Source organism: Pseudoalteromonas luteoviolacea NCIMB 1944 (genome assembly GCF_001625565.1).
GTDB classification, from domain to species: Bacteria; Pseudomonadota; Gammaproteobacteria; order Enterobacterales; family Alteromonadaceae; genus Pseudoalteromonas; species Pseudoalteromonas luteoviolacea_F.
This window is the reverse complement of sequence record NZ_AUXS01000040.1, coordinates 57,672-103,849: the sequence shown is the minus strand read 5'-3', so window position 1 is coordinate 103,849 and position 46,178 is coordinate 57,672. Positions and strand designations below refer to the sequence as shown.

The following is a 46,178-nucleotide window of genomic DNA, read 5'->3' as shown; positions in this document are numbered from 1 at the left end:
ATGTAGATGTAGATGTAGATGTAGATGTAGATGTAGATGTAGATGTAGATGTAGATGTAGATGTAGATGTAGATGTAGATGTAGAAAAGATAGTTTTTTGTAAATATTTAAAAAGTGTCAACTTTGTTTAGGACGGGATACGGGCAATAAAAAAGGCAAGCTAAGCTTGCCTTTTTTACTTGTTAAAACTGTGACAGTTACAGCTTAACGATTTCCTCAGCTTGAGGACCTTTTTGGCCTGTAGTAAGTTTAAATTCTACACGCTCGCCTTCAGCTAGAGTACGGAAACCATCGCCTTTGATTGCACTGAAGTGTGCAAATACATCTGGGCCATTTTCCTGAGCGATAAAACCAAAGCCTTTTGACTCGTTAAACCACTTTACTGTACCTGTTAAAGTATTAGACATAATAATAAATCCTGATAAAAAATATAAATGCCAATCCTTAAAAGCAAATTCTACACTGCTTAAAGAGAATCCATTTTTATAAACTGGCAAACCTATGCCCTTGTGGGCGCATAGACCTAAATTTTGCCGGTGATAAAACTTCAGGACGGTACTACTACAAGCTAACACTTATACAACAACGTAATGGAGATTTATAAACACTGACCGAAATTCTGTCTATGTTCATCTTATAGGGATGCCCCTCTAAGTCAACTAATTTTTAAACATATTTATGAATGCTTAATGACATAATCTCATAAGCATTGTGAACAATTAAAGACAGCGCTATAGGCCTTGTAAAAACACGGCTTTTACCCATATCTATACCAAACAATAATTATTGATTTTTACGCACAAAAAACAACATTAAGAGCGTACCTAGAGCAATATTACTAACTTAATAAATGCGCCTAATAATCTATGAAATAAAGCATAAAGCGAGCTTACAAATGCGTACTTTTCCGGTTTAAAAATTGCACATATTGCAACAGAAAGATTCCTACTTCTTTTTCTATAATTGCATTCGCTCGTTACTGCCATTTTCCCTTTCTCATTACAAAGAGTTTTTCAACTTTGTAGAGATACCTGAAGTATTGAGCAAAAAGAATTATGGTTCTCCTGACTGTTTAAAACTTTTTTCCAATAGTAGGTCCACTTCCGAACTTGGCACTGGCTTAGAAAAAAAATGCCCTTGTAATTGATCACAGCCATTAGCCGCCAAAGCTTTGGCTTGCATTTCGCATTCGACACCCTCCGCTATACAATTTACACCAAGGCTCTTTGCAATATTTATCATCACCATCGCAAGATCATCTTGGTGCTCTGCACCTCCAATCTCATTAATGAAGCTTGGATCTATTTTAATCGAGTCAAAGTGTAGCTCCCTAAGCAAACTTGGGTTTGTATGCCCTACACCAAAATCATCAATGGCTAGGTGAAACCCCTGCTGACGCAACGAGTCAAGCGTTGCCTTCAGTTCATCAGCTCGTTCTAGCAATGGTTGCTCTGCAATTTCTAACTCGAACTGCTGTGGTTTTAGCTGATGCTTATCCAGCAGGGCCATTAATTGCTCACTAAACATGCCATTTAACAAGTGTTTTATCGATAGATTTAAACACAGCTGCAGATCAGGGTAACGCTCTAACCAGATCACAAATTGAGGGATGGCCAACTCGAAAACATACATGCTTAAATGGCCGTTTATTCCAGCACTTTCTGCTACGTCTACGAACTGCTCAGCAACTATCAACTCATCACCACACTGCCAGCGAGCCAGCACTTCCAGCTTTTCAATCACTAAAGTCTGCGCATTTAATATTGGCTGAAAGTGCGCTAAGAAAGCTTTTTGATGCAATGCTTTTATCATCGCAGTTTCTTTTTCAAGATAAAGTTCTGCCTCTTTATCTAATTCAGGACAATAAAATTGATAGTTTGAATGCCCCACTTTTTTTGCCCTATACATGGCGGTATCTGCGCTTTTCATCAGGGAGTCTGCGTTCTCACCATCATCTGGGTACAATGCAACTCCAGCACTAAATGAAACATTGACTTGGGTCGCTCTCAGTTCATAATGACCACCAGATGCCTGAAATACTTTGTCTACAACAAGACGAACGTGTCGCCTATCTTCCATGCTATCGATAAGCAGAACAAACTCGTCTCCACCAATACGAGATACGGTATCACAAGCTCTAATACTGGCAGTTAACCGTTTAGCTACTTGCTTCAATAATTCGTCACCATTATCGTGTCCTAACGAATCATTTATCGCTTTAAACTTATTTAAGTCTAAGAATATGAGCGCAAATTGGTGCTTATGCCGCTTTGCCCGTTTACACGACTGCACCAGCCTATCTTGCAACAATAACCGGTTTGGTAAACCGGTTAGCGCATCGTGGTGCGCCAAATGGTTCATCTTTTTCCTCAGTAAACGGGACTCAGTCACATCCTGAAATACCAGTACGGCACCTGCTATTTTATCGCCACGTAAAAAGATAGGTGAGCAACACACCTCGATAGCAAAGTCTAGCCCCAGGTGATTACGAAAGCAGATTAGTTCATTTAAACAGACCGTTTGTAACTCCGTCATTGATTGGCGCATTGGATCATCAATTGGTTCTTTGCTGTCTTCTTGATACAATGGCACCACTTCTTCAAAATCCTGCCCTTTTACCTCATCAGTTAACAGTGCCAGTACAGCTTCCGCCACAGGATTCATAAAAGTAATGCGATTATTGATATCTGTGCAAATCACACCATCGCCCACTGAACTTAGTGTAATTGCCAATAATTCATGCTGCTTTTGCAACTCGCTTTGTTTATCGACATCCACTAGCTGACCCAAATAAACACCTGCTAAATGGGTGTGATTGAGACTTACTACCAATTCTTTTTGCTTGCCTTCAAAATTGCTCAATTTAAAAGAAAGCTGTTCAAAATCTTCCCCCTCACTTTGCCACAACATAAAACGCTCAAAGCTTCGCTCATCAATTAAGCCTTTTAAACCAACGGCAGTAAGATCTTCCTCTTGTACTTCAAGTTGACCACAAAAGCCTTGGCTTACCGCGTACAAAGTGCCATTTTCACACACTAAAAACTGAGCATTTAAAGATTCTCTAAATACTTCATAATAGAGTTCACCATGCTCTCCAAAACCAATTTCCTGTTGCTTTTTACGTGCCAAGTAAATTACACCAGCCCCCAACACCACAGCCATTACAAAGCCAGTTATCGCAAGAGAAAAATAATTAAATAGCTCAATCAATGACTCATTGCCATAGTGCCCAGCTTCGGTGAATAACCAATTTTCAACAAATTGACTAATTTGGATACCAAATGACAAACCGACTAGGAGAAAAAAAAAGCTAAGTAAAAGTTTTTGAGTGAGTCGATTCATATACGTTCGCGCGAAATCACTAAGTTAGAAATGAATTTGCAATATTCACTAAGCGTAGACACTGTTGTGCAACTTTTACAGTAAGAGTCAACAAATAGATTATTTATATTTCTGGAATTTAATTGGCTTTTGTCCTAAATCTAATAGGGGTGAGAATATCGGAAACAGCCTATGATGACCTTAAGCGACGACACAAAAGTTGTTGAAAACTTTGTTCGGGTGGCACAAATAATCGCCAATTTAGAATCCATATTAACGCAAGCCAAAAATCTTTCATTAACCGCAAAAAATGCACGAGTAGTTGCATTAAGAGCGGGTGATGCTGCGCTTGGATTTAAACCCATCACCAACTTTATCGATGAGTTTTCGGAGCAGACCATTAACTCGACAACTAAAATAGCAGACCTATCTAATCAGCTATTTAATAAGGCACTTAAGTTGGTTCGTAGTAGTCAATACTATCATCAAATGACCATTCTAAAATCGCAGGTGAAATCAAGCCAGGTAGAGGCCATGTACCAACAGGCGTTGAAATCACAGCGACGCGCTGCATCGCAATTATCTCATGCACTGAGCGAGCTTGAGAACCACTTCGAAGACATTCAAAAACAAATGCAAAGTGCAGAGTACATTGCCGTCACCAGCCGTGTTGAAGCGACTAATGCCGGGGATTTTAGCGACAGTTTGCAATCTGTATCTGACTTTATCGCCAGCGCTGCCAAGACGATTAAAACAGCGGTTGTCTATAACTTAAGTGAAATCCATACACTACGGGGAGTACTAAGGTGAAACTAGCGGAATTATACAAAGCCAAAACACACAGCTGGATGATGCTTGAGTGCAATGGTTCAGCAATAAACACTCAGGGATGTGTCAATCAGTACTTTGTTCACACTCAACACGAATCCATGCTTATGGACCCTGGCGGAATAGAGCTTTTTTCTCCGATGTTAGCGGCTATTTTACAACATACTGAACTCGACAAATTAACGACCTTGTTTGCCTCTCACCAAGATCCCGATATCATTGCCACGCTCAGCCTATGGGATAAGGCAATTTCTAACGCGACATTATATGCGCCGGCACTGTGGGATCGATTCATAGAACATTTTGATCTCGACAACCTGCACTTCGAAGGAATAAATGATGAAGGCGGTGAAATTCAACTAGGCGGTGTGCGTTTGCGATTGCTTCCCGCCCACTATTTACACTCAGCAGGCAACTTTCAACTTTACGACCCAGCTGCAAAAATCCTTATGAGTGCCAATGTTGGCGCAGCAATCAAAGCACAAAATGATGCCAAATATGTAGAAGATTTCTCAAAGCACATCAAAGAAATAGAGCAGTTCCATAAACGCTGGATGCCTTCCAACCAAGCCAAATCAAACTGGATTGCACGAGTCAAAGAGTTAGATATTAATATCCTCGCACCAAATCACGGTAAGCTGTATCAAGGGGAACAAGTGCAAGAGTTTTTGGAATGGTTCGACAAGCTGGATGTTGGTAGTGCTGCAAAATAACCCAAACTGACATTCTTAGCACTTCTTTACATGACCCAACGTATACTGGAGGCTGCGCTCAACAGCAGTGAGCGCACATGTGGGTAAGCTGTTATTGCGCGAACCTTAAACTAGAGTTGTAAAAATCAATATATGTCAATTTGAAGGCTTCGTTCTCTCCTATTAGGCTCGCTGAAGTAGTTTATTCCAATCTGAAGAACACCTGTTCTGACCCCGCACTAATTGAGTAAAAGCACGTGAAATTTAGCGAGTAAAACTCTCAACGAATATGTTTGCATGGTAAAGTAGGCAAAAAATTTATAATTTGATGCCGTGCGTATACTCAACTTTCTCAAACAACTAGGTTTAATTAGTATTATGACAATCAGTACAGCAGTCAGTGCCAGCGACACCCAAATAGACTTTCGCGAAGTAATTGGACAAAAGCTCATGCTGGACTTACGTTATTTTTGCCAAAACACCGCACCAACACACTGTCGCCAACCAATGACAAAATTGCCGCCCGAATTAGCGTCATTACTCAAACAGTACCACATCGGTGGCGTGATTTTGTTTGCCGAAAACGTACAACAAACCGAACAAATAGTGTCTCTGACCAAAGATTTACAACGAGCAAGTGACACGCCCTTATTCATTTCTATCGATCAAGAAGGGGGTCGCGTAGCCCGAATTAATCGAGCTGAAGCCACTTCTTTTACTGGCAATATGAGTATTGGCGCCACCTATAAAACACATGGTGAGAAATATGCGACGAGTGTCGCTACAACTATTGCCAAAGAACTGAGTAGCCTTGGGATCAATGTAAACTTTGCCCCGACCGTAGATGTCAACGCCAACCCATTGAATCCCGTCATCAATGTGCGCTCATTTGGCGAGAATCCAGGAGAAGTCGCGATATTAGGCGCTGCACAGGTTAAAGCATTTGAACAGCACGGCGTCATTTCTGCGCTAAAACACTTCCCTGGCCACGGTGATACTCACGTCGACAGTCACACCGGATTGCCAAAGGTTGCACATACTCTTGCACAGATAAAACAACAAGATTTGTATCCCTTCGAACATATTATTAGGCGACAGCAGCCGGGCATGATCATGACTGCCCACATCCAATACCCAGCCCTTGATAGCAGTACTGTGACAAATAAGCAGGGGGAAAAAATGCTCCGTCCAGCAACCATGTCTAGGGCAATTATGCATGATCTGCTCAGAGGGAAAATGAATTATCAAGGTGTCACCATCACCGATGCACTTGATATGGCAGGGATCAGTGATTTTTTCTCACCGCTAGACGCTGTAATCGAAACGTTCAAAGCTGGGGTTGACATTGCCTTGATGCCAATCCAAGTACGCACACCTGAAGACATCAAAGCATTTCAATCTTTTTTCAGTGCACTGCATGAAGCTGCACAGTCAGGTCAACTGGACCAACAAGAACTATTGCTATCCAAAGCACGCATAGACAAATTAAAAGCGTCATTCATCAATCATAATTTGACACCCAGTCCAGCCATCGCAAAGGCGACCCTTGGCAACCCACAACACCGAAAAATAGAAGCAGATTTAGCGTTGGCCGCCATCACTGAGGTTAAAAATAAGGCATTGTTACCTTTGAACATCAAAGACGGTGCACATATTCATTTAATAATGCCTGATAGGCAAAAAGCCACAGCCCTAAAACAAGCTTTACTCAGTGAAGTCGACAAAGATATCAAGATCAGCCTTACCAGCTTACAAGCATTCAAGCCTGAACGAGCAAAAAATGCGATTTTAGCAGCCGACTGGGTGATCAGTGCGCATGCTTCACCACAGCAAAGCGCTGCCGAAATTGGAGGGATGGATGACCTTGTTGAACTTACCGAATATGAAGTATCAAAGCAGCAGCAACCCAAGGCACTATTAGAGCTCATGCAATATGCTCACTCTCACCAAAAAGCGAGTATATTTATAAGTTTGCGTGCACCGTACGAAATTGCAAAATATGCACTATACAATCAGGCGATTTTAGCAAGCTATGCCTATAATGTGGATGTAGCAACAGAAAATGATGTGCGCGGGCCTGCCTATACTGCACTTGCAAAAGTGATTGTCGGTAAAGCTAAAGCGCTTGGGCAATTGCCAGTGAGCATTAACCTTGAGTGATAGGCAATGTCCAAGTACAAGCCCCGCGTAAATATAGAGACTTCTACAATTTAGTGAGGGCAATATGGATCCAAAGGCGTCCTTAACGGCACCTAACGCGATTCGTGAAATGATCAGAGCCGGAGACTACTCAGGTCCAACAAATGGGTTTGTGCCCGGCTTCACACAATGTAATATTGTGATTTTACCTAAAGCATATGCTTTTGATTTTCAAAAGTACTGTCAGAACAACCATGATTGCTGTCCGTTACTTGCAACCAGTATCAATGAAGGGGATTTTCGCTTAGATCCGCTAGGCAGTAATATTGATATACGCAGCGATGTGCCAAAATATCGCGTGCTAAAAGACGGTCAGTTGGTTGATGAAGTCACCAATATCACAAAAATTTGGCGAACAGACTTTGTGACATTCGCGCTTGCAAGTTATGTTGCATTTGATTACGTTCTCAATACATTTGGCTTTGATACCTCAACTTCGAGCCCCGCACATACTTTACCCATGTACATCAGTGATATTCCAAGCCAGCCCGTTGGCCCTTTTAAAAGTAACAAAGTCGTTTGCTTAAGACCAATGGACACCAAAGAGATTATTCGGGCAATTCAAGCAGGCAGCATCAGTCGCGTACCACATGGGATCCCTGTCCACTTTGGCAACCCCGCCGACATCGGTATCAACAATCTCAGCAAACCCAATTTTGGTGACCCCATCTTTATCCCTGAACACAAACAGCCTGTATTTTGGACAACCAGTTTAACCGCTCATCTCGCAATTACCCGCGCAGCGCCAGAATTGTGTATTATCAATAGTCCACAACATATGTTGGTCACTGATAGGCCGGATATGGATCTGTTAATACAATAATTAGAAAGTAGGTTGGCATGTTATTAAACTGCGATTTGGGCGAAAGTTTTGGTGCTTGGAAAATGGGGCTTGATGTCGATGTCATGCCCCATATTGATATGGCAAATATTGCATGTGGCTTTCATGCAGGCGACCCAAGCGTTATGGCGCAAACTTTGACACTTGCTAAGGAGCACTCAGTTAGTATTGGTGCACACCCAAGTTACCCAGACTTACAAGGATTTGGTCGGCGCTCATTGAATATGGCAAAACAAGACCTGATCCATTGCATTCACTATCAAGTTGCCGCACTTGAAGGCATGGCCAATATAGCTGGCATGCAGCTTACCTATGTCAAACCACATGGTGCCCTCTATAACGACATGATGCGCGATACATCTATATTAGAAACATTGCTCGAAGCGCTAAGCCTTTATCCTTCAAATCTCAAGTTAATGCTACTCGCCACAGCACAGGCAGAGCAGCACCAAAACTTAGCAAACCAGTATAAAGTGGATCTTCTGCTTGAAGCCTTTGCGGATAGGCTTTATACCGATGATGGATTGCTTACACCCAGAACACAGCCCAATGCCGTGCACAATGAAGAAAAATTGCTGGAGCAAGTTGCCCTACTTGCTTCAAAACAGTCTGTTTTAACAGCCACAGGGAAAACACTATTCTTACCCGCTGATACACTTTGTGTTCATGGCGACAATCTGCATGCGATCAATCAAATTCAAAAAATTAAAAACATTCTCAGTGCCCGCACCTAGATAATTCAAACAATTAAGGACAAATATGGAGTTGTTAACTTCGCGCCTAAGGCTAAGACCTTTGAGCCAACAAGATTGGCCGCTTTTCCAAGCATTAAACCAAAACCCTGAAGTCATGAAATTTGTCGCAGATATTCAACAGTTAAACGAGATTAAAGCCAATTTCGATCTCCGTTGTAGCCCATGGCACAAAAATACAAACGCTTGGCTCACACTAGTTATTGAGCGACAAGATACGGGAGAACCCATTGGTTTACATGGGTTTAAAACGATTTCTGACCCCCCTGCTATTGCTGAACTTGGTTTTATGCTTTGCCCCAATCATCAGGGGCAAGGGTATGCCTATGAGGCGTCAATGGCTGTTATTGAAAACGCATTTAAAGTACACAACTATGACACGCTCATGGCTACAGTGACAAAAGGAAATGCCGCATCAGAGCAATTACTGTATAAGCTGGGATTTAAAGTACACCAAGTCATTGAGAGAAACTATATGATTGGTGGTAACTTGTTGGATGATATTGAACTTGTCTTACACAAACCGGCTGCAAAAAAGCGCCACCCTGCGTAATTGGGTGGCGCTTGGTCCCTCAGAGATTTCGCTCAGAGGCTTGATATGTGCGAGTTAAAACGGGCCCGCATTTATGTCAGGAGACTGCCATAAACTAGACCAGACGAAGTTACCATGGATATAGTAGATCGTATCTCCATGGATAACGCCTCTGTCGTCCGACGCTCGCACATAAGGAACGCTGTTTGTCGGATCATCATAAGTTGCAATACTGCTACCAAGATAGGTCAAAGATCCGGAGTTTTCGGTATTCACTTCAAATGCAGCCAATTCATTGATGTTATCCCAAACACTTGAGTTATCGGCTAAAATAGTGGCTTCCCAAGATTCTACAGGTAATGTCATGCGAAACTCTTGGTCGCTCACCTTCACCCAGCTAAATGCGTGATGATCAAATTCAACTGGCGTATAACCGCCTGCAAATACATGCTCTTTAATCAAGGTTGGTGACGTCATGTTGCTTACATCAAACAAACTAACTTTTGCACCGATTTCAGGGAATACCGTATTTGATGTATCGTCATTGTCGCTGTCGATAACCGCAGGCTCTGATAGAAATGCGAAGTCTCCTACATTTTGACCAACACCAATTAATAAATTGTCTGATACAGGGTGAAGATATGCAGAATACCCAGGTATTTCCAGAGCACCCGCTATCACTGGCTCAGCCGGCTTCGATAAGTCAATAACATACAGCGGGTCAATGCGCCTAAACGTCACCACATATGCTCTTTCACCCATAAATCTTACCGCATAGATATTTTCTTCAACCATGCCATTTTCTTCAACTTTACCTATCGGGGTTGGCTGGCTTTCATTGGGCAAATTGGAAATTATCTCTAGGTTAGCGCCCTGTTGCTCCAACACAAATAGCTGATGGATCATACCTTTTGTTTCACTAAAGCGAGTTGTGACCAAACGAAGCTTGTCTTCAAACTCACTAAGTCTAAAGGCAGCATCACTCACGTTTTGAACAATTGCAGGTTCAATCATGCCACCAAAGTTACTGCCAAAACCTAGCGATCCTGCAACTGCCCCTGATGCACTATAAGTGATATTGCCATCTACTATCGAAAACTTATGTAGCGCTGTTTGAGACAAGTCATCAAAACTTACAGCATCACTCGGCCAAAAACGTTTATGTAAATAAATACTTTGCTGAGATGCATACACACCATCTGTTGGTACATTGATACAGGTCGATTGAACGCTAGATGGATCTTGCAGCGAAATTTTAGTGATTGTAGTGATGGTATTGGCACTGTCTGTCACCACGGTATCTTCTGGAATATAACACGAACTAGGGTCAAATAAAGGCGATACCGCACCTGTTTTTAGGTCTGTGATCTTGGGCAATAATTCAGATACGTTGAGCTGATATAATGCTTGATAAACCGCCAAATCATCACTTAGCTCCGTACTGTAATTGGCATCAAATTCACTAATTACATACAACTCGTTATTGATCACCCTGCTATCTAGAATGTTGCCGTCAACACGATACTGCTTAAGTACTTGGGACTGTTCAGGCGTGGTTACGTCCGCAAAACTTAATTCAAATGTATTGAGAAAGGTGTTCGCTACCACTGACGTATCAGAAGCTGTGCTGCCCGACGCAGGGGAGGAATCCAAAGTCAGCACTGGATATTTAAATACAGAAGCCAGTCGCCCGTCGTTTAAGTAGAGCTCTTGCTGGCTATATAAATTCTCAGATGCCTCTATTCTTTCAACTTCTTCAATGCCTTGTTCAGTGCGTTTCATTACACGGACATATTGCTTAAATACTGCGTTTTGAGACAAATCTTGCCCAGAATGGGCAGCAATATACAAATAGTTGCCGTCGTATTCGATACGGTCCCCTTCATCTACACCCGATTCAACAACATTCGTAGATGAAAACTGATTACTTGACTCTCCCTCAGAGACTGGCGATGCATTGACAGGAGTTTCAAGGCTAGAATCATTTTTATCACTTGGTCGGCTATTCAAATAGACACCGTTTTTCAATAGTGAGCTAAACTCACTCGATGACGCTTTTTTCAGCTTTGCTGATGACTCACCCAACCAAGTTAATTCTGGTACACTTGTCGGTAATTTGGTCTCTCCCTGATCTACCTTGTTATCACTATTACTATCACTACCTCCGCCACATGCAACCAAAACAGGCAAAACAGCTATCGCAACGCCCGCTTTTGCCAGTGAAAGAGTAAATCTAGAGTAAAACATAGTTGTGCTCCTTGATTAAAAGTAACTTTACTTTAATACAGTGACACCATTCTTCTGTTATTTCGCTCGATCTATTTGTTATTTAATGTAACCAGTTCTGGTAATTACTAAAATTGCTGGTAAATTTAGCCCTAGGTTTTACAGGAGTAAATTGATTGAAACAGTTTTCTATTTTGCTATCTATCTGTTTTTACTTATTTAGTACTTACAGTGTTGCAAACTGCAATGAAAATGACGAACAATGCGCCGAAATTGGACGCTGGGAGTTTTCTGTTGCAGTTGGCGGCGGGATTGCGACAAACCCAGTGCGTGGTGGGGACAACATCCCACTTGTCATACTGCCCTACATTAACTATTACGGCGACAAGTTTTTTTTCGACAATACTACCTTGGGGTTCACTTTTACTGAGCAAGAGAAGTTCGATGTCAGTCTAATTGCACAGCTCAATACGGAGCAGGCCTATTTTGAGCGCTTTCACCCAAGTAATATCCTAGTAAAAAATACTTTTACAGCTGAGTCAAATGCCCCTCCGGTCACACCTTCACCTGGTAACCCGACAACAGATCCCAATAACTCTGATGAACCAGGCATCGGGACCGACAATGGAAGCGAAAATGGCGGAGACAGTGGCGGAGATAGCGATGATAAAGAGGACAAGGAGCCCACTCCTAAATCCATTACTATCGATAAAATAGCAAAGCGTGACTGGGCAATAGACTCCGGGATACTTGCTCACTGGTACTTCAAAAATGATGCAAAGATCACTTTTTCATGGCTCCATGATGTTACCAATACGTACCAAGGCCACCATGGCAGTATAGATTACAGTTTTGTTGTTCCGACAAATACGCAAAATCCATCTCGTCTGAGAGTTAAAGTCGGCGCAGAATACAAAGATAAAAGCCTTGTTGATTATTACTATGGCATCAGTCAACAAGACACTCAGTCTGAGCACTTCCTCTACGAGGGAAAGGCGACAGTAAACCCGTTTTTAGCTGTGGCTTTCAATTATAAGCTAAACTCAGATTGGCAATTAAAATTCAGTGCAAGGCACACTTGGCTGGGCTCTGGCATCAAGAACAGCCCACTTATTGAGCGTGATTATACCTCCAATATCTTTATCGGAGGGCTGTATGAATTTTAAATGGTCATGTGCTTTATTTATGTCTTCTTTGTTACTGATTGTGATCAGTGTCAAAGGCCATGCTCAGCAGTCTAATAAAGCAACTCTTAAGATTAAACCTGTGGTGTGTATGGTAAAGTCCATAGGCCAAGTCTGTGAGATGACAATCGCTGTTGATTGGACAATACCCAGTGCGCAAGATGTTTGTTTATACAAAGATAATGCACCATTGCAATGCTGGAAAAACCAGCGTAAAGCAAGAACAAACATCAGTATCGCCATATCTGAAGACATGTCATTTTCACTCAGAAATGAAAACATGCATGTTTTGGCTGAGCAAAAAGTAAAAATCAATGCGGCGGCAAGTCGAAAATATAGACGAAAATTAAAATCTGACTGGAGCTTTTTTTAATGGCTAAGGTAATCCTTGTTGAAGACGATGAAAGACTCGCAACACTGACTGGGCAATTTCTTGAAAGTAATAACTTTTCAGTGACTTTGGTGAATGATGGTGCAAAAGCTGTTGACGCAATTATACAGCAACAACCTGATATTGTTATTTTAGATATCATGCTTCCCAACATGGATGGCTTTTCCATTTGTCGAGAAATACGCCACGGTTACTCTGGACCCGTGTTATTTTTAACGGCAAAGGACAGTGATTTCGACCATGTTAGAGGGTTGGAAATTGGCGCAGATGACTATGTGATAAAACCTGTTGAACCCTATGTGTTACTAGCCAGAGTAAACGCCCTATTAAGACGTGGCGGAAAACAAGACGAGGGCTCTGACAATATTAAACTTGGCCAACTCGAGGTAGACAAGGCTGCTCGAAAAGCTTATTTGTCAGGCCAAGAAGTGGAGCTAACCAGCTACGAATTTGACTTGCTTTGGGAGCTTGCTAACAATGCAGGACAGACACTGAGTCGCGAGCATATTTACAACCAAGTTGTAGGTAGAGAATACGATGGTTTAGATCGCAGTGTCGATGTGCGCATTTCTCGATTACGTAAAAAGCTTGGTGATAACCCAGACCAACCATTTAGGCTTGTGACTGTGTGGGGTAAGGGATACCTATGCTCTAAATCTGCGTGGGATTAAGGCGATATGGTCCGCCTATTAGCGAGTCTCTATTTCTTTATTTTTGTCAGTATCATTGTCATAAACCAAAGCAGTGAATACATATGGCGAAATTGGGGCAACCAAGCCCCAAGTGAGTTGAGCTATGCAACACAGGTCGCGATTAATCTAAGAGATGTTTTAAACTCAGTAGGCGTTGAACATTACGACCAGAAGGAAACCCTAAATATCATCAACATCAATGATGTAGCTTGGTTTCCAGAGCAGCGCAAGGCACTTGAAAACGATGAGGTCGTGATCTCATTTGACAGCAATGATAACTATCAATTATCCATGCTGCTGTCCGACGATGAGAGTATCGTACAACTCGGTCCTTTCGCTCCTAATCGCGCTTCTTTTTTCACCAAATATGGCTTTAGATTAATCTCTTTCTCTGTTTTGGGCTTGCTATTAATCCTTTGGTTGCGACCGCTTTGGCGAGATCTTGAGCAACTAAAAGTGATCACAGAACAATTGGCGACGGGTAAACTCGATATCGCGACAAAGCCTTCGCGATTTTCTGCCATTTCTACACTAACTCAGCATATACAAAAATTAGCACTGCAAACGGCAAGCCTGATGCAAAATCAAAAACAGTTAGTGAATGCTGTATCGCATGAACTAAGAACTCCCCTTGCGAGGCTAAAGTTTGCACTCGCTATGCTTGCACCCAAAGATCCTCAGCAAGTACATGCAATGAATCAAGATGTCGTTGAAATGGAGCTATTGATTGATGAAATGCTCAGTTATGCCAGATTGGAATTTTCAGAACGTGAAATGACCAAAGAGCACGTCAATTTGAGTGAACTTGTACAGGAGCAAATTAATAAATCTGCCGCAACGTCCAGTAAAAAGATCACCCAAGCTGTTGAGCCAAATATCATTGTCAATGGTAATGACCACTACCTCGCTCGCGTATTACAAAACTTGCTGCAAAATGCAGAAAAATATGGCGATAAGCAAATATTTATTGAGTTAAGGTCTTTGCACCAAGGAGAAGTGATTTTATCAATATGTGACGACGGACCAGGCATACCAATAGACAAACGCGATAACGTATTTAGTCCTTTTACACGACTTGATACCAGTCGCAGCAAAGAAACAGGTGGCTTTGGACTAGGTCTGGCAATTGTCGCTAAAATCCTTGGCTGGCATAATGGCAAGTGTTGGATCGAAGATTCACAGTTTGGCGGTGCCGCGTTTAGTGTCTCATTGCCGACTATACTGAAACTTAAAACTTAACCGAGCGTCTTAGCACCTTTGTTTGTGCTCTTTTATTTTTGGTATCTAAACGGCGCTTTTGAGAACTTTTAGTCGGTTTAGTTTGTCGGCGCGTCTTTTCTACTTTGATTGCGTCTAAAATTAATTGTTTAAGCCGATTGAGTGCATCCTCTTTGTTCTGCTCTTGAGTGCGAAAAGTCTGTGCCTTTATCACAATTGTACCATCTTTATTTATCCGGCTATCTTTTAATGCCAACAAACGCTCTTTGTAAAAATCGGGTAAGGTTGAGCGCTTTATATCAAACCGCAAGTGTATTGCAGAGGAAACTTTATTAACATTTTGACCCCCAGCACCCTGCGCACGAATAGCCGTTAGCTCAATTTCCCAAGAAGATAGCTCCACATTGTTTGATAGTCGTAACATCTCAATCAACTAACCTTATTTGATACCTATTTATAAACGTGACAAATTGCGGCTTACATAACCATAAATAACCACAGCTTGTTATTGTTACGGCGGTATTATAGCAAAACAAATACGATCGAATGGACTATTTGTAGCAAACTTAGGTGCTAAATGTAGGGTATTTAATCTGTGTTTCAGTAAAAATTAAATACCCAGATACACTTAAACAGTGCGTGTGGCTATAGCAGGAGACAACTGAGCAGCTCTAATTGCTGGATATAAAACAGCTACTTGTCCCAAAATGATGGTGCAGATACTGCCATAAAATAGGTAGCTTAATGGTATGGTGCCAAGCTCAAACGCATTGCTGAATACATTGTTTAATACAATAGCTGCACAGACGCCAATTAAGATGCCTACCAAACATAGAACTACATTTTCCAAGACAAAATACCGGATAATCTGACCTCGACTAGCCCCCATTGCCCGCCTAATACCGATTAGTTTAGTGCGCTTGACAATGCTATATCTGGATTGCCCATAAATTCCCAGAGCAGTGACAATCAATAGACCAGTGATAACACCAAATAAGGTCTTACTGGCGGCATTTTCAGCGCTATATGCCCGTGATTTAACTTCCGTAAAGGTTTCAAAATTATCAACTTTTCTGCCGTGTAAAGACATCAGATACGCTAACGTTTGCGTCAAAATATCATCTTGTTGGCCCGGCACAGTTTTAACCACATAGTGAACTATGCTATCAGCCTCTTTTACTGGGGCCAACACAGCATGCTCAACTACAACCCATGAAGGCCAGGCTGCTTGTAGTGTGTCTATCACACCAACAACGCGCTGAGGCAGGTTATTGATGTAAATAGTCTTGCCAACTATTTGCTCCCACTGCTCCGAAAACAGAGATCTGGCAAGCGCTTTAGTCACCATAATATCAATCGCATTTCTGTAGCCTTCAGTGCGCACACTCAACTCTGCGCTGGGGCTAAACTCACTTCCCGCCACCAGCTCTAAACCAAACGCTTTTAACAGATTCAAATCACCTCCATAGTAACCCGAAAACGTATCGTATTTGGTATCAGGGTTTACTGCTACCTCAACCAATCGACCCCAGCCACTCAAAGGGATCCCCGATGATACTGACGCATTCTCGACACCAGGAAAAGCACGAATGTTGGCAAGATCTTGATCTAATAATGCAGGTTGCGCAGCTTCCTCTACAGGCAAGTTAGCGGCAACATAAAACACATTTTGTTCATCCAGTCCCGAAGCTCGCGCGATAAACTCTCGCTTGTCAAAAGCTAGATAAATCGCATTCACGAGTATTGTAAAGGTAATCGCCACTTGTAGAATAAAAAGTAAAGCAGCCGTATAGTTGCTTTTCAGTGACTTGATAATAGGTAATAAGTCCTTCATTTTTATTATCTCCTTTACAAGCTCTTTAATTGCGTTGCCGGCTGAACATTAATGGCCTTAACTATGGGAAACATACCAAAAACTAAGCTTGATAAAATAGATAGCAATACTGTAGAAGCCATCAACTCGCCACTCATAGTCATAATATCTTTACTCAAATGCGTATAAAGCTGGCTAGAAAGAAATAAACAAATCTGGGTAAAGACTAATCCCAAGATGCCGCCAAATAACCCTATCGCTCCGGTTTCAATAGTATATTGATGAACCAAATCCAGGCTACTTGCCCCAACAGCACGACGCAAGGCGACTTCACCAGCTTTGCCCTGAAACTTGGTCATAATAATGCTCATGGCGTTTAATAAACACAGTGCAAAAAAACATATCGAAAGCCAAACCGCTATCTCGCTATCAGTCGAAAATGCGCGTCTTTCCTTTAAATACTCAGTGGGGGACTGTAATTTGTTTAAAGTGGGTCTTTGAAAGCGCCCCAACGCTTTTTGCTGTTCAACATACGACTGTAAGAAGTCCATATACTCTTGCTTTTCTAGCTCATTATTCAATTGAACCCAGAAGAACACCCACACGCATTCAGATGCCCACAACGCTTTCACTGACGCATTTTCGGGATCTTTCCAGCACTCAAATGCCTGTACATTTGACGACCAAAGCTCCAAATTTAACTGTGTTTGAAACGGGATAAAGATATCTCTTGGCGCTTTAAACGCACGCATGGACTCACCATAAAAACGAGGCAGAATAGCCCAATCGTCTAATACACCGACAACTGTGTATTGATGTTCGCCAAGTTGCACAACGCGCCCCACAGAGTTTTGCCCATCAAACAGTTCAGCGTTGAGCTTTTTAGAAATCACGACAACTTGTTCACCACTGTCGTCACTGCTTTTAGGCCAACTTGAACCATACAAAAAAGGCACTTCAAATGACGAGAAAAAGTCTGTCGTCGAGCTTCTGACGAAGGTCATTTTTGCATCAACGGCACTTTGCTCTGGCAGCTTTAACATGTCCTTAAATCCCGCAATCGGGATATGTGCTTGCGCTTCATTGTGATTAATTAAGTTAACAGCATCTTGCACTGACATATAAATAGGCGGGTTTTCTTCGTTTCGGTTGCGATAGGCAGCTTCCGGACTCCAGTTGTTTAACCTTACCAGAAATACTGAGTCCGACTTTGAAGGCAAGGGATCCTTGGTCATCATATGATTGATGGTATAGGTTGTCATTGTCGCAGCAATACCGACGGCGATTACAATAACCGCCAGTAGACTCATATAGCGCGTTTTCCACAAGCTCAAAAAGGCAAGTTTGGTGTAGTAAGTTATCATAACAGGGTCACCTTTATGCGATTTCTTGAGCGCAGTGTTCTACTTCACTAATGACACCATCCTTTACTTCTATTATTCTGCTGGCTTGTGTTGCCTGGTCTAGATCATGCGTTACCATAATGATGGTAGTCCCTTGCTTATTTATTTCTTTAAGCAATGACATCACTCCATCAGCCATTTTGGAGTCCAAATTACCGGTCGGCTCATCGGCCAAGAGAAACGCTGGAGAGCCAGCCAACGCTCTAGCAATTGCAACGCGTTGCTGCTGTCCCCCAGATAACTGAGCGGGAAAATGCTTTTGTCGACTAACAAGCCCTACCTGTTCAAGGGCTTCTTCTACTCGCTGCTTTCTCTGTGCGGTCGAGAGCTTTCTATAGCGCAAAGGCATTTCAACATTGTCGTAAATATTAAGTTCTGGTATTAAATTAAAGCTTTGAAAGATAAAGCCTATTTTCTCATTCCTGAGTTTTGATTTAGCTTTATCTCTCAATGTAGAAACTTCCAAGCCATCCAGCCAGTATTCACCTTCACTGGCGGTTTCGAGTAACCCAGTAATGTTAAGAAAGGTTGTTTTTCCTGATCCCGATGGACCAACAACAGCGACAAACTCACCTTGTTTTACTTCTAAATCAAACGGACACAGCGCCCTCGTTTTGATCGTATCTGTACGATAAGTTTTAGCCAACTTGCTCATTCTTAACATACCTACCCCCTATTGAACGATTCTCACACTTCCTGCTTCATTGAATACGCTTAGGTCAGAAATAACCACTTTCTCGCCCATTGCCAGACCAGAAATAACTTCGACTTGTCCTAAACTCCTTGAACCCAACTTTATGGACTTTTTCACTGCCATGTCATCTTGCACAACGTAGACATAGCGTCCACCTCCAGATTCGGTAAACTGACCACGAGGTAAAAAATGTACATCATTTTTTTCCTCTAAGACGACTCGGCTGGTCAACCTTTGATTTTGCCTCAACCCTTTGATATTTTTGTCTTTAAAGCGAATTTTCCCCTCCACTTGACCACTGACAATTTCTGGAGAAATGGCGGTGAGTTCACCTTGATAGGTGGTGCCATTGAGCATCAGCTCAGCCCCCATGCCTAACGCCAAGTCATCGGCATAATTCTCAGGGATATTCACTTCCACTTCGTATTGAGACAGATCGACAACACTCAGCAACGGTTGGTTTTTAGTCACCGAGTTTTTTTGTTCAACCGTTAAATTCCCTACAATGCCTGATACGGGAGACACAATAGATAAGGCTGCCACCTGCCTTTGCAATTCGTTCACAATCACCTGCTGCGCCTCAAGCTCCAAGGCGCGCGTTTTAATTTCAAACTTTTGACTTTCTTTCAATAATGCGACTTCTTTAATTGCTAAGCGGTGTTCTCGCTCTGCATTTTCCAAGTCATCTTTGGCTTTTTGATAATCAATATCGCTGACAACCTGATTTTTTTGCCCTTCTTCATTTCGGCGCATTTCCCGCTTAGCAGCGTTTAAGGCTACTTGCGCTTTTCCAATATAATTTTCTTGTTCAAGATCCTGCTTTTTTACTTGAATTTTTTCACGCTCAAGCTGCGTTTTCAGGCGCGTTAGTTCAGATTTTTCTTGTGCTAATAAGCTCGTCAACTCAGGGCTATCTATTAAAGCGAGCGGCTCCCCAAAATTAACGGTATCCCCGGGGGTCACTAGGTAAGTCACTGTACCTTGAGCGGGGCTATACAATGTGGGGCGTTTTGCAGCAACGACGCGCCCTTGAACAGAGATATCACGTACGAATTGCCCTTTTTGAACTTCTGCAATGCGAATACTTTCAATACGCACAGCACTCTTTCCACTAAACCAAATTGATAGTTGAGGCACTATCAAAGTTAAAAAAATAACGATACCAACAGCGATAGCCAAATAGAGCTTATAGTTCCTTTTTTTCTCTATTTGCGTGTCCTGGGCACTAGTATCCGATATATATGTCATGTTACTTCCTTGAGCATTATGTTACTGCTTTTCATTGATTAAAATACACAACCAGCCCCAAAATGTCACTTAAAATAAACATTTTATTAAAATATAATATATGTAAGGGGCCCCCTTCATGTCCAAATACTTCTCATTTAACAAATTAATTAAAATAGCTGGGAAAATTTAGACTATGGGAATATTAACATGAACGTCAACGATGCGTAATTAGCATTAAATATTTAATGCAACAAGTTAACAAATTAAGTGTTTGAGTACGTAAATTGATATATGAAGTGATTATAAAAGATGCAGCTTCCATGCCGCAGCAAGTGCTTGGGAGTTTCTATTCGCGCAAGATTATCAGAGGATAAAAATACATCTATTAAACGCTTTTCCGTTACTTGAAGCAGCGTGTTTAATATAGCTTTTGCGTCAACACTGTCTCGCTATTGCTCACTGCTCGGCTGATAGCCTGAGCTAGGTTTTTGCCCTTTGCTTTAACAGATATGCTGGGTAAACCTGGTAGCAACACTTCAATACTGCACTGGGTTAGCGTGCCATGTAGTTTCGAAGGTACGTCATCAATATGTACTTTAACCTTACGTATGTTGGTAACATATTTAGCAAGTTGGGTACTGATCATTTTTGATATTTTCGCTTTCGCCACACTACCTAATGCTTTACCTGTCATTCTTAAGTTAAGTTTCATACCTTTGACCTCGCTCATAATTATTCATTTTTCACTACACTCTAGTGAAATTAATGATTGCGCCGTTGATTTAAATCTACTAAGGTGGAAACAAAGATAAAAGCTGATTAAATCTTATTTAGACATCGAAATTAACGAAGTATGATGAATATTAACTACAACCACCTTTATTATTTCTGGCAAGTCAGTAAATTAGGCAGCATTGCCGCAGCGAGTAAGGTACTGCACCTCACACCACAAACCATTAGTGCGCAAATAACTAGCCTAGAGCAACGACTGGGAAAATCGTTGTTTGTCCGGGAAGGAAGAGGGTTAAGGCTTACGGAGTACGGGCAACTTACCCAACAATATGCTAATGATATGTTCAATGTTGCGGAAGAGTGGTTGGAAACAACTCGAGGAGACCTCGATAATTTAAATCGCACTTTGAAAGTAGGCATTTCGGATGCTTTGCCAAAATCCTTAGTCTCAAAGTGGTTGTCTCCCCTCATTAAACATGAGCGCATCACCAATTTGCACTGTATTGATGGACAGCAATCAGAATTACTGGCGCAAATGGCAACACACAAAATAGATTTGGTCTTAGCAGATAAGCCACTTGATAGCTCCACACCGTTCAAAGCATTTTGTCACGAAATAGGTAAAAGCCAGCTAGGCTTCTACGGTAATTCATCATACTATTCTAAACTGAGCAAAAACTACCCTAGCACACTGAAAAATATGCCAATTATCTTACCTGCGAAAGCAAGCCCGGTTACCAATGCTATCCAGTATTGGCTCGAAGATTTAGAGATTGAAATGTCTGTCGCAGGTCATGTAGACGATAGTGCCTTGATGAAGTCACTGGGCCAGCAAGGGTTTGGTATCTTTCCGGCCCCACTGTCGATACGTGAAGAAATTGAACGGCATTATGATGTGACTTTTATCGGCAGCATTGAAAATGTCTATCAACATTATTATGCCTTTACACCTGATAGGCTGATTAAAGACAGTATTTATTCAGAGTTTGTGCAAAATGCTCAGCGTGAAGGTGAATAATGATATTTTACCCTTGTTCCTGTGGAAGTTGATAAAAAATGAATAAACCAAAAATCACAATTCACTACTGCGTATTGTGCCAATGGCTACTAAGAAGCGGCTGGCTCGCTCAAGAGTTGTTATCAACATTTGGCCAAGATTTAAAAGAAGTTGCACTTGCGCCAGCGAGTAAAGGTGTTTTTCAAATTTACTATGACAACGATCTGATATGGTGCCGTGTACAAGATAGTGGTTTTCCAGAAGCCAAAGAACTTAAAAGACGGGTAAGAGATAAACTCGACCCAAGCCGAGACCTTGGCCATATTGACAAGTAGCAAGACTCACTTAACAAACAACGCCCTTGTGTTGGTCAATTAAGAATAATAGCAAATAGCTTATTGGGGTGTATTCAATGAGCAAGGATTAAGTTATCAAAATTATGGCTATTTCACTGAGTTAAACTCGTTGAATTTACTGTGCGGTACAATAATTAAGGACCGCACAGGGAATTACTAATTGGTAGTCAAGGAGCGTTAATTACCTTCCCGCATCTCTTCGGATCTGCTCTAACAGCTCACCGTCTCTGATCAAACGCTGCATCACAGCCTGTACTTCTGAGCTACTGGCATTGTCGTACATAGCTAAGATTTCATTGGCCAATTGTTGCTTCATTTCTGGATTGCTTTCACCTGCTTGGTAATACTGCCCCATTAATCCTTCAGCCGCCATTGTCTTCATATATTTGTTTGGTTCTTTTTCGATAATATCCTGCAAAGATTTTGCTATTCGACTATCCACCACTGGAGAGTGAGCGACAACTTCGAGTGCTTGTACTTTTAATTTATCGTCAGCGCTGTTTCTACTGATCTCAAGTACCGCGTCGACAGTCTCATAATCGAACATTTCATCTTGTGTGCGATTTAAAATATACATATTCATTTGCAGTTGACCCATTGCCGACAGGCGCTCCTGTGGTGTGAGGGTTTGATCCAGCACCTTACCTTTTAAATCTTGACTGACTTTACTTGCGAACTCCGGATCAGTTTTTAGCTTCAGATCATAGTCTTTAGGTAAGTCTTCATAGAATCCATATACAGGATTATCTTCATTTCTCTTTTGGCGCTCTTTGCGCTCTTTTTCTTCCAGCACCGCTAGGATAGTTTCTTCCATCACATCACTGGCAGCCCCATTGCCGTAAGCTTGATTCTCGATATCCAACAGACGCTCTTCTAAATACTCAATACGCGCGATCAATGCACTGCTGTCCATTTCATCATAGCTTTTACTTTTAGAAGCTTTATTTATATGAGAAGGCTCAGTAGACACCTGACGCGTATTTACTGATGGTTGATGCTGTTCAACTTGAGCAGCCTCAACGTTAGTTTGAGAAGAAAAATGACTATACAGCGTCAATGCGAATGCAGCTGATGCAACACCGAGTGCAATATTACTTTTTGTTTGAGACATCTTGTACCTACACCTACCTTTTAGGTCTAAAATTAACACGCTTCCTTGAGCCAACGAATAACGTTGTAATCTAATCTATATAGACAAGACAAACTGTTAAAAGTTGTACACTAAATTTAGCCATACATCGAGGGTAAATTGCAAACTTTGGATAATATTAAAGCATTTCACTAATGATATAAGCACTTACCGCCACTCTGCATTTACTCCTCTAATATACTTAACATAATGAATTCACTACGTAGAACAATATTTCATGCAATCAAATAGACATAGAAGTTAGCATCCACTAGGGAGCGATTAAAACCACTGAGTTTATTCGTCACAAACAACACATGGGCGCGAATCTGCAAATTGTAATTGCAGCCACTGAAGCAAACATTGCAACGCGTTGCTTTGATGAGTTTGATGGGGTGTTACCAGAAAATAGGAGAATGGCATCGCGATGGGTTCAAACTGCATTTTTTTCAAGGCACCTTGTGTTATCAACTCACTCGCAATGACGTGCCACCCTAACGCTACACCCTGTCCATATTTTGCCGCTGTCAATGTATGCCCTACGTGGCTAAAGCCTCGATTTACTGGTTGGCTTGTCATATTTATTGACTGATGTGAAAACCAATTATTCCAGTCAATAATACCTGGCGCGTCTTCAATACCATGCTGATAGCTCAACAACTCAGCATTTTTGCCTAGCTCTTTTGCGTAATTTGGTGAACATACTGGATAAATCCACTCTGCGCCCAAGTGAGTACAGTTATACCCTTGATACTGCCCATGACCAAAGTGCAAATGCGCATGTACATGGTGACGATTAAAATCAATTAGCTGATCTTGTGCAATTAGTTGCAACTCAATGTGCGGGAATTGTTGATAAAAATCTCCCAGTTTAGGGATCAGCCAGTGCTCCAATAATGAGGGGATCACCGCAAGAACAACACGCTCTGTTGTGTTGGCTCGTTTGGTTGACTCTATGCCAAATTCAAGCAGATTAAAGCCTTTGTTAACATGATCCGCTAACCGCTCAGCTTCTTGAGTTAATGTCACCCCTTTTGACTTGCGATGAAACAGGCTCATCCCAAGTTGGGCTTCCAATAGTTTCATTTGATGGCTAACGGCACTCGGCGAGATATGAAGCACCCCCGCAGCAGCCGTAAAATTGAGCTCTTTCGCCACAATAGAGAAAGTATGTAATGCAGTAAGTGATAAATTTAAGCTGCTCATGATATGAATTTAGCTCACGTCAATTTGAGTTATTATCGCTTCTATTATTCCCCTGTCAATTACATACTTAAGCACATCTTTACTAAACCTTGTGAACCTAATGTGTTCGTATCACTTTTTGAGGAGAATCCATGTCTATCTACCAAGCGACTATTTTTTGGCAACGCCAATCAGAAGAAGTGTTTATTGATGCTAAATACAGTAGAGCTCATAAGTGGTCATTTGACGGGGGAGCCACTATTGATGCTTCGTCATCGCCTTCAGTGGTCCCGTTACCTTTTTCAAAACCAGACAATGTTGACCCCGAAGAAGCATTTGTGGCTTCACTTTCTAGCTGCCACATGTTGTTTTTTTTACACTTCGCTGCAAAGTCAGGTTATATAGTGGAATCTTATGAGGACAGTGCAACAGGTATTATGAGCAACAATGCGCATGGGAAAATGGCGATGACAGAGGTTATATTGAAACCTCGCATTAAATGGCAGCAACCAGAATCCATAGATAAACAGACAGTTGATAACCTGCATCACCAAGCCCATGAGGCTTGTTTTATCGCAAACTCCGTCTATACCGAGATAAAAGTTGAATAGCGACTCGTCTACCACAACACACGCAGCATGTACCTGTCTCCAGAGTGCACTGCTGCTTTCCAGCCAAAACACTCAGATACTTGCATGATAATTTTGCTGCCAAGCCCGTGCCCTGAATTTGTTCGTGTACAATCTCGTGCATTTTCAAATTCTAAGCCATGTTTCAAACACCTAACAATCAACTTTCCGTCACCATGTTGAAGCGCGTTTTTAGCCACTTGAGTTAATAATAACCAGAAGAGTTTTGGTTGGATTGTTTGCTCTGATATCTGCTCAGTTCCCAACAGCTCTATTTCGAGACCCCGTTGCGCCCACTGCTTTTGCCATCGAGATAATATCGGTAAAAGCGCTTTACACTCTAACTTAGCTTTGTTTGGCTGGCACAATAACAACACCGCATCCGCCGTCTCAGCCAACTCACGCTGCCCAGCCTCAAGTTCATCGATCACGTCCAGTGCATCAAGTGGTATATCATCAATTTGTTGGAGCCTACTTATGCTATTGTTTACTCTCGTGAGCGGTGTACGCACCTCATGACTTAAAAAAGAAGAAAATAAGCGCTCTTGCTGCTGTGCATGTAGTTGCGCAAACCTTGCCATTTTAAGTGAGGATTGGATTTCAGCTAACTCAACAAATCTAATTGTGTGCTCATTATCTTTTTCCAAGCTGTACTTTAGCACATTAATATCTAGGCTTATTGAGCGCCATATCCGCCACGCTAAAAACCCCGTAGGGAACAACATAAAGCCACTCAAAATCAAAAAAATAGGCAACAAACTGGGCGAGTTCTGATGAGAGAAAAAATGAATAACGTACAGCGGCTCTCCACTGTGCCCTTCACTTTTGAGTATATACATATCCCCAGTTGCACTTGGCAGGAGAAACGTATGTTCAAACTCCACATCATGTGTGCTCAATATATGTTGAAACTCAACGGGCATATTAGCCAGTATACCAATATACTTCTCGTCGCTTATCACAGGCATTGATAATTGGCCACTCAGCGCTAAATCTAAGTCCTGATACAGGTAGTGCTCAGTCGTGTCATCCCATGCAAAGTGATAAACCCAAGTTGCAACTTGGATCCAAAGGGCAATAAACACTACAAAAAAAATGCCTAGTCTGACTGTGAAATATCGCGCAAAGCTCTGTTGCTTAATCACCTTCGCTCCTTAGCACTACCCCCTGACTCTTGATAGTATGGATCAACTCCACTTCATCATGTTTAGATACATTGCGGCGCAGACGCGTTAACAATGATTTATACATATTATTGTTCACATCTTGATCAGGCCAGATATAGTTCAAGATCTGATCTTTACTTACTGGCATAGGGCTGTGGTTGGCCAGCAAGGATATAAGTTGCCACTGCTGCGGAGACAACACCAAAACTCGTTCGTTACGCTTCGCAATTTTCAAGCTAAAATCAACCTCTAAAGTATCTAATTTAAAAACCTCAGTGCGACTTGATGGCTTTTTTTGCGCTAATATCTTTAACCGAACAGCCAGTTCAGGTAAAGCAAACGGTTTAGTTATGTAGTCGAGCGCACCTGCAGAAAAAGCAGCGAGTTTATCGTCAAGTGATGTGGCAGCAGTACAAAATAATACCGGTACACCTTGACCCAATATCTGTGTAGATAGCAAACTCAAGCCACTGCCATCGGGCAGATCCATATCGAGGATCACGGCGTCATAATTAATATATTCCCTTGTTTTAGCAGCTATTTCTTTTGCACTCGAAATAGACGTGGCATAATCCACCTCGATATCCTCGCATTGCAAAAAGTCAATTAATTGGGCTGCCAAGGAAGTATCATCCTCTACCAGCAAAACGAGCATTAAACCTCTACACTGTTACCTTGTGGTTACCATGCCACTGATATTGTAGTGCCATCAAACAGGAGTCAACTATGCGAGTCACAAATATGTCTTTAATTCCGTTATTAGTAGCTGGCCTATGTATGTCAGGGTGTAATTCAGATTCAAGTTCTGGAGCTAATAGTCCCACAAATAGCAATACAGCAAACAATACAACAGCTCAGCCTCAACAATCGCAATCGCAATCTCAATCTCAATCTCAATCGCAACCAGAACAAACACATTCGACAATAGTCTTCACCAATGGCCGTATTTATACTGTGAATGAAAAAGCCCCTTGGGCTCAGGCAATTGCAATAACCGATAATAAAATTGTATTTGTCGGAACCAGTGATCAGGCACAACAATATATCGGTGACAATACCCAAGTTATCGATCTCAAAGGCAAAATGGTGATGCCAGGGTTTCATGATGTTCATATGCACCCTCTGGAATCAGGCTCTGACGCAACCCAGTTTACAATTCCAGAAGCAACTTCAGCGCAAACCTACATCAACTTAGTTGCAGAAGCCGCTTTCCAAAATCCGAATGCAGAATGGCTAATTGGTTACGGACACGCTATTGGCACACTATTAGAAATGGAAGATAACCCCATAGCAGTGCTGGACGAAGCGGTCCCTAATCGCCCAGTTATTATTATGGAACAGACGTCACATTCCATGTGGGTAAACAGTAAAGCGCTTGAGTTAGCAGGGCTTCATACCGAAAGTCTAGACCCTATTGGCGGCGTAATTGGCCGGGATGAGCAAGGTAATCTGGATGGTATTCTCTACGATAATGCTGGAAACCAGGTCATGGAGCTTGCCATGCGCTCACTCACCAATACCCAGCAAAACGATTATTTGGGACTGGTAGAGTATACGATGCCGGCACTTAACAAAGCTGGGATCACATCGATTAGCGATGCTAGAACATACTGGCAGCGTGGGCACTTAGATACTTGGCTAAAAATAGCGAATGAAGATAAGCTCACACTCAGAACACATTTGGGCTTGTGGGCATATCCGCAGATGAATGATGCCACTCAACTAAGTAAACTCAAGTCTCTCTACCAAGCCGATCCAGCTAGCTTGCTAAAGGTTAATCAAGTCAAATTTTATGTCGATGGGATATTGATCAATACTACTGCTGCAATGCACGAACCCTATCACCAAGATTGGTTAGAACTGGATGGTAACAAAGGGCTCAATTACTTCACGCAAGCTCGCTTAGAAAAGTATATAAAAGCACTTGAACCAACAGGCTTTGATTTTAATATCCATGCAATTGGAGACAGAGGTATACATGAAGCGCTCAACGCCATAGAAAATGCTTCTACTGGCGCAGCTCGACACAGATTAACGCATTTAGAAGTCGTTGACCCTGCTGATTACGCACGTTTTGCCAAACTTGGTGTAATAGCTGATGCGCAGGTTGCAGGTGACTTTACCGACCCAAGTCACTGGCCAGAAAATATCCCTTTACTTGGTAGCGAGCGCTCTCAAGATTTAGTGCCAATAAAAAGCTTGGTAGAGAATAATGCAACCCTCACATTATCTAGTGATTGGAATGTCAGTCCATTTAACCCCTTTATTGGTATCAGCAATGCAATGACGCGCACGCCACAGGCCATTACGTTAACGCAAGCACTTGAGGCCTACACCCTTAATAGCGCCTTTGCCATGCGACAAGAACATCTGGTCGGCAGCCTTGAAGTCGGTAAACTTGCAGACTTAATCGTATTAGATAGAAACTTATTCGATAGCACGGTAAAAGAAATAGCCAATACCCAAGTCGTGATGACGCTACTTGATGGTGAAATCGTTTATCAAAAATAAGCAACACTTTAATAAGGGGCGTAAGCCCCTTTTATTACATCAAAGCAACAACCCCTCCGTTAAAATCAGTTTTGATTACCACTAAATTACGAATAAAGTCACTTTTTTACTCTTACAACACAGACTAAACACTTACTCAACAATCTGATTGCGATAAATTACATTTTATTGTTTAAATATACTGAATAAAGGCTAGGTTCTTTTAAAATAGACAGTGTTACCATTGCGCAAAATTTAAACCTGTATTATCTATAAGTTACCCATACCATGTTCAAAGCATCCGTAATATCAAGAATATCAGTCGGATACACGGTAGTTCTCCTGGCAATGGTTGCCATCAGCGTTTTTTCTCTTTTCAGAATGTCTGAGATCAACAGTAATTTGAAAAAAGTCACACAAGTAGCTCAACCAATTGATATAAAAGTAAATTCTGTAGAAAGTAAGCTGGACCAACTCAATTTATCTGTTTATCAGCACTACCATGCAGATACCATTTCTGAACAGCTAAAATTGGAAGGTTCCATCAATGCATATCAGAAAAAGATCCAGCAGCAACTTGATGAAATGGCTAGATTGTTTGCCGATCTGCCAAATAATGATGAAAAGCTACACGTCGTTGAACAGTTTGAAGCAAGCAAAGCGCAAGTATTTAATGCACAAAAGAAATCAATGAATGTCGCAAGTGCCGCGCTGAAGAACAAAGCCACCTTAGAGCAGTACCAGAGTCAGGTCCGCCAGCTAGATGAGCAGCTGGGGAACATAACAGAACGATATAAGCGCTACAGACAAAATCAGCTAATTACAGCATCTTTGAGCCAGCTAAGGTACGGCATTTCCATCGCAAAGCAGTATCTGCTTATCAACAACTTACAAGAGCTTCAAGCACTATCAAAAGAGTATAAACTGTGGCTAGATGATTATGTAAAAAGTGGCTATCAGCTGCAAACACTGTCGTCAAATACCACATTACAGCGCAATATTCTTACGCCAATGGGGACAGTCGCCACTGAACTAGCTTGGATCATAGGCAAACAAGATGGTATCAAATCACTGCAAAGCAGTTACCTATCAAGTAAAAATGTGTTGATAGACAACCTAAGTCAGGTAGAAGCCGGTTTACTACAACTAAAATCTGATATGGCACACATTAGCCAGCTCAGCCAAACCTTTAGTGCAACCGTTGAGGCACAAACCACCGCTTCGGTTGAATCTAGCTTCACTTGGATTTCTTTGGCGACACTGACCACCCTCATGTTTGGCATCTTAACGGCCTTTTATATTACCCGCAGTATTAGCCGGCCATTGAAGCAAACTGTGGCTGACATCGAAAAACTAGCGACAGGAAACCTGGGAGAACAAATTACCATCGCTGGTAAAGATGAATTCGCACAACTTCGCCAATCGCTGCAAAGTCTAAGGGTTGCTTTTGTTAATATCATTACTGACATTAAAACCCAATCCGAACACATTAATGAGTCAGTTGACACTTTATCAACCAGTGCCCAGCACACAACCACCATCGCCAATCAGCAAAAAGATCAAACGACTCAAGTTGCCAGTGCAGTTCTTGAAATGACAGCAACCTCCAGTGAAATCTCAGATACCGCCGAACAAGCCACCCAACTTATGGCTCATGCAGATGCACTAGCCACTCAGTCACAGGGGTTAGTGCTCGAAAACCAAACCCTCAGCGAACAGTTACGCGGTGATATGACCTCTGCAGCAGAGGTTGTTGCATCTCTTGACCAAGAGTGCCGTCAAATTCAAGAAGTTGTCAATGTCATCGATACCATTGCCGATCAAACCAACCTGCTGGCACTCAATGCAGCCATAGAAGCGGCTCGTGCAGCTGAGCACGGCAGAGGATTCGCTGTCGTTGCCGACGAAGTCCGAACGTTGGCGATGCGCACACAGACCTCCACTGAACAAATTCAAAGCAAGATTAACCAGCTCCTTTCATCTTCGGAGCTCGCTGTAAAAGCGCTTCACAGTTCTGTTGAGAACACTGAATCTTGCACGCAAATGGCTAGAGAAATTGATATTCAGATCAAAGAGTTTGCGCAGGGCGTAAGCAATGCACATCAGTTAAATGAAGTCATCGCCGAAGCGGCCAAACAACAACATATTGCAGCTCAGGAAATCAGTACCAGCATCGAAAACATCGATGGGTTGTCGTTACAGACACTAGATCAAATTCAACATAATAATGCCGCAGCCACAGAGCTGGATAAAGCTTCTGGCGCTCTTGTATTGATGAACGAACAGTTTAAGGTGCAATCAAAATGATCAAAGCTAGACTAATATACCTCATTGTTTTTCTGTTTGCTTACCCAGCTTTTGCCAGTGCCAAGCAACAACTTGATCTTTATACATGGCGCCAACAAGAGCAGCTGCTATGGGACAAGATCAATCGCCAAAACCTTCTTAATGGCATTCAAGTCAATGTAAAAGTCATCGACTTTGATACTTATCAGGCACATATCCAATTAGCGGTTCAAAATCGTCGCGTCGACCTATTCCAGTGGATGCCAGGGGCTGCTGCCCTTGCACCATTGATTGAACACGGCGTGATCACAGCACAGTCATCTCCACCAGATTCTATTAACCCAAACGCACTACCTGCTGCAACAGGTGCTGATTCTAAAATCTATGGTGTCCCATTTGCCATGCAACTTGAGGGCATGTTGATCAATCAAAAGTTGCTCGCCAAACATGGTCTAACAGTTCAGCCTCGCACCATATCGCAATTGGAAAGTTTATTTGCACAACTTAAAAGCCACAATGTGACACCACTCCAAATGGCTAGTGACCAATGGTATCTGTCACAAGTCGTTGCCGAGGTCATGACTGCGGGTCTACTCAACGCCTCTCGCGCTAAAGAGCTCATTGCTGGTCAAGCGTGTTTTACCGATTCTGACTACCTCAACATACTCGAAACATTAAAGCACTGGTATGCTAAAGGCTATATCAACCAAAATGTTTTAACACAAGACTATCACGGTATGGGGACCAGCAAAGCGCTGGGGAACTCGGCGATTGCACTTGATGGTGGCTGGCGTGCAGGGCCAAACTCTGTTTTCTACCAAGTTGATAAAAGTTACCAAATCGAATTTTGGCCAGTACCAGGCGAAAGCGGACATTTCTATGGCTTTGCAGATGGTACCTATCAAATCAATGCGAAAAGCAAACAGGCAGAACTTGCTCAAAAAGTGCTACATTTTACTACCACTAAAACATTCGCCAACTTATTTGCCAACACGCTAAATGAGATCCCGGCTTACGGAGGACAGGTGCAAATTAACAGTGCAAATTTGCGTGCTCAAGCAAAACTGCTTAACGAGCAAAGTTATGATGCAAGTTTATTTACCGCTCCTTCATTAAATCAAGGCACACCGAGTTACCAACAACTCGTTGCAGAAGCAATAAAGCAGGTATTTTCCGGCAGCTCGGCTCAACAGGCGGCTTTACATATCCAACGAGGTCTGAATAGTTGGGATTATGTCGGTGCTAAAAGCTGTACCATTTAAATCCCCCCCTCACAGGCAGCATTTGAGAAGAGGTAGATTACGTGGCGAGAATAGGTCGATTGTTATTAAACTAAAAACATCCCTAAATGCACATATCTAACCTTTGCTCAGTGATGCCTGTGCTCTTTAGTAAAAAGACCAGATAAAAACAGCGGGAAATATCATAGCGACAATGCGGGAGATAGGCGTGTAAAGATAAAATGAAGATTCTACTCTCATAAACACATAACCTGAACACACCTCGAAAGAACGCTAACCCATCCAATTGAGGTTGAAGTTAGCACTGTTAAGCATAGCCAAAGCTGGCGATAAATCAGTTGAAAGTTAAAAAAAATCAAGAAAAAACAGTAACAAAAGAAGAGTACTTCCAATTTTATCCGTAAAAATTCAATACCCATAGCCATGGGTATAACGCTGCAATCACGGCCAACTTAAAGGTTGCCACTTACTCTTTAAGTAAACTATTAAGTTAATTTGAGCAATGAAACTTATTAGTAAAATCAAACTGATAAATTTTACTTTGCTATGTTCATCGCTTTCACGGTAAGAACGCAACGTTGATAGTATTGCACTGGGGGTATAATCGATGAAACATCGGCAAAAAATTGCGAGACGATATCTTGTCAGTACATACAACTTCCGTAAGCATGCACTTGGGTCATGGATCAAGCGCATGAATAAAATACATAAGTGGTGAAAGTTCACACACCACTTATGGGATCATTTCACCGACACATTATTGTGCCAACATTTCAAGCACCACTTGATGTGCCTTGTTTAACTGAATATCAACATTGTCAGCTGTCGAAGCTTGTGTAACAGGAACCAAGTAGTCTGGCTTAATTCCAACACCGATAAGTTTACTGCCATCCACTTGATCCGATCGTGCGCCAGTATAAAAGTAGTAAATCCCACCGTAAGCAGGACCACTAAAAACCCCGCCGAAGACGTAGTCGCCGTTGATCCCTGAGGTAATTTCACCAACAATAGGCATGTTCAAGTTTTGTGCAATCATTAAAAAGTGCTCTCCGGCACTCATGTTAAACTTAGAAGAAATCGCCACTGTTGGAACATCGAATAGCTTCTCGTTTAGAGGTACGCCCACTTTAAATGAATGGACGTATATATCTTCTTGATTTGGCGCCCTTTGAGAGTGATGATAAAAAGGCCCTACAGCCGTTTCGATATCCGAAAAATATCCCATAAATTCACGAACAAGCATAAAGTTCCTTGGATAGCCACGCATGTCTAATACAATAGCAGCTGCATTTTTCAGCGCTTCTTTCGCTTCATTAACTTGAGCCTGAGTGCCAATATCAAATACGTTTAGTCGAACAACGCCATTACCTAACTCTTGCACCAAGGGTTGCGCTACTGCATGACTATGGAAATCTCCAATGACATCTTGGTGTATTGTTGCGGTGGTGGTTGTAACCGTTTCACCACTTGGTTTTCTGAATGTTAATTCAACTAAATTTGGAGATTTATAGTTTCGCGTCAACCCAGTAGTTGCTTCTAATACTGCCGCGTGATCACTTTTTGGAATCGTGGTAGTCGCCGCTTGGATTAGCTCCTCTACAGCCACACCATCAATAGAAACAAGTTCATCTCCGATCTCAATTTGCAGTGATATGTAATCGGTTTTGCTCGTTACAATTGCTTTACTCTCAATATAATCTAAACCAATCGGTAGCTGGTACACACCTTCATTTCTAAATTCGTTAGGTAACGCGATAAAAACATGATTGTCCTGTAGCTTTTTAAACTCAATATTGATGGTGCTCTGCAGATTTTTCGGGTCATCCAGACACCCTTCCAATAAGGCCACATGACTGTCTTCCCATTTAACAGTTACTTGCTCAAAGTACGGCCAAAAATGATAAATTTCTGCCCACATAGAACTCAGCGCAGCCATACATGTCGCTGGATTCATCAAAGATGACTGTTTAGGGTTGGGCGGCCTAAAAGTTTCTCCGCTTAAACTGTCTTGGCTATTTAGATAAAGCGGCCAATAAACTGGTTGATTACCATATACATCGCTGTAAATTTTAGACTTTGGAGTCTCTACATTATTGACAAGTTCTGAAAATATTCCAGACTCTAGATTCCGTTCATACGCAGTCACATTACGCGCCCCCGTTGCAACCCAAGTTCGGGCTACTTCGTTATTTTTAACAGCTGGTAGATCGCTAGGCTGGGTGGATATATGTGGGGCTATTTTTTTAAGCTGCGCAAAGGCATACTCTAGACGCTCGCGCTGCGGTAATTCAACCATTTCATTGATTGTTTTCTCAAGGAAATAACTCCATATAGTTTGAGAAACAGCTTCACTGGGATAAAAATATCTGACTCGATGTACAAATTCACTAAAGGTTATAATATCAGGTAGTGCTTGTTGAAATTGGCTGGTGCTCACATTGCTGTTTTCAGGTGCTTGTTCAGCCAAGGTATTGGCGTGCAACAATCCACTCGCTGTAAATAGCGTCCCGATACAAAACCCGCGGCCGAGAAATTTCAAGATCATAGTAACTCCTTTTGTTATTATCATTTTTCAGACCTATAATGGTTACAGACAATCAAATTTGTCAACTGACAACCCCGCTTATGATAATTTTAATGCATTGATATTTATTAACTTTTTAATAATTAGATATAATACATAGCGATATAAAATACGAAGAAAGTCACTTAATATTCTTGTCTCCAATCCACACATAGAAGCCAATAAAGTATTTATTTACTCGGGACTCAAGGCAATAAAAGAGGAAATGTAACGAGGATAATGCTTTAAAGTACGACATTCTCTAACCTAATGTCAGCGCAATACTAAAATCTACTGGGAAATTTTTATCAAAAGGATAATTTGTACTTGTTTTAGCTAGTAGTAACGGTATCGTATAGCAAATTTTATAATCAAGCTTGTCTGTTGGAAGTCAAATGCGTTTACTAATGTTTCTCCTTTTTTGGTTATCAATCCCTGCTATAGCCTACCAAGTTCAACCCATGATTGTTGACTTAGCAGCGCATGGCAACAAGTCATTAGTCACATATCGCTTGCAAAACCCCAGTGAAAACACATTACCCATCGAAATAGAGGTATATAAACGTACATTTGATGAAAACCAACAGGAAATACTGGTACCTGCAGAAGATGACTTTATTGTTCTACCGCCGCAAGTCGAAGTAAAAGCAAAAAGTTATCAAGTATTCCGTGCCAAATACTTAGGTTCCCCGGAGCTTAAAGAAACTCATTCTTACCGAATTGTATTTAAACAACTGCCATTGCCCGATGAAGACGACAAATCAGGGGTTAAAATGGTGTTTAATTTTGCAACTCTGGTATTTGTCAGCCCTGATGGTATAAAAGCGCAACAACAAAGCGAGATAAGCTGTGAAAAAATCGATGATTGCAAGCTCACAATTGCTAACAAAGGTAAGCGAGTATTAGACTTATCTCATTTCGACTACCACTTCCACCAAGGCGAAACAGTTATTAGTTGGGCGAAACTGCAATCAATTACATCTGGACGTTTCATCATGCCTGGACACAAGATGGAAGTTGATTTAAAACCCGTCATTACCAACAAGCCTTCCAAAAGCGCAGAGCTGATAAACCTATTCGATAAAAAGTAGCTTTATCTATGTTATTTTTGGGCGCTTATATTCGGCCTTTTGATTGGAAGTGTGTGTTATACGCACTTCTTTTATTTTGGGTTTCAAAGACGTTTTCCACTACCTTCGAGATGGACTTTCCTGTGCGGCTACATGTTGCCGAAATAGGGCAAGTTTCTGCCGCTACCGATGGATTAGAGTTGAAATCAATTGCCGCTGCCGAATTTAAAAACAAAATGCACTCAGTGTTGAGTGAAGAAATTCTGGCATGGTTAACCGAGCTAGGTGATACAGCCGTCACACCTGCTGAGTTCTCAGCTAAAGGGATTGAACTTACTCTACAACCACAGGATTTGACTATTGAAATGTCACTGTCAGAAGCAGCAATGGCCACAGATAGCTTGTCATATGGTAGGCAAAAGCACTTTGAACTACCCGAGGGAGAAGCAAAGTGGGCTGTGTTGAATAACTTTAACTTGAATCATGAACGAACCAATAATAACCATGACCATAGATCACAGCTGGAGTGGTTAATTGATGCCAATATTGGCGGCACAGACGGCATCAATATGAAAAGCTCTGTGTTTTGGGAAAATGGCAATCAGCGATCTAGTAAAGTTTATCGAGGAGAAACAGCATTTTACTATGATCAACCAGATAAACCCTTGCGATACACATTAGGCGACACCAGCATGAATAGCGCAGGGCACCTGCCTGGTGCTCAACTGGCAGGATTTAGTATTGAGAAAGCCTACTCTAAATTGCAGCCACAACGCCGCATCACACCAGGCAATAGCCAGCAATTTGTGCTTCCTCGTACGGCACTGCTCGAAGTTTACATCAATGATTTTTTAATCTCACGACTGCGTTTGAAAGCGGGCCGATATGACCTAAGTGACTTGCCGCTCACTTCTGGAGAGAACAATATTCACGTGGTTGCAACTTACCCCAATGGTGAAAAAGAAGAGTTTCATTTTACAACACACTACAACGCTAGGCTGCTAGCTAAAGGACTTAGTGACTATTCACTATCAATTGGTTATCTCTCCTCTCTTGAAGAACAGCGCTTTCACTATGACGACGACTTAATCATATCTGGCACCTATGAATACGGACTCAGCGACTCCTTTACCTTTGGTTTCAATGGCGCTGTACACCCGCTGGGCCATGTGCTTGGTACACTGGCGACTATTAATAGCCCGATTGGCAATCTCTCACTGCGATACTCTCAAAGTGAAGTGAATGGCACTGCGGGCAGTATCTACTCGCTTGAAACTGAACATAGTATATTTGGTCACGGTAATGTTGGCTCACCCAACTTTCGTTTGGGGTACGAAATCAGCCATGACTTTACCAGTAGCCCATGGCTTGAATTCGATACCAAAAACAACCGCAACCGCGCATTTGTGGATTACAGCTATTTTATTAATGAACATATGGACTTGAATTTCAACGCGACGCGCGCCGAGAACGATGACAACTTTGTCACCGATAGCATCACCGCTGAGTTTAATGTTCGGTATGAAACAATTCGCTTGAGAATGGGTTACAACCACGCCAAAAGTGACGATGATAGATTTGAGCCTGACAATCAGTTCTTTCTCAACTTTACTTGGAACTACGACAGCCGTGAAAGTAGCAATCGCGCTAGAGCCCAGTACAACAGTCGCACCAAGGTATCGAGTGCAAGTTATGCAAAAACCAATCACAACTTTGTCAACGACTATGGTTACCAAGTACTTGCCGAGCAAGGAGAAGACTTTAGACAAGAGCAATTAGAAGCGAGTTATACAGGCGCTTTTGTCAGAGCCGATATCAGCGCCAACAACCACTCTCGTTTTGGCATTCGTTCAGACAGCAGCGCAAGTGTGAACTTATCAACCAGCTTGGGAGTTGCTGATGGTTACCTTGGTATGGGGGCGACCACGACCGCACCATTTGCCGTCGTGACCAAACACAACTCACTTAAAAATGCAGATGTCTTGATAAATGTTGATCGAACTGGGCGAGCACAAACTAAACCGAGCAGCCAGATAGGTGCACTCGTTGATCTAGGTAACGGCTATAGTAAAACTCAGCTTAACGTCGATGTACCCGACGCTCCACTTGGTTACGACTGGGGTCCTGGCATCTATGTTAAAGTAGGAGGCGCAGCAACAGGCCATCATATTCAAATAGGATCTGACTTATCATATACCATTATTGGTACCTTAGTTGATGATAAAGGCACACCAATTGCAATGAAACGAGGGCGTATTGTAAAACAGCAAAACGCCGAGTCCGCCGACTCCCAAGCACAAAGTTGGCCGTTTTTCACCAACCGTACCGGGCGTTTTGTAGTAGAAGGAATAAGCTTGGGTCACTTTGACATCGAGCTAGATGACTTAGTCGGACAACTGAGTATTGCTGACACCGAACAGCGGTTTGTCAGAATAGGTAAAGTAGTATTAAAACCAGCCCAGCCTAAAGGAGGCGCACATTGATGAAGTTCAAGATCTTGATATTGCTGATTTTGAGTTATCTGCTGTCCACTTCACCAGCACAGGCTAATTGGCGGAATTGCTATGGTAATTTATTGGCTACTTCCAATCCAAGCGATATTATTACTGAACATAAAAATCGTGTTTCAGTCTTTTTACCCCTTAAAGTACAGGTATCGGATAGGTTACTCGACTGCGCCGATGAAATATGGGTTGAAGATGTCTACTACTACTCAATGGTTTTTGAGGGCCCTACTCAAGATAAATATGCCAAGCTGTTTGACGCTCAGTTTAAAAAGATCAAAGTAAGAAATGGTATTTGGAAGTCAAAGCTCAAGGACCGCACTACTCAAATGTGGGTACGTCTGCGGCACTACAGTTTATTTCCAGCTGGTGAATATTACGGTGCCATTAAAGTATCTGTTGTTAGAAACAATCAAGTCGTAGAAGAGCAATATCTAGACATGACTTATTATTCTGAGCCTCAAGTTTCAATATCACTGGATAACAATAGTAAAGGCAAAGTATCAGGTGGTCATGGCCAATACCAGATCAACTTAGGCGAGCTTAAGAGTAATATGCGTTTTTATTGGGGCATTAAAATTCTCAGCAATAGCTCTTACGATATTGTCTTGGACTCAGAATTCAATGGATTGCGTCATGAAACCAACACTCGAGCACTAATTGACTACACCATCGCCTTTGATAACGTCAAAATTTCGTCATCAGAGCAACTTAATCGCAGCTACAACTTTTATTCAGGTGTCAAAAATAAGTGGTATGGCTTTGAATTTGTTTTGGGCAATGTCGAGCTAATGCCCGCAGGCTATTATCGAGATAATTTATCACTCACAGTATACCCAAGGTAAGCATATGATAATAAAAGGTTAAATGATTTTTTACCACACAAAACACAAAAAGTTTGGAATAAATTTTAATTCTTGGCACACCCTTTGCTTTTAAAATATCAACTAGGCAACGGGGCCTAGCACTGAAAACTAGATATAAAAACTACTTCGTGTTTTGTTTAAGGGGAAAAGCCATGAACGCATTACTAAAATCACTATTCGCTGCAACTGCATTCACATCAATCACTGCAGCAGCTGCTGTCTCAGATATCTCAGGTACTGAAGCTAAATTCACTTTCGAAGGTACAATCGCACCAATGTGTAAAACAAGCAGTGGTAGCAGCAACAGCGTTACTGGTCTAAAGCTTGATTCTTCTCAACAGACGCAAGAAATCGGTACTCTAGACGTGTGGTGTAACACTGGCGAAAATGCAACGACAGAGTACACATCTGCAAACGGTGGTTTCCTAGTCGCAAACAACGCGAAAGGTAGTAAAATCGCTTACACACTAAACATCGGTGATACTTCTGGTATCGATTTACAAACTGGTACTTACAAGCATTCAAAAGCAACGACAGCGGGTACAGGTGTGACTGGTGAAACTCAAGCTACATCGCTTAAAATCACACCTCAATCAAACGGTCTAGATGACGCAGGTACTTACTCTGATACTATCACAGTAACAGTAAGCCCTAACTAATTTGAAATTGGGCAGATAAGTTTATGGCTTAATCTTTACTGCCCAACTCATCAAAAATGAGTTGACTAAAGTAAGTGTCAGCTCATTTCTCCAACCAAGCCGCTCCCGTATTTATGCCAAATACGTGGTGCTTCATAAATAATTATATTGAAGCAATTTCCACAGAACCTACTCAGTTTCAGCACATTGTTTTTTAATACAAGCTGATTAAACTCTAGCTTATCCGTCCCTACTTATATGGGTTTAGCTAAATTCATAAACCGAACTAAGCAGCCTCTTATTCGAAAGTACAGCGCCACTTCTTTGACCTAGAGAATACAGAGCAGCATTGACACTTTTCAGGTTACCATTCGGCACAGCTTGATTGCGCCCTCACTCATAAAATGCGCCTTCTACAATCTATATTTTCAAAGCTAAAAAACAAACACTCGTTGAGTAATACCCAAATTCAATGGGCAAAAAATAAGAGTAGGATAAAGCACCTCCTGTCTAGATATCAGTTTGAAAAGCAGCCATGTCGATTAAAAAGGAGAGAGCCTGAACTTGGCTCATTTGCTCGGGATCAAATTCAGTTTGACCGTTTTTACGCAGCAACTCATAAAAAAATTCAGAGCCTCCCGCATAGCCCATTTGCCACTTTGCAAAGGTTGGGCTTTCTACCTCGTCATAACTAATTATGGTTGCTTCTTCATGCCTTGGATCATCGGCAATATCGAGATAAAGCTCATTAACGGCTTCTCTGTCCCCTTCTAATGCTTGCAAAAAGAACTGGTTTTCAAAACAGAGCATGCCACATACCGAGATTTCATCGTTATTAGAACGCGCCGTTTCCAAAATATTACGTAAATCCGACAAGCTCATACTGCGAGATGCCTGACTAAAATATACCAATCTCACTTGCTTCATACCCTTACGCTCCTAGTAATGACTACTAAAGTACCTTTGCACAGAAAGTGTAATCATTGGCTATAGTTAACAAAAATACAAGGCAAGAACAGTAATGATTATGGAAAGACAACAACACACAATTTTGAATATTGGTCCGCATTCAGCGCCTCTTGAAGCACTTTTAAAACAACTAAATTGCGATGTTGAAACTGCCACCAACTTAAGGGCAAGCAAAAAACTTATACGTAAGAAAAAACCCGGACTCATCGTGCTAAACGTTGAAGACACAGAGTCAGAAGAATTAGCCGAACAGTTACTGGAATATGTCAGAATCGGTTGCCAAGACAAGGACATGATATTTATTGTAGCCCACCAACCTGAGCGCATGCCCGATGCACTAAGCTGGATTGAAAACTATGATATTGCCAGTTTTATTAGCCTTGCCCAAAACAAAGAAGCCTTCAATTTAAGCGTCATTGAGCGCAATCTCAAAGCTTGGCAGCGGCTTTTGCAAATTAACGCACAGCACAAAGCTGAAAGCGATTTATTGATGAGTGTTGCCCACTTACATCGCAACAATAATGACATCAATGAAGTCATGCTCACTTTTATGCAATCTCTTGCCAATATCGCCTGTGCGACAACACACTGTAGAATTAAGATCAGCAATCAAAATGAAGGTGAGCTAAGCCAAGTTTGGCCACAACAAGAGTCAATGGAACAATTACTCTCTAGTGCTTTTGGACTGCCAACTCTGCCCGCCTACTTGGCTCGCTCACTCACAGAAAAAAAGCCTCAAATTGACCTTTTACCAGGTAAGGAAACATTTCACTCGGTTAACCAATTGCTGGGGTCAAACCTCAGTAGCTATCTGATATTTCCTATCGTTGTATACGACAAAGTGCTGGAATTAATGGTATTTTTCATTGATGAACAAGCGATGGACTCAGTGTCTATGCGACAGATAGATGTTGTCAGTAAATCCGCAGAGCAATTAACCATCTTACTTGAAAGAAAGGAGTCAGAACGGCGCTTAAAGAAGCAGTGTAAAAGGTTAAAAGAAGCGCTGATTGAGCTAAAGCAAACCCAAACTCAACTTGCTCATAGCGAAAAAATGGCAACTGTCGGCCAGTTTGCCGCAGGCATCGCCCATGAGATCAATAACCCGCTCTCTTCTGTGTTAAGTAACTTTGGTTCGATGGATAACTATTTGGACAGCATCCTTAATTTGCAAAATTTGCACGACCAATTTTTAAGTGCCGTTGAAGTTGGTAATCAGCATATTGGCGCTGAAATTAAAAACCAAATCAGTGACTATCGAGGACAATCGGATATTGATTTTATTTATGATGATATCCGTGAAATCGTCGCTCAATCTCAAATGGGGTTAAGCCGAGTCAGCGAAATCATCAAAGATTTGCAATCATTTACAGTGCCGAACAATCAACACCATACCAAACTGGACGTCGCCGCAATTCTAAACCAAAGCCTGACCTTACTAAACAACCAAAACCCCAGCGCAATTTCAGTGACAACCAATTTTTCACATACTTGCCAGCCAACTTCGAATCCTGGATTTGTGCAACAGATCTTAACCAATTTACTGAAAAATGCTTTTCAAGCCATAGCACAATACAATAATGACCACCCGTTTGTTGAGCTAAGCTCAAAAGAGACCGATGGCATGCTACTGTTAACAGTGAAAGACAATGGCCCTGGGATCCCTTTGGATATTCAAGAGAAGGTTTTTGACCCATTTTTTACGACCAAAGAAGTTGGTCAAGGCAGTGGGTTAGGCCTATCGGTGAGTTACAACTTGAGTAAGCGACTTGGTGGTAGTTTATCGCTTCAATCTGAACCAGGTGAATGTACCTCATTTACCTTAGCGCTGCCGATAAACTAGATTAAATCACTATGCTGGCGCTTAGTGATTTCCTAGTATGTACCTTGCTCATTTTTCGACGGTATGAGGGTCCAACAGCCACTAAAGGTACAAATAAAATAAATAACACTCTTAATATATAAGTCAGATTATGTAATGCCTGCCCTTGTTACAGTGGAGCTTGTTATTACTGGGGATCAACATGGCAAATAAACACTGACAACGGCACCGCCATCTTCACAATTGCGAAAAGCGAGCTTGCCCTGATGTGCATCGATGATCTCGCGACACAATGCTAAACCAAGTCCAGTACCCGAATGCTTTGTCGAATAAAACGGTAGCAGAGCGTTTTCAAGTACCTCTTGGGCCATGCCCGTGCCAAAGTCGCGCACTTCAATGGTAATTCCCTGTTGCTCTAGTTCAATAAAGTGTACTTGCACTGGAGGTGACTGTGCTTGCTCACTTTGTGCTTCATGGGCATTTTTCAGAATATTGATAAGTACCTGCTCCAACTGGTGCTCATCGGCATACAGCGATGATTCAGGGATCTCAGTTGTCAATTCAAATGGGTACAGAGCGTTTAATTGCTCTAGCAACGTTGGCCATCTGATCAGTGTTTTGCTAGGTAACTTTAGCTTGGATAGCTCACCATAGCCTTTGATAAACTCATTTAAATGACCTATCCGCCGCGATATAGAGCTAAACACTCTATCGAGGCGAGGTTCTTCTAGATTCTGCGCAAGTAACTGACCTGAATGACACATGGAGCTGATAGGGGCTATTGAATTATTTAGCTCATGGCTAAGTACCCTGATGACTTTTTTCCAAGTCTGTACTTCTTGGCGACCAAGCTCATGTGTGATGCTTTTCAATAGATATAAGGTATGGCTAGCCTGATGAATACGCATCCCTGACTTTGCCAAGTGCCAAGCTTGCTCATCACCACTGGCATCTTTGAGCGTGAAAATGCTCTCTCCGCTATTTTGAAGTGCCTCTGCAAACCCACCGTCCAATTCGCTTCGAATAGCTAGCCAATCGTGCCCTAACAAAGACTCACCGTGATTAAACATTAATTCAGCGGCCCGATTGGCAAAAATAATTTTGTGATCTGGACTCACTAAAAACGTGACCACAGGCGACGTATTGAGCACTTTATCTAACAGCATTTCACGCTGATATAGATGTTGCCGCTCTTTTCGCAACTTTTCTGCACACTGGTTAAATACTGTAAAAACACTGTCGTAAATTGGGTGTTTTTTGGGCGCGATACTGACTGAAAAATCCCCATCAATCAGGCTTAACAAGCCTTGTTCAATGCTGCGCTGAATATTGGCCTGTGCCTTATTGTATCTGTGATACATGTAGCCAATTAAACTAAACATCACTGTGCCAATCAGTAAAAAAACCAGCGGATAGTCAGGGCCATATACAACCCCAGCAAGAGAAAAAGCGACTTGGCACAAAAAGAAAAAGGTCAGTAACTTAGTCATCGCTCTTTTCCAGTTTGAACTTTTCGATGCGTCGATAAAGGGTCTGGCGACTTAAACCGAGCTCCTGTGCTGCATGCGCAATTATCCAGTTGTGCTTGTCCAACACCTGCTGCATATGTTCTTTTTCGCTCAGTATTGAAGTTTGTTCCTGCCCTTGGAACGCACTTGCGGTTACACAGTCCCCCTCAGCAAAAATAAGTGCTCGCTTACAGGTATTTTCAAGCTCGCGTACATTGCCCGGCCAAGTGTATTGCATCAAAAATTGTTCGGCATCTTTTGATAAAGTATACGCGTCACCAATAAAGTGATTCGCCAGCGGTATAATATCCGCTTTGCGCTTATTGAGTGGCAAAATAGTCAACTCCATTCCATTTAATCGATAGAACAGATCTTCTCTAAAATCACCATTTTTAATATCGAGTTGCAGATTTGCATTGGTCGCACTGATCACCCTAACATCCACTTTTTGCGTCACATTGGAACCCAGCCGCTCAAACTCTCCGGTTTGCAAAACCCGCAATAGTTTCATTTGACCTGAGAGCGGCAAATTACCAATTTCGTCTAAAAACAGAGTGCCTCCATCTGCGGCTTCAAATCGTCCAGCTCTGGCTTGATTTGCCCCAGTAAACGCACCTTTTTCCGCGCCAAACAGCTCTGCTTCCATCAACTCTTGTGGAATAGCGCCCATGTTTACCTTGATAAAAGGCTTTGTGGCACGTTGAGATTTGTGATGTACAAAGTCAGCTAGTTTTTCTTTGCCAGAGCCATTCGGACCTGTGATAAGCACATTGATATCTGCCGCTGCAACCTTGGTTGAAGTATAGATAAGCTCTGACATTTCTTTGCTTTGGTAAACGAGCGCGCACTCAGTTGATTGTGTCGCCTTGACCGCTAACTGCTCTTTGATCGCACCAAGTAACTTTTGGTCGTCCCAAGGCTTGGGAAGATAATCTGCGGCGCCAGACTTTACCAATGTAATAGCGGTTTCTAACTGGCTCCAAGCAGTGATAATAATAATCGGCAGTGACGGATTGAGCTCTTTTAGCGCACTAAATAACTGTTTGCCTTCCTCTCCTGATGTGGTGCCTTCGCTAAAGTTCATATCCTGGATCACCAAGTCGATCTTTTGATGCGACACAGCCAATAGCGCTTCTTTTACACTGGTCACACTCAGTACTTGGTAATCATGAATGCTCAGTAGCAAATCTAGTGCATCTAAAATATCAGGGTTGTCATCAACAACGAGAATTGTGTTCATATGTGCTCTGCATACATACAGCGACTATTATGCCGCTGTATGTTGATTCCTTATTATTTATAGCGTGCGAGTCGCTGTGACAGGCGCTATTTTTGTTGTTTTCCAAGCTGGTAACCCAGTTGCTGCGGTACCAGAAATAAACACGATAATAACACAAATCAAATAGCTCATTACATCGGGTTTAGGCATTAAAATAACGTTAGCTAACAACATATTAATGGCAATAACACTGGCCACGCCCAGTCCTGCTGCAATCGCACTCACCAACCAGTTTTCACTCAACACATACAGCAACACATCTTTTTTACGCGCGCCTAATGCACGTCTGATCCCAATGAGCTTTTTCTGCTTTGAAACATGAAAATGCGCATGTGCGAAGCAACTGATCATCGTTACTAGTAACATAAATCCCGTCAATAAACTAAATAATGTGGCCAAGCTGGTTGCTTGTTTAAAGTAGTCACTATGATGCTCTTTCATGGTTATCATTTCACGTATGTCGCGCTCAGGATGTACTTTTTTCAGCGCATCCCTAATCACCTGTTTAGTTTGCTTTAAATCACCCGGCGCCACTTTAACCAAATAGATCAATCTAGATTGCGCACGTGCCATATTGCGAAATTTAAAAATACCGTAATGAGGATATTTGCGTGTAGGCCTAATCGCAAAGTCAGAAACTATACCGACGATGCGCCCCTCTATTGTTTGTTTTCCAACCGCTGACTCCCCTGGGTAAAGCGCTTCAGCCAAAGCTCGAGAGATAATGATATT

General features: G+C 42.0%; 39 protein-coding genes (1 of these 39 only partly in view). 21 read left to right on the top strand and 18 right to left on the bottom strand.

All coding sequences use genetic code 11. The features are described 5' to 3' along the window. Window positions 1–197 precede the first annotated feature (197 nt). Together N483_RS14995 and N483_RS14990 are read right to left on the bottom strand one after the other, a co-directional pair. Window positions 198–407, bottom strand: coding sequence for a cold-shock protein (locus tag N483_RS14995; protein WP_023398377.1), 210 nt, complete (start codon window positions 405–407; stop codon window positions 198–200). Window positions 408–1,053: 646 nt separating this feature from the next. After that, window positions 1,054–3,342, bottom strand: coding sequence for a putative bifunctional diguanylate cyclase/phosphodiesterase (locus tag N483_RS14990; protein ID WP_023398376.1), 2,289 nt, complete (start codon window positions 3,340–3,342; stop codon window positions 1,054–1,056). 171 nt (window positions 3,343–3,513) lie between these two features. Between N483_RS14990 and N483_RS14985 the strand changes: the two genes are divergently transcribed. From N483_RS14985 to N483_RS14960, 6 genes are all read left to right on the top strand, one after another. Then, window positions 3,514–4,131 (top strand): hypothetical protein, encoded by a 618-nt coding sequence (locus N483_RS14985; RefSeq protein WP_023398375.1) that lies wholly within the window; start codon window positions 3,514–3,516, stop codon window positions 4,129–4,131. Continuing rightward, on the top strand, window positions 4,128–4,862 hold the full coding sequence (locus tag N483_RS14980; RefSeq protein ID WP_023398374.1) for an MBL fold metallo-hydrolase: 735 nt from the start codon (window positions 4,128–4,130) through the stop codon (window positions 4,860–4,862). The genes N483_RS14985 and N483_RS14980 overlap by 4 nt, the downstream gene beginning before the upstream one ends. A gap of 357 nt (window positions 4,863–5,219) precedes the next feature. Next, window positions 5,220–7,001 carry a glycoside hydrolase family 3 protein gene (locus tag N483_RS14975; protein WP_023398373.1) on the top strand — a complete coding sequence of 594 codons (1,782 nt, stop codon included), beginning with the start codon at window positions 5,220–5,222 and terminating at the stop codon, window positions 6,999–7,001. Between the two features lie 64 nt (window positions 7,002–7,065). Beyond that, entirely contained in the window at window positions 7,066–7,863 is a 798-nt protein-coding gene (locus N483_RS14970; RefSeq protein WP_023398372.1) for a D-glutamate cyclase family protein, read from the top strand. 17 nt (window positions 7,864–7,880) lie between these two features. Continuing rightward, window positions 7,881–8,615, top strand: a complete 735-nt coding sequence (locus tag N483_RS14965; RefSeq protein WP_023398371.1) for a 5-oxoprolinase subunit PxpA — start codon at window positions 7,881–7,883, stop codon at window positions 8,613–8,615. Between the two features lie 25 nt (window positions 8,616–8,640). Further along, the gene (locus tag N483_RS14960; RefSeq protein WP_023398370.1) at window positions 8,641–9,186 is read left to right on the top strand and encodes a GNAT family N-acetyltransferase; all 546 of its coding nucleotides are present in this window, start codon (window positions 8,641–8,643) and stop codon (window positions 9,184–9,186) included. 54 nt (window positions 9,187–9,240) lie between these two features. On the opposite strand, the gene N483_RS14955 is transcribed toward N483_RS14960, so the two are convergent. Next, window positions 9,241–11,412: a beta-propeller domain-containing protein gene (locus tag N483_RS14955; RefSeq protein WP_023398369.1), complete on the bottom strand. Its 2,172-nt coding sequence runs from the start codon at window positions 11,410–11,412 to the stop codon at window positions 9,241–9,243. Window positions 11,413–11,567: 155 nt separating this feature from the next. On the opposite strand from N483_RS14955, the gene N483_RS14950 reads away from it, so the two are divergent. From N483_RS14950 to N483_RS14935, 4 genes are read left to right on the top strand one after another with little or no spacing between them, the layout of a single operon-like run. Further along, window positions 11,568–12,557, top strand: a complete 990-nt coding sequence (locus N483_RS14950; RefSeq protein ID WP_063383355.1) for a MipA/OmpV family protein — start codon at window positions 11,568–11,570, stop codon at window positions 12,555–12,557. Further along, entirely contained in the window at window positions 12,547–12,948 is a 402-nt protein-coding gene (locus N483_RS14945) for a DUF3019 domain-containing protein (protein WP_023398203.1), read from the top strand. Before N483_RS14950 ends, N483_RS14945 begins: the two co-directional genes overlap by 11 nt. After that, window positions 12,948–13,637 carry a response regulator transcription factor gene (locus N483_RS14940; protein WP_023398204.1) on the top strand — a complete coding sequence of 230 codons (690 nt, stop codon included), beginning with the start codon at window positions 12,948–12,950 and terminating at the stop codon, window positions 13,635–13,637. The genes N483_RS14945 and N483_RS14940 overlap by 1 nt, the downstream gene beginning before the upstream one ends. 6 nt (window positions 13,638–13,643) lie before the next feature. Then, a complete protein-coding gene (locus tag N483_RS14935; protein ID WP_023398205.1) occupies window positions 13,644–14,897 on the top strand; it encodes an ATP-binding protein in 1,254 nt (417 codons plus the stop codon). On the opposite strand, the gene arfB is transcribed toward N483_RS14935, so the two are convergent. From arfB to N483_RS14905, 6 genes are all read right to left on the bottom strand, one after another. After that, window positions 14,887–15,300, bottom strand: coding sequence for an alternative ribosome rescue aminoacyl-tRNA hydrolase ArfB (gene arfB, locus N483_RS14930; RefSeq protein ID WP_023398206.1), 414 nt, complete (start codon window positions 15,298–15,300; stop codon window positions 14,887–14,889). The genes N483_RS14935 and arfB overlap by 11 nt on opposite strands. A gap of 204 nt (window positions 15,301–15,504) precedes the next feature. Then, window positions 15,505–16,710: an ABC transporter permease gene (locus N483_RS14925; protein ID WP_023398207.1), complete on the bottom strand. Its 1,206-nt coding sequence runs from the start codon at window positions 16,708–16,710 to the stop codon at window positions 15,505–15,507. A gap of 14 nt (window positions 16,711–16,724) precedes the next feature. Further along, window positions 16,725–18,053 (bottom strand): ABC transporter permease, encoded by a 1,329-nt coding sequence (locus N483_RS14920; RefSeq protein ID WP_023398208.1) that lies wholly within the window; start codon window positions 18,051–18,053, stop codon window positions 16,725–16,727. A gap of 13 nt (window positions 18,054–18,066) precedes the next feature. Then, window positions 18,067–18,756, bottom strand: coding sequence for an ABC transporter ATP-binding protein (locus N483_RS14915; RefSeq protein WP_023398209.1), 690 nt, complete (start codon window positions 18,754–18,756; stop codon window positions 18,067–18,069). Between the two features lie 9 nt (window positions 18,757–18,765). Then, window positions 18,766–20,034: an efflux RND transporter periplasmic adaptor subunit gene (locus N483_RS14910; protein WP_023398210.1), complete on the bottom strand. Its 1,269-nt coding sequence runs from the start codon at window positions 20,032–20,034 to the stop codon at window positions 18,766–18,768. 400 nt (window positions 20,035–20,434) lie between these two features. After that, window positions 20,435–20,728: a hypothetical protein gene (locus N483_RS14905; protein WP_023398211.1), complete on the bottom strand. Its 294-nt coding sequence runs from the start codon at window positions 20,726–20,728 to the stop codon at window positions 20,435–20,437. 144 nt (window positions 20,729–20,872) lie between these two features. On the opposite strand from N483_RS14905, the gene nhaR reads away from it, so the two are divergent. Then, on the top strand, window positions 20,873–21,766 hold the full coding sequence (nhaR, locus tag N483_RS14900) for a transcriptional activator NhaR (RefSeq protein ID WP_036975377.1): 894 nt from the start codon (window positions 20,873–20,875) through the stop codon (window positions 21,764–21,766). Window positions 21,767–21,804: 38 nt separating this feature from the next. Then, the gene (locus N483_RS14895) at window positions 21,805–22,080 is read left to right on the top strand and encodes a SelT/SelW/SelH family protein (protein ID WP_023398213.1); all 276 of its coding nucleotides are present in this window, start codon (window positions 21,805–21,807) and stop codon (window positions 22,078–22,080) included. Window positions 22,081–22,282: 202 nt separating this feature from the next. Here the strand turns inward: N483_RS14895 and N483_RS14890 are convergent, their stop codons facing one another. Next, window positions 22,283–23,212 (bottom strand): hypothetical protein, encoded by a 930-nt coding sequence (locus tag N483_RS14890; protein ID WP_023398214.1) that lies wholly within the window; start codon window positions 23,210–23,212, stop codon window positions 22,283–22,285. A 315-nt stretch (window positions 23,213–23,527) separates the two neighbouring features. After that, window positions 23,528–24,436, bottom strand: coding sequence for a LysR substrate-binding domain-containing protein (locus tag N483_RS14885; protein WP_023398215.1), 909 nt, complete (start codon window positions 24,434–24,436; stop codon window positions 23,528–23,530). Between the two features lie 131 nt (window positions 24,437–24,567). Between N483_RS14885 and N483_RS14880 the strand changes: the two genes are divergently transcribed. Next, window positions 24,568–25,026, top strand: a complete 459-nt coding sequence (locus N483_RS14880) for an OsmC family protein (RefSeq protein WP_023398216.1) — start codon at window positions 24,568–24,570, stop codon at window positions 25,024–25,026. An 8-nt stretch (window positions 25,027–25,034) separates the two neighbouring features. Here N483_RS14880 and N483_RS14875 read toward each other — a convergent pair whose 3' ends face one another. Together N483_RS14875 and N483_RS14870 are read right to left on the bottom strand one after the other, a co-directional pair. Further along, window positions 25,035–26,189, bottom strand: a complete 1,155-nt coding sequence (locus tag N483_RS14875; protein WP_023398217.1) for a HAMP domain-containing histidine kinase — start codon at window positions 26,187–26,189, stop codon at window positions 25,035–25,037. After that, window positions 26,182–26,865, bottom strand: a complete 684-nt coding sequence (locus N483_RS14870) for a response regulator transcription factor (protein WP_023398218.1) — start codon at window positions 26,863–26,865, stop codon at window positions 26,182–26,184. The genes N483_RS14875 and N483_RS14870 overlap by 8 nt, the downstream gene beginning before the upstream one ends. 71 nt (window positions 26,866–26,936) lie before the next feature. On the opposite strand from N483_RS14870, the gene N483_RS14865 reads away from it, so the two are divergent. The 3 genes from N483_RS14865 (at window position 26,937) to N483_RS14855 (ending at window position 32,248) form a co-directional block, all read left to right on the top strand. After that, entirely contained in the window at window positions 26,937–28,721 is a 1,785-nt protein-coding gene (locus tag N483_RS14865; protein WP_023398219.1) for an amidohydrolase, read from the top strand. Window positions 28,722–28,988: 267 nt separating this feature from the next. Next, the gene (locus tag N483_RS14860; RefSeq protein ID WP_023398220.1) at window positions 28,989–31,007 is read left to right on the top strand and encodes a HAMP domain-containing methyl-accepting chemotaxis protein; all 2,019 of its coding nucleotides are present in this window, start codon (window positions 28,989–28,991) and stop codon (window positions 31,005–31,007) included. Continuing rightward, a complete protein-coding gene (locus N483_RS14855; RefSeq protein ID WP_023398221.1) occupies window positions 31,004–32,248 on the top strand; it encodes an ABC transporter substrate-binding protein in 1,245 nt (414 codons plus the stop codon). Before N483_RS14860 ends, N483_RS14855 begins: the two co-directional genes overlap by 4 nt. A gap of 736 nt (window positions 32,249–32,984) precedes the next feature. Here N483_RS14855 and N483_RS14850 read toward each other — a convergent pair. Continuing rightward, on the bottom strand, window positions 32,985–34,772 hold the full coding sequence (locus tag N483_RS14850; protein WP_023398222.1) for a S41 family peptidase: 1,788 nt from the start codon (window positions 34,770–34,772) through the stop codon (window positions 32,985–32,987). A gap of 413 nt (window positions 34,773–35,185) precedes the next feature. Here N483_RS14850 and N483_RS14845 point away from each other — a divergent pair, with 413 nt between their 5' ends. The 4 genes from N483_RS14845 to N483_RS14830 all read left to right on the top strand — a co-directional run bounded on the left by N483_RS14845 (window position 35,186) and on the right by N483_RS14830 (window position 39,889). Next, window positions 35,186–35,881 (top strand): molecular chaperone, encoded by a 696-nt coding sequence (locus N483_RS14845; protein ID WP_023398223.1) that lies wholly within the window; start codon window positions 35,186–35,188, stop codon window positions 35,879–35,881. Window positions 35,882–36,003: 122 nt separating this feature from the next. Next, window positions 36,004–38,343, top strand: a complete 2,340-nt coding sequence (locus N483_RS14840) for a fimbria/pilus outer membrane usher protein (protein ID WP_231105464.1) — start codon at window positions 36,004–36,006, stop codon at window positions 38,341–38,343. After that, on the top strand, window positions 38,343–39,209 hold the full coding sequence (locus N483_RS14835) for a hypothetical protein (protein ID WP_023398225.1): 867 nt from the start codon (window positions 38,343–38,345) through the stop codon (window positions 39,207–39,209). The genes N483_RS14840 and N483_RS14835 overlap by 1 nt, the downstream gene beginning before the upstream one ends. 173 nt (window positions 39,210–39,382) lie before the next feature. Next, window positions 39,383–39,889, top strand: a complete 507-nt coding sequence (locus N483_RS14830) for a hypothetical protein (RefSeq protein ID WP_023398226.1) — start codon at window positions 39,383–39,385, stop codon at window positions 39,887–39,889. A 489-nt stretch (window positions 39,890–40,378) separates the two neighbouring features. Here N483_RS14830 and N483_RS14825 read toward each other — a convergent pair whose 3' ends face one another. Continuing rightward, on the bottom strand, window positions 40,379–40,795 hold the full coding sequence (locus tag N483_RS14825) for a BLUF domain-containing protein (protein WP_023398227.1): 417 nt from the start codon (window positions 40,793–40,795) through the stop codon (window positions 40,379–40,381). Between the two features lie 100 nt (window positions 40,796–40,895). Here N483_RS14825 and N483_RS14820 point away from each other — a divergent pair, with 100 nt between their 5' ends. After that, window positions 40,896–42,680: a sensor histidine kinase gene (locus tag N483_RS14820; protein WP_172642400.1), complete on the top strand. Its 1,785-nt coding sequence runs from the start codon at window positions 40,896–40,898 to the stop codon at window positions 42,678–42,680. Between the two features lie 176 nt (window positions 42,681–42,856). On the opposite strand, the gene N483_RS14815 is transcribed toward N483_RS14820, so the two are convergent. The 3 genes in view from N483_RS14815 to N483_RS14805 are tightly spaced (at most 57 nt apart) and all read right to left on the bottom strand, a layout consistent with a single transcriptional unit that may run on beyond the window. Further along, window positions 42,857–44,149 carry a sensor histidine kinase gene (locus N483_RS14815; RefSeq protein ID WP_023398229.1) on the bottom strand — a complete coding sequence of 431 codons (1,293 nt, stop codon included), beginning with the start codon at window positions 44,147–44,149 and terminating at the stop codon, window positions 42,857–42,859. Continuing rightward, complete coding sequence (locus tag N483_RS14810) at window positions 44,142–45,407, bottom strand: sigma-54-dependent transcriptional regulator (RefSeq protein WP_023398230.1); 1,266 nt, start codon at window positions 45,405–45,407, stop codon at window positions 44,142–44,144. Before N483_RS14810 ends, N483_RS14815 begins: the two co-directional genes overlap by 8 nt. Window positions 45,408–45,464: 57 nt before the next feature. After that, window positions 45,465–46,178: the 3' portion of an ABC transporter permease gene (locus tag N483_RS14805; RefSeq protein ID WP_023398231.1), read on the bottom strand. 510 nt of this gene lie beyond the right edge of the window; 714 of the gene's 1,224 nt are visible here — the last part of the coding sequence; its start codon lies off the right edge, out of view — the gene reads right to left on this strand; its stop codon occupies window positions 45,465–45,467.

What these genes read in the sequence shown, in the direction of transcription:
- N483_RS14995 (WP_023398377.1), bottom strand. Translation starts at nt 407, where the DNA reads ATGTCTAATACTTTAACAGGTACAGTAAAGTGGTTTAACGAGTCAAAA.
- N483_RS14990 (WP_023398376.1), bottom strand. Translation starts at nt 3,342, where the DNA reads ATGAATCGACTCACTCAAAAACTTTTACTTAGCTTTTTTTTTCTCCTA.
- N483_RS14985 (WP_023398375.1), top strand. Translation starts at nt 3,514, where the DNA reads ATGATGACCTTAAGCGACGACACAAAAGTTGTTGAAAACTTTGTTCGG.
- N483_RS14975 (WP_023398373.1), top strand. Translation starts at nt 5,220, where the DNA reads ATGACAATCAGTACAGCAGTCAGTGCCAGCGACACCCAAATAGACTTT.
- N483_RS14970 (WP_023398372.1), top strand. Translation starts at nt 7,066, where the DNA reads ATGGATCCAAAGGCGTCCTTAACGGCACCTAACGCGATTCGTGAAATG.
- N483_RS14965 (WP_023398371.1), top strand. Translation starts at nt 7,881, where the DNA reads ATGTTATTAAACTGCGATTTGGGCGAAAGTTTTGGTGCTTGGAAAATG.
- N483_RS14960 (WP_023398370.1), top strand. Translation starts at nt 8,641, where the DNA reads ATGGAGTTGTTAACTTCGCGCCTAAGGCTAAGACCTTTGAGCCAACAA.
- N483_RS14955 (WP_023398369.1), bottom strand. Translation starts at nt 11,412, where the DNA reads ATGTTTTACTCTAGATTTACTCTTTCACTGGCAAAAGCGGGCGTTGCG.
- N483_RS14945 (WP_023398203.1), top strand. Translation starts at nt 12,547, where the DNA reads ATGAATTTTAAATGGTCATGTGCTTTATTTATGTCTTCTTTGTTACTG.
- N483_RS14940 (WP_023398204.1), top strand. Translation starts at nt 12,948, where the DNA reads ATGGCTAAGGTAATCCTTGTTGAAGACGATGAAAGACTCGCAACACTG.
- N483_RS14935 (WP_023398205.1), top strand. Translation starts at nt 13,644, where the DNA reads ATGGTCCGCCTATTAGCGAGTCTCTATTTCTTTATTTTTGTCAGTATC.
- arfB (WP_023398206.1), bottom strand. Translation starts at nt 15,300, where the DNA reads ATGTTACGACTATCAAACAATGTGGAGCTATCTTCTTGGGAAATTGAG.
- N483_RS14925 (WP_023398207.1), bottom strand. Translation starts at nt 16,710, where the DNA reads ATGAAGGACTTATTACCTATTATCAAGTCACTGAAAAGCAACTATACG.
- N483_RS14920 (WP_023398208.1), bottom strand. Translation starts at nt 18,053, where the DNA reads ATGATAACTTACTACACCAAACTTGCCTTTTTGAGCTTGTGGAAAACG.
- N483_RS14915 (WP_023398209.1), bottom strand. Translation starts at nt 18,756, where the DNA reads ATGTTAAGAATGAGCAAGTTGGCTAAAACTTATCGTACAGATACGATC.
- N483_RS14910 (WP_023398210.1), bottom strand. Translation starts at nt 20,034, where the DNA reads ATGACATATATATCGGATACTAGTGCCCAGGACACGCAAATAGAGAAA.
- N483_RS14905 (WP_023398211.1), bottom strand. Translation starts at nt 20,728, where the DNA reads ATGAAACTTAACTTAAGAATGACAGGTAAAGCATTAGGTAGTGTGGCG.
- nhaR (WP_036975377.1), top strand. Translation starts at nt 20,873, where the DNA reads ATGAATATTAACTACAACCACCTTTATTATTTCTGGCAAGTCAGTAAA.
- N483_RS14895 (WP_023398213.1), top strand. Translation starts at nt 21,805, where the DNA reads ATGAATAAACCAAAAATCACAATTCACTACTGCGTATTGTGCCAATGG.
- N483_RS14890 (WP_023398214.1), bottom strand. Translation starts at nt 23,212, where the DNA reads ATGTCTCAAACAAAAAGTAATATTGCACTCGGTGTTGCATCAGCTGCA.
- N483_RS14885 (WP_023398215.1), bottom strand. Translation starts at nt 24,436, where the DNA reads ATGAGCAGCTTAAATTTATCACTTACTGCATTACATACTTTCTCTATT.
- N483_RS14880 (WP_023398216.1), top strand. Translation starts at nt 24,568, where the DNA reads ATGTCTATCTACCAAGCGACTATTTTTTGGCAACGCCAATCAGAAGAA.
- N483_RS14870 (WP_023398218.1), bottom strand. Translation starts at nt 26,865, where the DNA reads ATGCTCGTTTTGCTGGTAGAGGATGATACTTCCTTGGCAGCCCAATTA.
- N483_RS14865 (WP_023398219.1), top strand. Translation starts at nt 26,937, where the DNA reads ATGCGAGTCACAAATATGTCTTTAATTCCGTTATTAGTAGCTGGCCTA.
- N483_RS14860 (WP_023398220.1), top strand. Translation starts at nt 28,989, where the DNA reads ATGTTCAAAGCATCCGTAATATCAAGAATATCAGTCGGATACACGGTA.
- N483_RS14855 (WP_023398221.1), top strand. Translation starts at nt 31,004, where the DNA reads ATGATCAAAGCTAGACTAATATACCTCATTGTTTTTCTGTTTGCTTAC.
- N483_RS14850 (WP_023398222.1), bottom strand. Translation starts at nt 34,772, where the DNA reads ATGATCTTGAAATTTCTCGGCCGCGGGTTTTGTATCGGGACGCTATTT.
- N483_RS14845 (WP_023398223.1), top strand. Translation starts at nt 35,186, where the DNA reads ATGCGTTTACTAATGTTTCTCCTTTTTTGGTTATCAATCCCTGCTATA.
- N483_RS14835 (WP_023398225.1), top strand. Translation starts at nt 38,343, where the DNA reads ATGAAGTTCAAGATCTTGATATTGCTGATTTTGAGTTATCTGCTGTCC.
- N483_RS14830 (WP_023398226.1), top strand. Translation starts at nt 39,383, where the DNA reads ATGAACGCATTACTAAAATCACTATTCGCTGCAACTGCATTCACATCA.
- N483_RS14825 (WP_023398227.1), bottom strand. Translation starts at nt 40,795, where the DNA reads ATGAAGCAAGTGAGATTGGTATATTTTAGTCAGGCATCTCGCAGTATG.
- N483_RS14820 (WP_172642400.1), top strand. Translation starts at nt 40,896, where the DNA reads ATGGAAAGACAACAACACACAATTTTGAATATTGGTCCGCATTCAGCG.
- N483_RS14815 (WP_023398229.1), bottom strand. Translation starts at nt 44,149, where the DNA reads ATGACTAAGTTACTGACCTTTTTCTTTTTGTGCCAAGTCGCTTTTTCT.
- N483_RS14810 (WP_023398230.1), bottom strand. Translation starts at nt 45,407, where the DNA reads ATGAACACAATTCTCGTTGTTGATGACAACCCTGATATTTTAGATGCA.